Source organism: Streptomyces sp. NPDC057877 (assembly GCF_042796855.1).
Taxonomy (GTDB): Bacteria; Actinomycetota; Actinomycetes; order Streptomycetales; family Streptomycetaceae; genus Streptomyces.
Genome location: NZ_JBHVMS010000008.1, coordinates 444,948 through 500,772 on the forward strand (window position 1 = coordinate 444,948; position 55,825 = coordinate 500,772).

General features: G+C 72.3%; 51 protein-coding genes and 1 tRNA gene (1 of these 52 running past the window's edge). 33 read left to right on the forward strand and 19 right to left on the reverse strand.

The features are described 5' to 3' along the window. Positions 1-22: 22 nt before the first annotated feature. The 7 genes from ACFVQG_RS26220 (at position 23) to ACFVQG_RS26250 (ending at position 8,022) form a co-directional block, all read left to right on the forward strand. Entirely contained in the window at positions 23-688 is a 666-nt protein-coding gene (locus tag ACFVQG_RS26220) for a transglycosylase family protein (protein WP_383387910.1), read from the forward strand. Positions 689-1,096: 408 nt separating this feature from the next. Continuing rightward, positions 1,097-2,377, forward strand: a complete 1,281-nt coding sequence (gene eno / locus ACFVQG_RS26225) for a phosphopyruvate hydratase (protein WP_383387912.1) — start codon at positions 1,097-1,099, stop codon at positions 2,375-2,377. 83 nt (positions 2,378-2,460) lie between these two features. Beyond that, positions 2,461-2,937 (forward strand): septum formation initiator family protein, encoded by a 477-nt coding sequence (locus ACFVQG_RS26230; RefSeq protein ID WP_383387914.1) that lies wholly within the window; start codon positions 2,461-2,463, stop codon positions 2,935-2,937. A 189-nt stretch (positions 2,938-3,126) separates the two neighbouring features. Then, on the forward strand, positions 3,127-3,663 hold the full coding sequence (locus tag ACFVQG_RS26235) for a DUF501 domain-containing protein (RefSeq protein ID WP_383387916.1): 537 nt from the start codon (positions 3,127-3,129) through the stop codon (positions 3,661-3,663). Next, entirely contained in the window at positions 3,660-4,601 is a 942-nt protein-coding gene (locus tag ACFVQG_RS26240; RefSeq protein WP_383387918.1) for an exopolyphosphatase, read from the forward strand. Before ACFVQG_RS26235 ends, ACFVQG_RS26240 begins: the two co-directional genes overlap by 4 nt. A 420-nt stretch (positions 4,602-5,021) precedes the next feature. After that, complete coding sequence (locus ACFVQG_RS26245; protein ID WP_383387920.1) at positions 5,022-6,416, forward strand: NAD(P)/FAD-dependent oxidoreductase; 1,395 nt, start codon at positions 5,022-5,024, stop codon at positions 6,414-6,416. Positions 6,417-6,732: 316 nt separating this feature from the next. Then, positions 6,733-8,022 (forward strand): class I SAM-dependent methyltransferase, encoded by a 1,290-nt coding sequence (locus tag ACFVQG_RS26250; protein ID WP_383387922.1) that lies wholly within the window; start codon positions 6,733-6,735, stop codon positions 8,020-8,022. A 48-nt stretch (positions 8,023-8,070) separates the two neighbouring features. Here the strand turns inward: ACFVQG_RS26250 and ACFVQG_RS26255 are convergent, their stop codons facing one another. Both ACFVQG_RS26255 and ACFVQG_RS26260 read right to left on the reverse strand, forming a co-directional pair. Further along, positions 8,071-10,599, reverse strand: a complete 2,529-nt coding sequence (locus tag ACFVQG_RS26255) for an ABC transporter permease (RefSeq protein ID WP_383387924.1) — start codon at positions 10,597-10,599, stop codon at positions 8,071-8,073. A 157-nt stretch (positions 10,600-10,756) separates the two neighbouring features. Then, positions 10,757-11,527 (reverse strand): ABC transporter ATP-binding protein, encoded by a 771-nt coding sequence (locus tag ACFVQG_RS26260; protein ID WP_383387926.1) that lies wholly within the window; start codon positions 11,525-11,527, stop codon positions 10,757-10,759. Positions 11,528-11,987: 460 nt separating this feature from the next. Between ACFVQG_RS26260 and ACFVQG_RS26265 the strand changes: the two genes are divergently transcribed. Then, positions 11,988-12,071, forward strand: a tRNA-Leu gene (locus ACFVQG_RS26265). Between the two features lie 442 nt (positions 12,072-12,513). On the opposite strand, the gene ACFVQG_RS26270 is transcribed toward ACFVQG_RS26265, so the two are convergent. From ACFVQG_RS26270 to ACFVQG_RS26285, 4 genes are all read right to left on the reverse strand, one after another. Beyond that, positions 12,514-13,902: a 4Fe-4S binding protein gene (locus ACFVQG_RS26270; RefSeq protein ID WP_383387928.1), complete on the reverse strand. Its 1,389-nt coding sequence runs from the start codon at positions 13,900-13,902 to the stop codon at positions 12,514-12,516. Further along, on the reverse strand, positions 13,899-14,273 hold the full coding sequence (locus ACFVQG_RS26275) for a hypothetical protein (protein ID WP_383387930.1): 375 nt from the start codon (positions 14,271-14,273) through the stop codon (positions 13,899-13,901). The genes ACFVQG_RS26270 and ACFVQG_RS26275 overlap by 4 nt, the downstream gene beginning before the upstream one ends. 14 nt (positions 14,274-14,287) lie before the next feature. Further along, on the reverse strand, positions 14,288-15,145 hold the full coding sequence (locus ACFVQG_RS26280) for a F510_1955 family glycosylhydrolase (RefSeq protein WP_383387932.1): 858 nt from the start codon (positions 15,143-15,145) through the stop codon (positions 14,288-14,290). 235 nt (positions 15,146-15,380) lie between these two features. After that, positions 15,381-15,839, reverse strand: coding sequence for a DUF6153 family protein (locus tag ACFVQG_RS26285; RefSeq protein ID WP_383387934.1), 459 nt, complete (start codon positions 15,837-15,839; stop codon positions 15,381-15,383). Positions 15,840-15,975: 136 nt separating this feature from the next. Here ACFVQG_RS26285 and ACFVQG_RS26290 point away from each other — a divergent pair, with 136 nt between their 5' ends. Further along, the gene (locus tag ACFVQG_RS26290; protein ID WP_383387936.1) at positions 15,976-17,151 is read left to right on the forward strand and encodes a 4-hydroxybenzoate 3-monooxygenase; all 1,176 of its coding nucleotides are present in this window, start codon (positions 15,976-15,978) and stop codon (positions 17,149-17,151) included. Positions 17,152-17,317: 166 nt separating this feature from the next. Then, the gene (locus ACFVQG_RS26295) at positions 17,318-18,214 is read left to right on the forward strand and encodes a Bax inhibitor-1/YccA family protein (RefSeq protein WP_383387938.1); all 897 of its coding nucleotides are present in this window, start codon (positions 17,318-17,320) and stop codon (positions 18,212-18,214) included. 74 nt (positions 18,215-18,288) lie between these two features. Here the strand turns inward: ACFVQG_RS26295 and ACFVQG_RS26300 are convergent, their stop codons facing one another. Beyond that, entirely contained in the window at positions 18,289-18,519 is a 231-nt protein-coding gene (locus ACFVQG_RS26300; protein WP_260825813.1) for a DUF4287 domain-containing protein, read from the reverse strand. Positions 18,520-18,651: 132 nt separating this feature from the next. On the opposite strand from ACFVQG_RS26300, the gene ACFVQG_RS26305 reads away from it, so the two are divergent. Further along, complete coding sequence (locus tag ACFVQG_RS26305; RefSeq protein ID WP_383387940.1) at positions 18,652-18,933, forward strand: hypothetical protein; 282 nt, start codon at positions 18,652-18,654, stop codon at positions 18,931-18,933. Positions 18,934-19,016: 83 nt separating this feature from the next. Here the strand turns inward: ACFVQG_RS26305 and ACFVQG_RS26310 are convergent, their stop codons facing one another. The 3 genes from ACFVQG_RS26310 to ACFVQG_RS26320 form a co-directional block, all read right to left on the reverse strand. Beyond that, positions 19,017-19,835 carry a hypothetical protein gene (locus ACFVQG_RS26310; RefSeq protein ID WP_383387942.1) on the reverse strand — a complete coding sequence of 273 codons (819 nt, stop codon included), beginning with the start codon at positions 19,833-19,835 and terminating at the stop codon, positions 19,017-19,019. Positions 19,836-20,129: 294 nt separating this feature from the next. Beyond that, a complete protein-coding gene (locus ACFVQG_RS26315; RefSeq protein ID WP_383387944.1) occupies positions 20,130-21,350 on the reverse strand; it encodes an acetyl-CoA C-acetyltransferase in 1,221 nt (406 codons plus the stop codon). Between the two features lie 160 nt (positions 21,351-21,510). Beyond that, a complete protein-coding gene (locus ACFVQG_RS26320; protein WP_383387945.1) occupies positions 21,511-22,545 on the reverse strand; it encodes an SGNH/GDSL hydrolase family protein in 1,035 nt (344 codons plus the stop codon). A 150-nt stretch (positions 22,546-22,695) separates the two neighbouring features. Between ACFVQG_RS26320 and ACFVQG_RS26325 the strand changes: the two genes are divergently transcribed. Next, positions 22,696-24,084 carry a cystathionine beta-synthase gene (locus ACFVQG_RS26325; protein WP_383387946.1) on the forward strand — a complete coding sequence of 463 codons (1,389 nt, stop codon included), beginning with the start codon at positions 22,696-22,698 and terminating at the stop codon, positions 24,082-24,084. A 392-nt stretch (positions 24,085-24,476) separates the two neighbouring features. On the opposite strand, the gene ACFVQG_RS26330 is transcribed toward ACFVQG_RS26325, so the two are convergent. Then, positions 24,477-25,319 carry a helix-turn-helix transcriptional regulator gene (locus ACFVQG_RS26330; RefSeq protein ID WP_383387948.1) on the reverse strand — a complete coding sequence of 281 codons (843 nt, stop codon included), beginning with the start codon at positions 25,317-25,319 and terminating at the stop codon, positions 24,477-24,479. 175 nt (positions 25,320-25,494) lie between these two features. On the opposite strand from ACFVQG_RS26330, the gene ACFVQG_RS26335 reads away from it, so the two are divergent. Beyond that, a complete protein-coding gene (locus ACFVQG_RS26335) occupies positions 25,495-26,256 on the forward strand; it encodes an SDR family oxidoreductase (protein WP_383387949.1) in 762 nt (253 codons plus the stop codon). Between the two features lie 30 nt (positions 26,257-26,286). Here ACFVQG_RS26335 and ACFVQG_RS26340 read toward each other — a convergent pair whose 3' ends face one another. After that, entirely contained in the window at positions 26,287-26,715 is a 429-nt protein-coding gene (locus tag ACFVQG_RS26340; protein ID WP_383388123.1) for a hypothetical protein, read from the reverse strand. 214 nt (positions 26,716-26,929) lie between these two features. Between ACFVQG_RS26340 and ACFVQG_RS26345 the strand changes: the two genes are divergently transcribed. The 7 genes from ACFVQG_RS26345 to hutI all read left to right on the forward strand — a co-directional run bounded on the left by ACFVQG_RS26345 (position 26,930) and on the right by hutI (position 35,752). Continuing rightward, positions 26,930-28,435: an aromatic amino acid ammonia-lyase gene (locus ACFVQG_RS26345; RefSeq protein ID WP_383388125.1), complete on the forward strand. Its 1,506-nt coding sequence runs from the start codon at positions 26,930-26,932 to the stop codon at positions 28,433-28,435. Next, positions 28,432-29,298: a MurR/RpiR family transcriptional regulator gene (locus tag ACFVQG_RS26350; protein ID WP_383387951.1), complete on the forward strand. Its 867-nt coding sequence runs from the start codon at positions 28,432-28,434 to the stop codon at positions 29,296-29,298. The genes ACFVQG_RS26345 and ACFVQG_RS26350 overlap by 4 nt, the downstream gene beginning before the upstream one ends. Before the next feature lie 107 nt (positions 29,299-29,405). Further along, a complete protein-coding gene (locus ACFVQG_RS26355; RefSeq protein ID WP_383387953.1) occupies positions 29,406-29,990 on the forward strand; it encodes a hypothetical protein in 585 nt (194 codons plus the stop codon). 302 nt (positions 29,991-30,292) lie between these two features. Continuing rightward, positions 30,293-31,993: a urocanate hydratase gene (hutU, locus tag ACFVQG_RS26360; protein ID WP_383387955.1), complete on the forward strand. Its 1,701-nt coding sequence runs from the start codon at positions 30,293-30,295 to the stop codon at positions 31,991-31,993. Then, complete coding sequence (locus ACFVQG_RS26365; RefSeq protein ID WP_383387956.1) at positions 31,990-33,207, forward strand: allantoate amidohydrolase; 1,218 nt, start codon at positions 31,990-31,992, stop codon at positions 33,205-33,207. Before hutU ends, ACFVQG_RS26365 begins: the two co-directional genes overlap by 4 nt. Continuing rightward, a complete protein-coding gene (locus tag ACFVQG_RS26370) occupies positions 33,204-34,541 on the forward strand; it encodes a formimidoylglutamate deiminase (protein WP_383387958.1) in 1,338 nt (445 codons plus the stop codon). Before ACFVQG_RS26365 ends, ACFVQG_RS26370 begins: the two co-directional genes overlap by 4 nt. Positions 34,542-34,579: 38 nt before the next feature. After that, a complete protein-coding gene (gene hutI, locus ACFVQG_RS26375; RefSeq protein ID WP_383387960.1) occupies positions 34,580-35,752 on the forward strand; it encodes an imidazolonepropionase in 1,173 nt (390 codons plus the stop codon). A gap of 3 nt (positions 35,753-35,755) precedes the next feature. Here hutI and ACFVQG_RS26380 read toward each other — a convergent pair whose 3' ends face one another. Then, positions 35,756-37,414 carry a ricin-type beta-trefoil lectin domain protein gene (locus ACFVQG_RS26380; protein ID WP_383387962.1) on the reverse strand — a complete coding sequence of 553 codons (1,659 nt, stop codon included), beginning with the start codon at positions 37,412-37,414 and terminating at the stop codon, positions 35,756-35,758. 154 nt (positions 37,415-37,568) lie between these two features. Continuing rightward, positions 37,569-38,546 carry an RNA polymerase sigma factor SigF gene (locus ACFVQG_RS26385; protein ID WP_383387964.1) on the reverse strand — a complete coding sequence of 326 codons (978 nt, stop codon included), beginning with the start codon at positions 38,544-38,546 and terminating at the stop codon, positions 37,569-37,571. A gap of 239 nt (positions 38,547-38,785) precedes the next feature. Between ACFVQG_RS26385 and ACFVQG_RS26390 the strand changes: the two genes are divergently transcribed. The 6 genes from ACFVQG_RS26390 (at position 38,786) to ACFVQG_RS26415 (ending at position 44,058) form a co-directional block, all read left to right on the forward strand. Beyond that, positions 38,786-39,163, forward strand: a complete 378-nt coding sequence (locus ACFVQG_RS26390; RefSeq protein WP_383387966.1) for an STAS domain-containing protein — start codon at positions 38,786-38,788, stop codon at positions 39,161-39,163. 277 nt (positions 39,164-39,440) lie between these two features. Then, entirely contained in the window at positions 39,441-39,923 is a 483-nt protein-coding gene (locus ACFVQG_RS26395) for an ATP-binding protein (RefSeq protein WP_383387968.1), read from the forward strand. A 240-nt stretch (positions 39,924-40,163) separates the two neighbouring features. Continuing rightward, positions 40,164-40,820 carry an LPXTG cell wall anchor domain-containing protein gene (locus ACFVQG_RS26400; RefSeq protein ID WP_383388127.1) on the forward strand — a complete coding sequence of 219 codons (657 nt, stop codon included), beginning with the start codon at positions 40,164-40,166 and terminating at the stop codon, positions 40,818-40,820. Positions 40,821-40,859: 39 nt separating this feature from the next. Further along, complete coding sequence (locus tag ACFVQG_RS26405) at positions 40,860-41,693, forward strand: hypothetical protein (RefSeq protein WP_383387970.1); 834 nt, start codon at positions 40,860-40,862, stop codon at positions 41,691-41,693. Next, on the forward strand, positions 41,690-42,757 hold the full coding sequence (locus tag ACFVQG_RS26410; RefSeq protein ID WP_383387972.1) for a hypothetical protein: 1,068 nt from the start codon (positions 41,690-41,692) through the stop codon (positions 42,755-42,757). The genes ACFVQG_RS26405 and ACFVQG_RS26410 overlap by 4 nt, the downstream gene beginning before the upstream one ends. Next, positions 42,754-44,058 (forward strand): hypothetical protein, encoded by a 1,305-nt coding sequence (locus tag ACFVQG_RS26415; protein WP_383387974.1) that lies wholly within the window; start codon positions 42,754-42,756, stop codon positions 44,056-44,058. The genes ACFVQG_RS26410 and ACFVQG_RS26415 overlap by 4 nt, the downstream gene beginning before the upstream one ends. Positions 44,059-44,129: 71 nt before the next feature. Here the strand turns inward: ACFVQG_RS26415 and ACFVQG_RS26420 are convergent, their stop codons facing one another. After that, on the reverse strand, positions 44,130-45,626 hold the full coding sequence (locus ACFVQG_RS26420; RefSeq protein WP_383387976.1) for an oligopeptide:H+ symporter: 1,497 nt from the start codon (positions 45,624-45,626) through the stop codon (positions 44,130-44,132). Between the two features lie 367 nt (positions 45,627-45,993). Between ACFVQG_RS26420 and ACFVQG_RS26425 the strand changes: the two genes are divergently transcribed. Beyond that, positions 45,994-46,671 (forward strand): response regulator transcription factor, encoded by a 678-nt coding sequence (locus tag ACFVQG_RS26425; RefSeq protein ID WP_383387978.1) that lies wholly within the window; start codon positions 45,994-45,996, stop codon positions 46,669-46,671. 21 nt (positions 46,672-46,692) lie between these two features. Then, positions 46,693-47,964, forward strand: coding sequence for an ATP-binding protein (locus ACFVQG_RS26430; protein ID WP_383387980.1), 1,272 nt, complete (start codon positions 46,693-46,695; stop codon positions 47,962-47,964). A gap of 125 nt (positions 47,965-48,089) precedes the next feature. Here the strand turns inward: ACFVQG_RS26430 and ACFVQG_RS26435 are convergent, their stop codons facing one another. Continuing rightward, positions 48,090-48,629, reverse strand: coding sequence for a GtrA family protein (locus ACFVQG_RS26435; RefSeq protein WP_383387982.1), 540 nt, complete (start codon positions 48,627-48,629; stop codon positions 48,090-48,092). A gap of 127 nt (positions 48,630-48,756) precedes the next feature. On the opposite strand from ACFVQG_RS26435, the gene ACFVQG_RS26440 reads away from it, so the two are divergent. The 4 genes from ACFVQG_RS26440 (at position 48,757) to ACFVQG_RS26455 (ending at position 52,843) form a co-directional block, all read left to right on the forward strand. Further along, positions 48,757-49,896: a 5-(carboxyamino)imidazole ribonucleotide synthase gene (locus ACFVQG_RS26440; protein ID WP_383387984.1), complete on the forward strand. Its 1,140-nt coding sequence runs from the start codon at positions 48,757-48,759 to the stop codon at positions 49,894-49,896. Then, positions 49,893-50,432: a 5-(carboxyamino)imidazole ribonucleotide mutase gene (gene purE, locus ACFVQG_RS26445; protein WP_383387986.1), complete on the forward strand. Its 540-nt coding sequence runs from the start codon at positions 49,893-49,895 to the stop codon at positions 50,430-50,432. The genes ACFVQG_RS26440 and purE overlap by 4 nt, the downstream gene beginning before the upstream one ends. 5 nt (positions 50,433-50,437) lie before the next feature. After that, positions 50,438-51,616 carry a dipeptidase gene (locus ACFVQG_RS26450; protein WP_383387987.1) on the forward strand — a complete coding sequence of 393 codons (1,179 nt, stop codon included), beginning with the start codon at positions 50,438-50,440 and terminating at the stop codon, positions 51,614-51,616. Between the two features lie 111 nt (positions 51,617-51,727). Next, complete coding sequence (locus ACFVQG_RS26455) at positions 51,728-52,843, forward strand: dipeptidase (protein ID WP_383387989.1); 1,116 nt, start codon at positions 51,728-51,730, stop codon at positions 52,841-52,843. A gap of 18 nt (positions 52,844-52,861) precedes the next feature. Here the strand turns inward: ACFVQG_RS26455 and ACFVQG_RS26460 are convergent, their stop codons facing one another. Together ACFVQG_RS26460 and ACFVQG_RS26465 are read right to left on the reverse strand one after the other, a co-directional pair. Further along, on the reverse strand, positions 52,862-53,251 hold the full coding sequence (locus ACFVQG_RS26460) for a VOC family protein (RefSeq protein ID WP_383387991.1): 390 nt from the start codon (positions 53,249-53,251) through the stop codon (positions 52,862-52,864). A gap of 100 nt (positions 53,252-53,351) precedes the next feature. Continuing rightward, on the reverse strand, positions 53,352-53,717 hold the full coding sequence (locus tag ACFVQG_RS26465) for a VOC family protein (protein ID WP_383387993.1): 366 nt from the start codon (positions 53,715-53,717) through the stop codon (positions 53,352-53,354). 96 nt (positions 53,718-53,813) lie between these two features. On the opposite strand from ACFVQG_RS26465, the gene ACFVQG_RS26470 reads away from it, so the two are divergent. After that, positions 53,814-54,320, forward strand: coding sequence for a CGNR zinc finger domain-containing protein (locus tag ACFVQG_RS26470; protein WP_383387995.1), 507 nt, complete (start codon positions 53,814-53,816; stop codon positions 54,318-54,320). A gap of 216 nt (positions 54,321-54,536) precedes the next feature. Here ACFVQG_RS26470 and ACFVQG_RS26475 read toward each other — a convergent pair whose 3' ends face one another. After that, positions 54,537-55,825, reverse strand: partial view of a UDP-glucose dehydrogenase family protein gene (locus ACFVQG_RS26475; protein ID WP_383387997.1) — the 3' portion only. 55 nt of this gene lie beyond the right edge of the window; 1,289 of the gene's 1,344 nt are visible here — the last part of the coding sequence; its start codon lies off the right edge, out of view; it ends in the stop codon at positions 54,537-54,539.

A 55,825-nucleotide genomic window follows, 5' to 3' on the forward strand; every position in this document is an offset into this window, starting at 1 on the left:
GCGTCGGTGAGGGGATCCAACCATGCTGTTTTCCGGCAAGGGCAAGCACCGCCGTCCGTCCAAGACCGTTCGCGCCATCGCCGCCGTCGGCGTCACCGGCGCCGCCGCCGTCGCCGCCCCGCTGATGGCCGCGGGCACCGCCTCCGCCGCCACCGCCTCCGAGTGGGACACGGTCGCCCAGTGCGAGTCCGGCGGCAACTGGTCCATCAACACCGGCAACGGCTACTACGGCGGTCTCCAGTTCTCCGCCTCCACCTGGGCCGCCTTCGGCGGTACGCAGTACGCGTCCACCGCCGACCAGGCCAGCAAGGCGCAGCAGATAGAGATCGCCGAGAAGGTCCTCGCGGGCCAGGGCAAGGGCGCCTGGCCGGTCTGCGGCACGGGCCTGTCGGACACCCCGTACAGCGGTGGTTCGTCGGCCGCCGACACCAGCACCCGCGAGACCGAGCAGCAGAGCACCTCCCGCTCCGCCGAGCGTCCGGCCGCGAAGCAGACGGTCACCACTCCGACAGGCGACAAGGTCAAGAAGGGTGACGGCGAGTACAAGGTCGTCAAGGGCGACACCCTCAGCACGATCGCCGAGGACCACGACGTCAAGGGCGGCTGGGCGAAGCTGTTCGAGCTGAACAAGGACATCGTCGAGGACGCCGACCTCATCTACCCGGGTCAGCAGCTGCACCTCAAGTAAGCCTGCCCCGTCAGACCCCCCGCCCCGGCGCGTGTACCCCCGTACGCGTCGGGGCGGGGCATTTTCGGCGCGGGTCCACCTGGCACTCGGCGCGGGTGCATCTGGCACTCGGTGCGGGTCGACCTGGCACTCGGTGCGGGTCGACCTGGCGCTCGGCGCGGGTCCTCCTGGAACCCGGCGCGGGCCCACCCGTAACCCGGCGCGGGCCCGGACCGGGTTCACCCGGTTTCCGGCGCGGGTTCGCCCGATCCTCTGCGCTAGGCTTTGTTCCGTTCGGAAACAATTAACTGCCGGTTCTGTCCAACGGGTGGCCGGACGGCTGGCCGATCGCCCGAAGCCGGTTAGGCTCATGACGCAGCACCCACCGCGGTACTGCTGACCCGCGTCACATCCAAGAAGGAGATGCTCGTGCCGTCCATCGACGTCGTCGTAGCCCGGGAAATCCTGGACTCCCGAGGCAATCCCACGGTCGAGGTCGAGGTCGGCCTCGACGACGGCAGCACGGGTCGTGCCGCCGTCCCGTCCGGCGCCTCGACGGGTGCCTTCGAGGCCATCGAGCTGCGCGACGGTGACCCGAACCGCTACCAGGGCAAGGGTGTCGAGAAGGCCGTCCTCGCCGTCATCGAGCAGATCGGCCCGGAGCTGGTCGGCTACGACGCCACCGAGCAGCGCCTGATCGACCAGGCCATGTTCGACCTGGACGCCACCGACAACAAGGGCTCCCTCGGCGCCAACGCCATCCTCGGCGTCTCCCTCGCCGTCGCCCACGCCGCCTCCGAGGCCAGCGACCTCCCCCTCTTCCGCTACCTGGGCGGCCCGAACGCGCACCTGCTGCCGGTGCCGATGATGAACATCCTGAACGGCGGCTCGCACGCCGACTCCAACGTGGACATCCAGGAGTTCATGATCGCGCCGATCGGCGCGGAGTCCTTCTCCGAGGCGCTGCGCTGGGGCACCGAGGTCTACCACACCCTCAAGAAGGTGCTGAAGGGCAAGGGCCTGGCCACCGGCCTCGGCGACGAGGGCGGCTTCGCCCCGAACCTCGGCTCCAACCGCGAGGCCCTCGACCTCATCCTCGAGGCGATCAAGGAGGCCGGTTACACCCCCGGCGAGCAGATCGCCCTGGCGCTCGACGTCGCCGCGTCCGAGTTCTACAAGGACGGCGTGTACGTCTTCGAGGGCAAGGAGCGCACGGCCGCCGAGATGACGGACTACTACGCCGAGCTGGTCGACGCGTACCCGCTGGTCTCCATCGAGGACCCGCTGTTCGAGGACGACTGGGCGGGCTGGCAGACCATCACCGAGAAGCTCGGTGACAAGGTCCAGCTCGTCGGCGACGACCTGTTCGTCACCAACCCCGAGCGCCTCGCCCGCGGCATCGAGGACGGCGCCGCCAACGCGCTGCTCGTCAAGGTCAACCAGATCGGCTCGCTGACCGAGACCCTGGACGCCGTCGAGCTGGCCCAGCGCAACGGCTTCAAGTGCATGATGTCCCACCGCTCCGGCGAGACCGAGGACGTCACCATCGCGGACCTCGCCGTCGCCACCAACTGCGGCCAGATCAAGACCGGCGCCCCGGCCCGCTCCGAGCGCGTCGCCAAGTACAACCAGCTGCTGCGCATCGAGGAGATCCTCGACGACGCCGCGGTGTACGCCGGTCGCTCGGCCTTCCCCCGCTTCAAGGGCTGAGGCCTAGCCAGTCGTACGTACGTCCCCGTACCCGGTCCCGTACCGTGTGCGGGGACGTACGCGTGTGACACGGGAGGCGGGACATGGCCGTGAAGGACCGGGACCGGTTCTCCACCACGACCAGACTGCGGCTGCTCGGCGAGCAGACGGCGGCCCGTGTCTACCGCTCACAGACCCGGCGCCAGGCCCGCCGCTCCCGCCTCACCGGCCGCGCGGCGCTGCTCGCCCTGGTCGTCTGCTCGCTGATCGTCGCCCTCGCCTACCCGATAAGGCAGTACGTCGCCCAGCGGGCCGAGATCGCCGACCTGGAGCGGCAGAAGCAGCAGGCCAGGGAGCGGGTCGAGCAGTTGCGCGACCAGAAGGCGCGGTGGCAGGACGACGCGTACGCCGAGCAGCAGATCCGGCAGCGGCTGCACTACGTGATGCCCGGGGAGACCGGTTACGTCGTGATCGACCCGGACGGCGCCAAGCGGACCCGCACCGACCTGGGCGCGGCCGACCGCCCCTGGTACTCGAACGTCTGGGACGGGGTCGACAAGTCCGACGCCGCCGACCACTGAGACCGCATTCCGCATTTCGCAGACCGCAGATCGTAGACCGGATCCCGCAGACCGCAGACCGCAGACCGCAGACCGCAGACCGCAGACCGCAGACCGCAGACCGCAGACCGCAGACCGCAGACCGTACCGCGCAGATCGTAGACCGCAGGCAGACCGCAGGCAGACCGTAGAAGGACTCGTAGAACTCGTATGGAAACGCCCCCGCCGCCCACCCCCCGCACCGAGCCCACCGACGCGGACGTGGAGGCCTTCAAGCAGCAGCTCGGGCGGCCGCCGCGCGGACTGCGCGCGATCGCGCACCGCTGCCCGTGCGGACAGCCGGACGTGGTGGAGACGGCGCCGCGGCTGCCCGACGGCACGCCGTTCCCGACGCTGTACTACCTGACCTGCCCGAAGGCGGCGTCGGCCATCGGCACCCTTGAGGCCGACGGCGTGATGAAGGAGATGACCGCCCGGCTGGCGAGCGACCCGGAGCTGGCCGCCGCCTACCGTGCCGCGCACGAGGACTACATCCGGCGCCGGGACGAGATCGAGGAGCTGACGGGCTTCCCGAGCGCGGGCGGCATGCCCGACCGGGTGAAGTGCCTGCACGTCCTGGTCGCCCACTCGCTGGCCGCCGGGCCCGGGGTGAACCCGCTGGGCGACGAGGCGCTGGCGATGCTGCCGGAGTGGTGGCGCAAGGGCGCCTGCGTGACGACGGTGACGAACGAGGAGGTCGGCCAGTGACCCGTGTCGCCGCCATCGACTGCGGTACGAACTCCATCCGGCTGCTGGTCGCCGACTGCGACCCGGCGACCGGTGAACTGACCGATCTGGACCGCCGTATGACGATCGTACGGCTCGGTCAGGGCGTCGACCGGACGGGCAGGCTGGCGCCGGAGGCGCTGGAGCGGACCTTCGCGGCCTGCCGCGAGTACGCGGCGGTCATCAAGGAGCACGGCGCCGAGCGGCTCCGCTTCGTCGCCACCTCCGCCTCCCGGGACGCGGAGAACCGGGACGAGTTCGTGCGCGGGGTGCTGGACATCCTGGGTGTCGAGCCGGAGGTGATCAGCGGCGACCAGGAGGCGGAGTTCTCCTTCACCGGCGCGACCCGCGAGCTGGCGGGGCGTACGGACCTGACGCCGCCCTACCTGGTGGTGGACATCGGCGGCGGCTCGACCGAGTTCGTCGTCGGCGAGGAGCACGTGCGCGCGGCGCGCTCGGTGGACGTGGGCTGTGTGCGGATGACCGAGCGGCATCTGGTGCGCGACGGCGAGGTGTCCGACCCGCCGACGGAGGAACAGATCGCGGCGATGCGGGCCGACATCGTGGCCGCCCTCGACCTCGCCGAGGAACGGGTGCCGCTGCGCGAGGCGCACACGCTGGTCGGTCTCGCCGGGTCGGTGACGACGGTGTCGGCGATCGCGCAGGAGCTGCCCGAGTACGACTCGGCGGCCATCCACCACTCCCGTGTCCCGCGCGCCAGGGTCCGCGAGATCACCGACTGGCTGCTGCGCTCCACGCACGCCGAGCGGGCCGCCGTACCGTCGATGCACCCGGGCCGGGTGGACGTGATCGCCGCGGGGGCGCTCGTACTGCTCACGATCATGGAGCGGATCGGCGCTGAGGAGGTCGTCGTGAGCGAGCACGACATTCTTGACGGCATCGGCTGGTCCTTGGTCTGAGGCCGCGCGAACCCTCGGTTGAGCAGGATGAACGGCGTCTGAGCGTGCCGGAGGGCTCGGTTCCGGCCCTCCGGTGACACCGTGTCGGAAAAGTTCGTGAAGTTCTTCACAAGGAATTGGGCCCGCAGGAGGGACCGCAAGGGCTGAGGGGGGCATTCAGGTGCCCCGAACGGCCCTTGGCGGGGGGTGGGGTGGTGGAGTATGAGCCGCCCGCGAGGGTCTTGCCGCTCGCCGGTCCAGGGCCGGTTCCGACCCGATACGGCAGCTCACGCGGCATTGACAACGCCCCGCCCCGCACCCTGGTTCCCGGCCCGCGCCATGACCTCGATCACGTGGGCGGCGCAGTGTAGCAGAGGGCGGGTCGAAGCTTGTGAAGGGGCGCACGAGGTACCCCCCTGGGGCGGGTGGATACTCGATGCCATGAGCACCACGGAGCGTCCCAGGATCCTCGTAGTAGGCGGTGGGTACGTAGGCCTGTACGCAGCTCGGCGCATTCTCAAGAAGATGCGCTACGGCGAGGCGACCGTCACGGTCGTCGACCCCCGGTCGTACATGACCTACCAGCCCTTCCTCCCCGAAACCGCCGCCGGCAACATCTCCCCCCGGCACGTCGTCGTCCCGCTGCGACGCGTGCTGCCGAAGGCGGAGGTCCTCACCGGCCGGGTCACCACCATCGACCAGGACCGCAAGGTCGCCACGATCGCGCCGCTGGTCGGCGAGGCGTACGAGCTGCCGTTCGACTACCTGGTCATCGCGATGGGCGCCGTCTCCCGTACCTTCCCGATCCCCGGCCTCGCCGAGCAGGGCATCGGCATGAAGGGCATCGAGGAGGCCATCGGCCTGCGCAACCACGTCCTGGAGCAGCTCGACAAGGCCGACTCCACCACCGACGAGGAGATCCGCCGCAAGGCGCTCACCTTCGTGTTCGTCGGCGGCGGCTTCGCGGGCGCGGAGACCATCGGCGAGGTCGAGGACATGGCCCGCGACGCGGCCAAGTACTACAACAACGTCTCGCGCGAGGACATGCGGTTCATCCTCGTCGACGCCGCGGACAAGATCCTCCCCGAGGTCGGCCCGAAGCTGGGCGCCTACGGCAAGGAGCACCTGGAGAGCCGGGGCGTGGAGGTCTACCTCTCCACCTCGATGGACTCCTGCGTAGACGGCCACGTCCGGCTGAAGAACGGGTTGGAGGTCGACTCCAACACGATCGTGTGGACCGCGGGCGTCAAGCCCAACCCGGTCCTGTCCCGCTTCGGCCTGCCCCTCGGCCCCCGCGGTCACGTCGACTGCCAGCCGACGCTCCAGGTCACTGGCACCGACTACATCTGGGCCGCGGGCGACAACGCCCAGGTCCCGGACCTCGTCGGCCGCAAGGCGGGCAACCCGAACGCCTGGTGCCCGCCGAACGCCCAGCACGCCCTGCGCCAGGCCAAGGCCCTCGGCGACAACGTGATCTCCGGTATGCGGGGCTTCCCGCAGAAGGACTACAGCCACGCCAACAAGGGCGCGGTCGCGGGCCTCGGTCTGCACAAGGGCGTCGCGATGATCGTCTTCGGCAAGATGAAGATCAAGCTGCGCGGGCGGCTGGCGTGGTACATGCACCGTGGCTACCACGGCATGGCGATGCCGACCTTCAACCGCAAGATCCGCGTCTTCGCCGACTGGACCCTGGGCATGTTCCTCAAGCGCGAGGTCGTCGCCCTCGGCGCGCTGGAGTCCCCGCGCGAGGAGTTCTACGAGGCCGCGAAGCCCGCCCCGGCTCCGGCCGAGGCCGCTCCGATCCAGGCCGAGCAGCAGAAGGCCAAGGCCTCCTGACGCACCCCCGCTGAACACCCCGAAGGGGCCGCCCGCCATCCGTGGTGCGGGCGGCCCCTTCGGCGTGTCCGGGCGGTCGGGGATGACGCGACGGGTCCTGATGCCCGGTGCCGGGGGAGCCCCGGCCAGCGGCGTCAGCACGTCGGGACTTCCGTCCGGGCCCGTCTGCCCGGCGCCCGGAAGCGGGGTGACCCGGGGCGGCGCCGTACGCCGTATTTTGCACAGCCGTAACGGGCGTGGGGGACTGCCCCCCGGTCCCCGGAGTGTTTACGTGGGTGTTGGACATTCCGGGATCGCTGTCACGGAGGTGTGCGCCATGGTCGACGCCGCTTCGCGGCTGAAGGGGCTGCTAGAACAGGTACGGGGAGTTCCGCTCCCGGTACGCGTCCGCGCCTGGGACGGCTCGCAGGCGGGTCCGCCCGGCGCTGCGGTCCTCGTCGTGCGGAACCGACGCGCCCTGCGCCGACTGCTGTGGAAGCCGGGCGAACTGGGTCTGGCCCGTGCCTGGGTGGCCGGGGACCTCGACATCGAGGGGGATCTGTACGCCGCCCTCGACGCGCTGTCCGGAGAGATCTGGGAGCGGGACGACGACGCCCGCACGCTCGCCCAGGCGCTGCGCGAGCCGGAGGTGCGGTCCGCCGTACGCGGCCTGTTCCGGCTGGCCGGTCCCGGGCTGCCGCCCACGCCGCCCCCCGAGGAGGTCCGCCGCCGCGGCCATCTGCACACCCGCCGCTCCGACAGACGCGCGATCAGCCACCACTACGACGTCGGAAACGACTTCTACGAGATCGTCCTCGGCCCGTCCATGGTGTACTCCTGCGCCTACTGGGAGACCCCGGACGGATCCCTCGAAGCCGCCCAGCGCGACAAGCTGGAACTCGTCTCCCGCAAGCTGGCCCTCAGGCCCGGCCAGCGCCTCCTCGACGTCGGCTGCGGCTGGGGTTCGATGGCCATCCACGCCGCCCGGGAGCACGGCGTGAGCGTCGTCGGCATCACCCTCTCCCAGGAACAGGCGGCGTACGCCCGTAAGCGCGTCGCCGACGAGGGGCTGACGGACCGGGTCGAGATCCGGGTGCAGGACTACCGGGACGTGCGCGACGGGCCCTACGACGCGATCTCCTCCATCGGCATGGCCGAACACGTCGGCGCCGAACGCTACCTGGCCTACGCCGAGGACCTGAACGCCCTGCTCAGGCCCGGCGGACGCCTCCTCAACCACCAGATCGCCCGCCGTCCGCAGCGCGACGAGTCGTCGTACCACGTGAACGAGTTCATCGACGCCTACGTCTTCCCGGACGGCGAACTCGCCCCGCTCGGCACCACCGTCACCCAGCTGGAGCGCGCCGGTTTCGAGGTCCGGGACGTGGAGTCGATCCGGGAGCACTACGCCCTGACCCTGCGCCAGTGGGTGACCAACCTGACGGCGGACTGGCCGCGCGCCACGCGGCTCACCAGCCCCGGCCGGGCCCGCGTCTGGCTGCTGTACATGGCGGCCTCCGCGCTGGCCTTCGAGCACAACCGCATCGGCGTGAACCAGGTGCTGGCGGTCCGCACCCCGGACTCCGGCGACTCCGGACTGCCGCTGCGGACCCGCACCTGGAACTGACGGGCGGCGAAGGGCCCCGCCTCCGTGGCGAGGGGCGGGGCCCTGGCGCTACTCCGACTTGATCGCCGTCAGCATGTTCAGCCGCGCCGCCCGCCGCGCGGGCCACAGCGCCGCGAGCACGCCGACCGTGGCGGCCAGGAGGAGGAAGAGGGCCATCCGCGCCCACGGCAGGACGAGTTCGTACGTCGCCATGCGCGTCCCCAGCAGCTCACCGGCCGCCCAGCCGAAGAACACGCCGAGGCCGATGCCGAGCACGCCGCCGAACAGGGAGATCACCAGGGACTCCAGGCGGACCATGCGCTTGATGCCCCGCCGGTCCAGGCCGATGGCGCGCAGCATGCCGATCTCCTGGGCGCGTTCGAACACCGACATGGCGAGGGTGTTGATGACGCCGAGGACGGCGACGATCACCGCCATGGCGAGCAGGCCGTAGAGCATGTTCAGGATCAGGGTGAACATCTGCGCGATCTCCTTGGAGATGTCCTCCTTGTCCTGCACCTTGATCGCCGGGTTGTCGCCGAGCGCCTTCTCCAGCCGGTCCTTGGCGGCGCCCGAGGCGCCGTCGGCGGTCTTCACCAGGATCTGCATGTCGGCCGGGTCGGTCAGATGCGGGGTGAGGGCGGCGTTGTCGAGCAGGATGCCGCTGATCATCTCGTTGCCCTCGAAGACCCCGGCGACCGTGAGCTTCTGCCGCTCGCCGTCCTCGTAGGAGACGGTGAACGCGGAACCGGCCCGCCAGCCGTGCTGCTCGGCGGTGTCCTCGTCGACCACGATCCGGCCGCCGCCGACCTTGAAGGTGCCGTCCGCCACCGGCAGGTCGGTCAGCTTGCCGATGGTGTCGCCGGTGACGCCGGTCAGGTACTCGGTCTCGCCGCCGATCCGGGAGGCGGCGTTGCGCATCGGGCTGGTGGCGGTGACCCCCTCCGTGGCGTCGAGCTTCTCGGTGACGTCGGGGGAGAGCGCGTTGCCGTTCGCCATGAAGACGACGTAGTCCGCGCGGATCGACGACGCCGCCATCTTGTCGATGGCCTGCTGGAGGCTGCCCGCCATCACCGTCATCCCGGTGATCAGGGTGAGGCCGATCATCAGCGCGGAGGCGGTGGCGGCGGTACGGCGCGGATTGCGCACCGAGTTCTGCCGGGCCAGCTTCCCCGACACCCCGAAGACCCGCAGGACCGGGGCGGCCGCCGCGATCAGCGGGCGGGACAGCAGCGGGGTGAGGATGAAGACGCCGATGATGAGCAGGACGGCGCCGATGCCCATGGGGGCCTGGCCGTCCGCGCCGTCCATGGTGGTCGCGGCGAGGACGACGGCGACACCGGCGGCGGAGAAGAGGGCGCCGAGGGTGTTGCGCAGCACCAGCGACTTGGTGGTGGCCTGCGCGTGCACACTGCTCATCGCGGCGACCGGCGGGATCTTCGCGGCGCGGCGGCCGGGCAGCCAGGCGGCGAGCATTGTCACCAGGATGCCGACCGCGAGGGCGGTGCCGACCGTGCCGGGGGAGATCACCAGCGGGCCGTCGGGCACGGTCGCGCCCAGCGAGCCCATCAGGGAGCGCAGGCCGATGCCGATGCCGATGCCCGCGACCAGCCCGGCCACCGCGGCGACGGCGCCCACCACGAACGCCTCGATCAGCACCGACCGGGTGACCTGCCGCCGGGAGGCGCCGACGGCGCGCATCAGCGCCAGTTCCTTGGTGCGCTGGGCGACCAGCATGGTGAAGGTGTTGGCGATGATGAAGGTGCCGACGAAGAGTGCGATGCCCGCGAAGACCAGCAGGCCCTGCTTGAGCCCGCTCATCGACGCGGCGATCGTCTCGGCCTGCTCGTCGGCGAGTTCGGCGCCGGTGGTGGTCTTCACGACATCGCCGGGCAGCGCCTTGTCCAGCGCGGCCTTCAGCGCGGTCTGGCTGGTGCCCTCGGTGGCCGTGACGTCGATCTCGTCGTAGGTGCCGGGCTTGCCGAACAGCTTCTGCGCGGTCTCGGTGTCGAAGAGGGCGAGGCTGCCGCCCGCGGCGACATTGCCGTCATCGGTGGTGAAGACGCCGGTGATCCTCGGGTTGAGGACGGGCCCGTCGACGGACAGCCGTACGGTGTCGCCGACGCCGTAGCCGGTCCGCTTCGCGGTCTCGAAGTCGATGAGCACCTCGTCCGCCCCGCTGGGTGCCCGCCCGTCGACGAGCGGGTACCGCGGGTCGTCGTCGCCCCAGTAGTTCCCGCCCTGTGACTGGAACCCCTCGCCGATCAGCTCGCCGTCCTTGTCGGCGATGGCGGTGAAGCCGCGCACGACCCCGATCGCGGAGGCCGCGCCCGGCACCTCGGCGCTCTCGTCGAGCAGGTCCCGCGTCAGCTCTCGGCGCTTGCCGACCTGGTCGCCGCGGGCGTCCTGGTACTCCGGTTCCACGGCGACGTCGACCTGCTCGAAGCCCTTGGCGGAGCTGTTCTGGTAGGCGTCGGAGATGGTGTTGGTGAAGACCAGGGTCCCCGACACGAAGGCCACGCCGAGCATCACGGCGAGCACGGTCATCAGGAGCCGGGCCTTGTGCGCGAGGACATTGCGCAAGGCGGTTCGGAACATGGGTGATCTCAGTCCAGGTGGGTGGGGGAGACGAAGGCGTGACGGTGACTCAGCTGGCGCGGTGCGCGGGTGTGGGGCCGGTGGCTCGGGTGGTGCGGTGCGTGGGTGTGGGGCCGGTGGCTCGGTTGGCGCGGTGCCCGGGCATCGGGCCGTCGGGTCAGCTGGTGCGGCCCTTGGCGTCGAACTGCTTCATCCGGTCGAGCACGGCCTCCGCCGTAGGCTCGAACACCTCGTCGACGATGCGGCCGTCCGCGAGGAACACCACGCGGTCCGCGTACGCCGCCGCGACGGGGTCGTGGGTCACCATCACCACCGTCTGCCCCAGCTCGCGCACGGAGTTGCGCAGGAAGCCCAGCACCTCGGCGCCGGAGCGGGAGTCGAGGTTCCCGGTCGGTTCGTCGCCGAAGATGATGTCCGGCCGGGAGGCCAGCGCGCGGGCGACGGCGACGCGCTGCTGCTGCCCGCCGGAGAGCTGGGAGGGCCGGTGGCTCAACCGGTCCGCGAGGCCCACCATGGCGACGACGGTGTCCAGCCACTGCTTGTCCGGCTTGCGCCCGGCGATGTCCATCGGAAGGGTGATGTTCTCTATCGCGGTAAGCGTCGGCAGCAGGTTGAACGCCTGGAAGATGAACCCGATCTTGTCCCGGCGCAACTTGGTGAGCTGCTTGTCCTTCAGCGAGCCCAGCTCGGTGTCACCGATGCGCACGGACCCGGAGGAGAAGGTGTCCAGTCCGGCGACGCAGTGCATCAGCGTCGACTTCCCCGACCCCGAGGGCCCCATGATCGCGGTGAACTCGGCCTGCCGGAAGTCGACGGAGACCCGGTCGAGGGCGACCACCTGGGTCTCGCCCTGGCCGTAGATCTTCGACAGCTCCGTGGCGCGGGCGGCCACGGCGGTGGTCGGTTGGGCAAGGGATGCGGTGGTCACGGGAGGCACTCCTGTCGGGACGGCGGTTGCTGGACGATCGCTCGAAGCTTGCTGGGCGATTGCTCTGCCGCTGCTCGCTGGGACGCTTCCCATCGTCCCGGCCGTCCACCGCCGTGTAGTCACCCCCTGCTCGGGTTCCGAGGGCAGCCTGCGGTCGGACCCCGGCCCTCCGTGTCATACCTGGGGATGACCCCCGCCCCGGAGCGCGCCCGCCGCCGCGCCCCTGCGTACGCCCATGTCGAGAACGGGTGGAGCACCCCGGTCCTGACGGTGAAATTCCGTCATTCCGCACACACGACGGACCGTCACACGCAAAGCTATTGGCAAGTGCGGATGGCGCGTTCCCGGTGCTGATGCACCCTCAGGCATCAATAAAATAAGACAACATCGCTCCGCCCGCCCGCAGTTCGGGGGATGCCTCCCGATAGGCTCGGAGCGCTCGATGCGGAGCCCATGGCCTGCCCGGATGGTGGAATGCAGACACGGCGAGCTTAAACCTCGCTGCCCCTTCGCGGGCGTGCCGGTTCAAGTCCGGCTCCGGGCACCTCCACGTCTCGAGCGCCCGACCTGGTGACAAGGCCGGGTCGCGCGGTCACTCGTCCGTGTCGCTGGCGCACGGCAGCCCGACGGTGACGACGCAGATCGGCAAGCGGCGGAGTTCCTCCGCGAGGTCGTCAACACCGCGGGACAGGACTGGCCGCCCGGTTGGCTGAAGGACATGCGGATGATCGCTGCCCGGCCGGGGACGGGTCGCCGCACCGCTTCAGCCGTGTACGCGGCGGAACCGATCAACCACCGCACCGCCCCGGGGCACATCCCGGTCCTCCGCCACAGCTCCCGCCCCGGCCAGCGCATCAGCCGCCGCGGCAGCCTCCTCGTGCCCGGCGCCCCGGCCAGCGCATCAGCTCCCGCAGCCAGTAGACGTCACCGGCCTCGGCGGCCTGAACGGCGGGTGGACCGGGTTTCCGTCGGCGGCGGGTCCGGGTTCACATGCGGTGGGCCATCGGCAGCGCGAAGAGGTAGACGTTCAGCGCCCCGAAGACCAGCAGCAGCACGGCGTACGGCGCCAGGGTGGCCTTCGTCCGCGCGGCGGTCCCACCGGACCCGCGGGCGATCCGCCAGGCCGTGTACGCGGAGCCCGCCACACCGAGGGTGACCAGGGCGTACTGCATGACCTGGATGGTGCCGGTGGAGACCAGCGCGGTGGACGTGCCGTGGGAGTCGTGGCCCACCGCCGTGAGGGCCGTGTAGAACACCGACTTGCCCTCGGCCAGCAGGTGGAACAGGTTGTGCGCCAGGTGCCCGGCGACGTCCAGCGGGATCAGCGCGTACCCGAACCGGGTGAAGTTGCTCCAGAGCGTGCCGCCCGCCGTCCGCGACGCGACGAACGAGGCGGCGGCGAGCAGCGCGGCCGGGGCGGTGAGGGCCACCGCGAAGGCGGCGGTGAAGATGACGGCGTAGCTGGTGACGCCGAAGGTGTCGGAGATCCGGTCCAGGATGTCGTCCCACACCGAGAGCATCGTGACGTTCTGGATGAAGACGATGCCCATGATCGCCACGGCGAGGAAGGACTCCTCGATCTTCGGCCTGCGGACGAACCACAGCTCCTTGGTGGGCGGGCGCAGCGTCAGCGTGATGGCGTCGTTGGGGCAGTTCTTGACGCAGTTGGCGCACAGGTTGCAGTTGGCCGACGAGTCCATGGTGCGCGGGAACTCGAACAGCGGGCAGGCGGGCGCCGCAGTACCGCCGTTGTAGCACACCGCGCGGGCGGTGCAGGTGGCGCAGACAGCGGGGTCGGCGCGCAGCGCGACGGCCCCGGCGCGGGCGTAGTTGCCGGACAGGCCGCCCAGGAAGCACAGGTACCGGCAGAAGGTGCGGCGGGTGAAGAACGCGCCGGAGACGACCACGGCGGTGGTGAGCAGCAGGAGCAGCATCCCCGTGCCCCACGGCGACTCCACGACGCCGAAGACGTGGTCGGCCCAGGTGATGGCGATGAACTGGGCGTCGATGATCCAGATGCCGTACCGCTTGAGGAACCGGGGCACCGGCCGGTTGACGCCCACCAGCCGCTGCACCAGGTCGGAGAGCTTGCCGAACGGGCAGACGGTGCACCAGGCGCGGCCCACGGCGACGAACATCACCGGGATCAGCGGCCACCACAGCACCCAGACCAGGGCGGTGCCGAGGTTGTCGTGCGCGGTCTGGGGGCCCACCAGGAGCTGGTAGACGACGACGGCGAAGACCGCCATGGCCGCCCACTGCAGCGCCCCGGGGTACCAGCGGCTGCGGGCGACCGCGGCCACCGGCCGCAGCGTCAGGAGGTCGCGCCCGCGCGGCGGCGCGGGGGGAGGGGTGGGGGTGGGGGTGAGGGTCATCGCGTCGTTCCCTTCTCGTCGGTGCCGCCGTGTGCCCGCGCGTCCCGCGCGCGCGAGCGTCGGCGCACGACCGCCGCCGACACCAGGACCCCGGCGTTGACCGTGCCGAAGACGGTCAGGACGGCGGCCCGTGGGCGCTCGGTCTCGGGGGCGTCGTCATGCCCTGTGTGGTCGTCGGTGTGCGCGCTGTCCGTGCGCGCGTCCTTGAGGTCCCGCCAGCCGTCCTCGTCGTGCAGGCCGCCGGTGCTGTGGCTGTGCGGGGACGGGGACGGGGACGGCGGCGCGTCGGCCTGGGCCGTGGACGCGCCGAGGAGCGTGAGCGCCGGTACGGCCAGGGCGGCCACGGCGATCCGTACGAGAGCGGGTCTCATCAGGTGGCCCCCCTTCACGCCGACATCGGCAGACGCCGCTCGAACGTCCGGCCGCCGTCGAGGGACTCGTAGACCCCGTCCGCGGTGGCGGCCAGCAGCCGGTCGGGGCTGACGGCGGTCAGCGCCTGGGGCCGCCCGCCGGGCACGGTGCCGGTCTGCCGCCAGGTGCCGCCCGCGTCCTCGCTGCGGTGGACGCCGCCGGACGGGTCGACGCCGTACAAGGCGTCGGCCGTCGGCCAGGACAGGTAGGCCAGCAGCTGTCCGTCACCGGGGCCGAACGTCCGGCCGCCGTCGGTGCTGGTGGCGACACCGTTCTCGGTGGTGGCCAGCACGCGGTCGGGCTCCCGCGGGCTGACCGTGATGTCCAGGGCGGCGAGCCGGGCCCGGTTGTTCCACGTCCTGAGGTCGGTGCTGACGCGGAGGACGCCGGTGGTGCTGTCGTAGCCGTAGACCGTCTGGTGCGCGTACTCGAGGGAGTGGAAGTCGGTGGTGCCGCCCAGGGAGAGCGTCTTCCAGGTCCGGCCGGAGTCCGTGGAGCGGATCAGGCCGCGGTTGCCGTGGTCGTCGCTGCCCGCGGCGGGGTGGCCGCTGCCGAGGAAGGTCTTCGGGCCGATGACGGTGAATCCCATGTAGTCGGCGGTGTCGCCGACCCGCCGGGCCGCGCCGTCCCGCGCCACCGCGACGACGCCCTCGTGGGTGGCGACGTACAGGCGTCCGTCGGACGGGTCGACGCCCAGGCCGTGGACGTGGCTGATGGTGGGCGAGGTGTCGGAGCCGGGGCCGGAGCCGGTGGCACCGGTCGAGCAGGCGGTCAGTACGGCGGCGAGGACGGCCGCGGTGACGGCGGCGGCCGGACGGGAGTGCTTCTTCATGACGGGTCTCTCTGGGGTCTCAGGGCGGGGGCGCGGGGGCGCGCGGCAGCGGCGCACGGCTGGGGAGCGTGGGGCGCGCGGCGCAACTCGGCTCGGAGTCAGGCGCGATGAGCGCTGGTCATGCGCGGGCTCCGGGGAAGGGAGCGCGGGCGCGTGGAAGGCGCGGGGGCATGACCGCGCGCCGTGGGCCCCGGCCGCGCCGGGCGCGGCGGCGGGGACACGGCGGGGTCTCGTCCTAGACCCGCAGCAGTTGCAGTTGGGCCAGCGAGGGAGGCGCGGGACCGCCCTCCGGCGCGGGGGCCGTCGTCCGGTGGTCAGCGTCCGGCGCCAGCGCCTGGCCGGTGGGGCCGGGCAGCGGCACGGGGAGCACCGGGCCGTCACCGACGGCGCCGGAGGCGCAGTTCACGTCGGCGTGCTGGGGCTGCCCGGCGTCGGCGTCACCGCCGTGGCAGGCGGACACGGTTCCAGCGTCCGCCGCGTCCACCCCGGGTGCCTCAAGCGCGGTGCGGGCGTGCCCCGCCGGGTGCGCCGCCGGGGCCGGGACCGCGATCGCGTGCTGACCGCTGGGCGGGGTCACGCCGCCGGGGCCGAGACCGTGCATCCCGAGCAGCCCGACGAGCAACCCGAACACCAGCAGCGCGGACCACCGGAGCGGTGGCGCCGACGCGCGGTGAAGCCGGGCACGGGCTGACATGGCGGTCATGTTAGGCCGTTGACAGGGGGCCAGTCACGGCGGAGACTCAGGAGCGAGGTGAACAAAAGTTCACTATGCGAACAAACTGTGTGAACGCACGTCATCCATGCTGGGAACTCGTCGAAGGGGACGACCGATGCGCACCACCGTCGGCATCATCGGAGCCGGTCCGGCCGGGCTGCTGCTCGCGCGGCTGCTGCACACCGCGGGGATCGAGTCGGTCGTACTGGAGAGCCGGGACCGGGAGTACGTCGAGCGGCGACAGCGCGCGGGGGTGCTGGAGCAGGGGACGGTGGACGTGCTGCGGGCGGCCGGTGCCGGGGCGCGGATGGACCGGGAGGGGCTGCGGCACGACGGCATCGAGCTGCGGTTCGCCAGGCGGCGGTACCGCGTCGACTTCCCCGCGCTGACCGGCGGGAAGTCCGTGATGGTGTACGCCCAGACCGAGGTCTGCAAGGACCTCATCGCCCTCCAGGTGAAGGAGGGCGGTCCGTTGGTCTTCGGGGCGGAGGCGCTGGCCGTGCGGGGGGTCGACGGGGAGCGGCCCCACGTGGTGTTCCGGCACGAGGGGCGCGAGGACGTGCTGGAGTGCGACTACGTCGTGGGGTGCGACGGGTTCTGGGGAGTGGCCCGCAAGGCCGTACCCGCCGAGCTGGTACGGGTGTACGAACGGACGTACCCCTTCGGGTGGCTCGGCATCCTCGCGGACGTACCGCCCTCGCACGACGAGCTGGTCTACGCCCACCACGACCGCGGCTTCGCCCTGCTGTCCATGCGGTCCCCCGCCGTCTCCCGGCTCTACCTCCAGGTGCCCGAGGGCACGGACGCGGACGCGTGGGACGACGACGAGATCTGGCGGGAGCTGGAGCGGCGCTTCGAGACGGGCGACGGGTGGCGGCTGGAGCGCGGGCCCGTCACCCAGAAGTCGGTCACCCCCATGCGGTCCCACGTCCAGGAGCCCATGCGGTACGGGCGGCTGTTCCTCGCCGGGGACGCCGCCCACATCGTGCCGCCCACCGGGGCCAAGGGGCTGAACCTCGCCGTGGGCGATGTCGTCACGCTCGCGCGGGCGCTCACCCATCAGCGCGAGACCGGTTCGGCGGAACTGCTCGACTCCTACTCGGAGACCTGTCTGCGCCGCGTGTGGCAGGCCGAGCGGTTCTCCTACGACATGACGACCCTGCTGCACCGGGCCCCGGACGCCACCGCGTTCGAGGACCGGCTCCAGCTCGCCCGGCTGGAGCGGATCGCCACCTCGCGCGCCGCCGCGACCGACCTCGCCGAGGCGTACACCGGGTTTCCGTTCGAGTGATCCCGGCGCGGCGGGAGTGGGGCCCGCGGGTGGCGGGAATCACTCGTGCGCGTAGCGTGTTGACCGACATGGCGAGGGAAAGATCCTCCCCAGGCAGTAGGGTCAATCCTTTGCCTTTCCATTACTCTTGAGCCAAGGCTGCGCAGTGTGGCCATGGAGGAGTGAAATGAGGAGCAGCAACCCGGTCTTCTCGCGACGGGGGTTCAGCCGCGACAACGGCTACGCGGGCTTCAACACCGCGCCGCAGGCCGGGGGAGCAGCTGTCGGCACGCAGGGCAACCCGTACGCCCAGCCGCAGGCCGGTAACCCGTACGCCCAGAACCCGTACGCCCAGCAGGACCTTCAGCACGGCGCCCCGCCGCAGGCCCCGGCCACCACCGGCCGGATGACGATGGACGACGTCGTCATGCGCACCGCCACCACCCTCGGTGTGCTGGTCGTCACGGCCGCGCTCGCGTGGGCCCTGCTGCCGGTCGACGACGCCAACATCGGCCGCTCGTACGGCATCGCCATCGGCGCCGCCCTGCTCGGCATGGTGCTGGCGCTGGTGCAGTCCTTCAAGCGCAAGGCCTCGCCCGCGCTGATCCTGGCGTACGCCGCCCTGGAGGGTGTCTTCCTCGGCGTCGTCTCCAGCGTCGTGGACAACCGCATCGCCGACGGCGCGGCCATGCAGGCCGTGATCGGCACGCTCGCCGTCTTCACCGCCGTGCTGATCGCCTACAAGGCGGGCTGGATCCGCGTCAACCGCCGGTTCTACGGCTTCGTGATGGCCGCCGCGCTCGGCTTCATCATGCTGATGGCGGTCAACCTGCTGTTCGCCGTCTTCGGCGGCGGTGACGGCCTCGGCTTCCGCAGCGGCACGCTCGGCATCATCATGGGCATCGTCGGCATCCTGCTCGGCGCCGCGTTCCTCGCCCTGGACTTCAAGCAGGTCGAGGACGGCATCGCCTACGGCGCCCCGCGCGAGGAGGCCTGGCTCGCCGCCTTCGGTCTCACGATGACGCTGGTCTGGATCTACCTCGAGTTCGTGCGCCTCATCGCGATCCTCAACAGCAGCGACTAGTCGTCGGCGGTCGTGTGCGAAGGGCCCTGGGCGGCATGCCCGGGGCCCTTCGGCATGTCCCAGCACAAGCGCGCTCAGAGCAGTTTGCGCGCGGCCCTCCTCAGGTCGTACTCATGAATGATCGCTTTGGCGTGGCCGTACGCGAGGTTGTGCTCGTGGCGCAGCCAGCTGACCTTCTCCTCGAAGCGGAAGAGAGCGGGGCCTTCCTCGACGGTGCGCAGCCAGTCGGAGATCTCACGACCGGTGCAGTGGGGGATGCGGGCGAGCAGATTGCGATGGGTCTCCTCGGAGAAGACTTGGGACATCGGCGCCTCCGGACGCATGGGATGTAAGCCGGTCCTTCAGGTCACCGTGCCTGAGCGTTCGTCCGTTGGCAACAGTCCGGGTGGGGTGCGTAGGCTCGCGCCGTGGTGGATACGACGTCTTTGATCCATGCGGTGGATCACTTCGCGGACCGTTTGCGGGCCGCGCCGCAGAGTCGGCTGCAGCGGGGCGCCGCGGCCGAGGCGCTGGCGCTGGCCAGGGAGTTGGCCCGGTGGTCGCAGGTGCTCGAGTCGCCCGGGGTGGAGCCCCGGGTGATGCCGGACGGCGGGATGTTCGCCGCGGCCGACCAGATCACCGTCGCGGGGAGGGACCTGGCGGTGGTGCTGACCAGCGAGGAGGAAGTCGCCGAGGCGGTGCGGCTGGTGGCGGAGGCGCAGAAGCGGGCCGGGGTCTGAGCCGGGCTCCGCGGCACCCCTGCCGGTCCTCGGGGGCTGCTGTGGGGACTACGGGGTCACAGCGGTCACAGCGGTCACAGCGGTCACAGCGACGCTATGACCCGGTCCGCCAGGATGTAGACCTTCTCCTCGCCGCACGAGAACGTCAGGGTGTACGCGCCCGAGATGCCCGAACCGCCCAGCAGGACCGGGGTTTCGCCGGTGCGCAGGGCCGCGGCCAGGCGTTCGGCGGTCTCGCGGTGGCCGGGGGTCATGCACAGGGTGGTGCCGTCGGCGAAGACATAGACGTCGAGGGTGCCGAGGGGGCCGGGGCGGACGTCGGTCAGTTCGGTGCCGGCGGCGGCGAGTTCCTCGAGGGTGGCGACCGTGCGCTCGTGGTCGTTCACGACCGGCGACGGGTTCGGCACGAAGTCGGGGTGCGAGGGGTGGCGGCGGCGGGCCGCGGCCAGTTCGGGGGAGTCGCTGGGGGCGCCTCCCTGGACGTAGTCCTTGGGGGAGTGGTCGTCGGGCTCGGGGCCGGGCTCGGTGACCGGTTCCAGCGGCTCCAGGCCCGCGAAGTCGGCCTGGCGGGGCAGGAACAGCTCGCTGTCGGGCAGGCTGCCCAGCAGGGTCGGCGCGTCCGAGGCGTCCCTGGCCTCCTGGGCGGCCCAGAAGGCGCGGGCCTCGGCCAGTTCGCGCTCCCGTTCCTCGGCGAGTGCCTCGGCGACGGCGGCGCGTATCTCGTCGGTGTCGGCGGCCTCGCGGGCCGCGGGCACCGTGGCGCGGGCGGCGCGGTTAGCGATCAGTTCGGCGTGCAGGGCCGTGAACTGCCGCCGCAGCTGCAACAGGGTGCGCAGGACGGCGACGCCCACGGCGCCCGTGGCGGCCGTGGTGACCAGCAAGGCGATCTGCATGGCGCTCACTGACGTACTCCCGGTTCAAAGTCGACCCCCGACTTCCTACATCAGCTTGATGGGTGAACTAACCAGCTGTCAGTGCGTAACGTCACGAATCGGACAGGGGGGTGGGTCCGCTGTTACCCCATGGGCTGCGCTGACCTGCGTGGTTCCTGGGCTGAGGGAGATAGGTCACATCCTGGGGGAGATTGCATCACAAAGCGGCCCGGCGTCCAGGGGTGTCCCGGACTCCGGGCCGCTGCGTGACGCAACGTTTCTCTCCGGTTACGGAGAAGTTCCCGTGACGTTTGCCCGCCCGGGTCAGCTCAGGCGCTCGATGACCATCGCCATGCCCTGGCCGCCGCCGACGCACATGGTCTCCAGGCCGAACTGCTTGTCGTGCGTCTGCAGGGAGTTGATCAGCGTGCCGGTGATCCGGGCGCCGGTCATGCCGAAGGGGTGGCCCACGGCGATGGCGCCGCCGTTGACGTTCAGCTTCTCCAGCGGGATGCCGAGGTCGCGGTAGGAGGGGATGACCTGGGCGGCGAACGCCTCGTTGATCTCGACCAGGTCGATGTCGTCGATGGTGAGACCGGCGCGGGACAGCGCCTGCTGTGACGCCTCGACCGGGCCGTAGCCCATGATCTCCGGGGAGAGTCCGGAGACGCCGGTGGAGACGATGCGGGCGAGCGGGGTGAGGCCCAGCTCGCGGGCCTTGGTGTCGGACATGATCACCAGGGCGGCGGCGCCGTCGTTGAGGGGGCAGCAGTTGCCCGCGGTGACCAGGCCGTCGGGGCGGAAGACCGGCTTCAGGCCCGCGACGCCCTCCAGGGTGACCCCGGCGCGGGGGCCGTCGTCCTTGCTGACCACGGTGCCGTCGGGGAGGGTGACCGGGGTGATCTCGCGCTCCCAGAAGCCGTTCTTGATGGCTTCCTCGGCGAGATTCTGCGAGCGGACGCCGAACTCGTCCATGTCCTGGCGGGTGACGCCCTTGAGGCGGGCCAGGTTCTCGGCGGTCTGGCCCATCGCGATGTACGGGTCGGGCAGCAGGCCGTCCTCGCGCGGGTCGTGCCAGTCGGACCCCTCGGACTGGGCGACGGCGGCGGTACGGGCCTCGGCGTCGGCGAAGAGGGGGTTGTGCGTCTCGGGCATGCCGTCGCTGGTGCCCTTGATGCTGCGGGACACCATCTCGACACCGGCGGAGATGAAGACGTCGCCCTCGCCCGCCTTGATGGCGTGCAGCGCCATCCGGGAGGTCTGCAGGGAGGAGGAGCAGTACCGGGTGATGGTGCAGCCCGGCAGGTGGTCCATGCCCATCTGCACGGCGACGATCCGGCCGAGGTTGTGACCCTGCTCGCCGCCGGGCAGGCCGCAGCCGAGCATGAGGTCGTCGATGTCCTTCGGGTCCAGCTCGGGGACCTTGGCGAGCGCCGCCTGGATGATCGTGGCGGTCAGGTCGTCGGGGCGCAGGTCCTTGAGGGAGCCCTTGAAGGCACGGCCGATGGGGGAGCGGGCAGCAGAGACGATCACGGCTTCGGGCATCACGGCTCCAGACGACGACGGTATGGCGTGGGGCGTAGGCGAAATTACCGGTAGGTAAGCCCTCGGTCACTGACATTGTGGTGTGACGCGGGCCTCTTTTCCAAGCGCTTGCTTAGATGGCTGGCCGTGCGGGGCGCGACGCGAGGCGGGTTGGCCCGCGTCAGCTCCCCTCCACCCCCGACTCCACCGCGTCCAGGTGCTCCTCCGCCACCCGGCGCCGCCTGCGCCGCTTGAGCAGGGCCCACGGGCCGCGCGGCCCCGTCGGCATGGCCGCCGCGACCTCCGTGCCCGCCTCGGCGGCGGCCTCCGCGGCGGCGCGGGCGACGGGCAGGAAGCCCTCGCGGCGGGTGGCGTCGGGGCGTTCCTCTTCCGCGGGCCAGAGGCCGAGGGCGGCGCAGACGGTCGGGAGGACGGCCATGGCCGCTGTCGCGTAGCCCTCGGCGGAGGGGTGGTAGTTGTCGGGGCCGAACAGCTCGCGCGGGTTGGCCGCGAACTCGGGGCCCAGCAGATCGCCCAGCGACACCGTGCGCCCGCCCTGCTCGACCGCGCCGATCGTCTGCGCCGCCGCCAGTTGCCGGGAGGCCCGGCGCGCGAGCCAGCGCAGCGGCTGCTGCACCGGCTCGATGGTGCCGAGGTCGGGACAGGTGCCCACGACCACCTCGGCACCGGCGGTGCGCAGTCGCCGTACCGCCGTGGACAGACAGCGCACCGAGCGGGTCGGGGGCATCCGGTGGGTGACGTCGTTCGCGCCGATCATGATCACGCAGATGTCGGGTACCCGGGTCTGGTCCGCCAGGGCCAGCCCCACCTGCCGTTCCAGGTCGTCCGACTGCGCGCCGGGCAGGGCCACGTTGCGGAGCTGGACCGGCCGTTCCGCGACCGCCGCGAGGCCCGACGCCAGCAGGGCGCCCGGCGTCTGACCGGCCCGGTGGACGCCCTGGCCCGCGGCCGTGGAGTCGCCGAGCAGGGTCAGCAGGAGGGGCGGTTCGCCGGATGTGGTGTAGGGATGGCCGTACAGCCCGTCCGCGGTCGGCACGTACGGCGTACCGCCGTTGCCCACCTGGCGCTTGGCCAGGTGCACCTCGGCCAGCACCAGACCGACGGCCGCCGCACCGGCCAGGCCGACGCCGCCGCCCCCGTATGCGGCGCCGGCCGCGATGCGCCGGGCCACCCTCGCCCTCGACATCCTCGTCATGGGTCGCCGACACCTCCCTCATAGCCGTACATCAACTGCTTGCCCCGTACCGACGGTGCGTCAATCTCAACAGCGAGTGAACGGGCCCTTCGACCCGTAGGCTGGCGGAACCCGTCACAACCATTTCCTTTGCAGCGACCGGAGACAACGGTGCAGTTCCACGACTCGATGATCAGCCTCGTCGGCAACACCCCGCTGGTGCGGCTCAACCACGTCACCAAGGGCATCCGGGCGACCGTCCTGGCCAAGGTGGAGTACTTCAACCCGGGCGGCTCGGTGAAGGACCGTATCGCCCTGCGCATGATCGAGGCGGCCGAGCGCAGCGGCGAGCTGAAGCCCGGGGGCACCATCGTGGAGCCGACCAGCGGGAACACCGGCGTGGGCCTCGCCATCGTGGCCCAGCAGAAGGGGTACAAGTGCATCTTCGTGTGCCCCGACAAGGTGAGCACCGACAAGATCAACGTGCTGCGCGCCTACGGCGCCGAAGTGGTCGTCTGCCCGACCGCCGTCGCGCCCGAGCACCCCGACTCCTACTACAACGTCTCCGACCGGCTCGTCCGTGAGACCCCCGGCGCCTGGAAGCCCGACCAGTACTCCAACCCCCACAACCCCCTCTCCCACTACCACTCCACCGGCCCCGAGCTGTGGGAGCAGACCGAGGGGAAGATCACCCACTTCGTGGCGGGCGTCGGCACCGGCGGCACCATCTCCGGCACCGGCCGCTATCTGAAGGAGATCAGCGACGGGCGGGTCAAGGTCGTCGGCGCCGACCCCGAGGGCTCCGTCTACTCCGGCGGCTCCGGACGCCCGTACCTCGTCGAGGGCGTCGGTGAGGACTTCTGGCCCACCGCCTACGACCGCACCGTCGCGGACGAGATCGTCGCCGTCTCCGACAAGGACTCCTTCCAGATGACCCGGCGCCTCGCCAAGGAGGAGGGCCTCCTCGTCGGCGGCTCCTGCGGGATGGCCGTGGTCGCCGCGCTCGAGGTCGCCGCGCGGCTCGGAGAGGACGACGTGGTCGTGGTCCTGCTGCCGGACAGCGGGCGCGGCTACCTCAGCAAGATCTTCAACGACGAGTGGATGGCCGACTACGGCTTCCTGGAGGACGCCGGTCCCAGCGCCCGCGTCGCCGACGTCCTCGACGACAAGCAGGGCGGCGCCATGCCCTCCCTGGTGCACATGCACCCCGAGGAGACGGTCGGCCAGGCCATCGAGGTGCTGCGTGAGTACGGCGTCTCGCAGATGCCCGTCGTCAAGCCGGGCGCCGGTCACCCCGACGTGATGGCCGCCGAGGTCGTCGGGTCCGTCGTCGAACGTGAACTGCTGGACGCGCTGTTCACCAAGCGGGCCTCCCTCGACGACCCGCTGGAGAAGCACCTGTCGGCCCCGCTGCCCCAGGTCGGCTCCGGCGAACCCGTCGCGGACCTGATGTCCGTGCTCGGCGCGGCGGACGCCGCGATCGTCCTCGTCGAGGGCAAGCCGACCGGTGTGGTCAGCCGTCAGGACCTGCTGGCCTTTCTCGCCAAGACCGGTAAGTGACGGCGAACGTGCGGTGAACCGCCGGTGCGGGCGGCGGACTTACGGCGCCCGCACCCGGCCTGGAAGTCTGTTCGGACTTCTCGGAAGTGGTACGAGCGTGTCACGTCCGCGCAGCACCCGCTTAACACGCGTCCGGCACATTGGTGGATGTCGGCAGGGCGGGAGCGGCTCCCCGCCCCAGCCGGCGCCGTACGGCGCCAAGGACCTCCGGAGCGGCTCCCGGACCTCCATGGACGCCATGGACGCGATGCCTGGCCTGACCCGGCCGCGTCCCTCGCGGGGACCGCCGTCGTCCCGCCCCCCGGTAACGGGGGTGCGGCGGTCCCCGCGCACCCCTTTGCGGCTAAACCGCCGCCGCTCTCGCGGACCTGGTTGCTCGCCGTGGGGGTTGCTCAATTGATGGTTGCGGTTGTGGGTGCCTTCCAACTTGCCAGCATGGTCAGGCGGTCCGCCGTCTCCGAGTCCGGGTCCGGGGCGTACGCCACGATCGTCTGGTCCTCGGCCGACGGGATCGTCAGGGTCTCGTAGGGGAGGGTGAGCAGGCCCGCCACCGGGTGCCGTAGGCGCTTGACCCCGTTGTCGCACGGCTTGACCAGGTGGCTGGCCCACATGCGCCGGAACTCCGGGCTGCGGGCGGACACTTCGGCGACCAGCTCGGCCACCGCCGGGTCGTCGGGATGGTGACCCGCCTTCAGGCGCAGATGGGCGACCGTCTGCTCGGCGACCTCCTCCCAGTCGGGGTACAGGGCGCGCGAGTCGGGGTCGAGGAAGGCACGGCGTACGAGGTTGCGGTCGGCGCGCGGGACGCCGGAGAAGCCGAGCAGCGCGTCGGCCAGCGGGTTCCAGGCGAGGGCGTTCATCCGGTGGTCCAGGACGTACGCCGGGTTGCGGTCCATGCCGTCGAGGAGCAGTTGCACGGCCGGGCGCACCCACGGGAACGCCGGGTCCGGGTCCGCCGTACGGCGTGGCGGCCGGGCCACCACGCGCAGGTACTCGTGCTCGGCCGCGTCCAGGCGCAGCACCCGCGCGACCGCGTCCAGCACGGCGTCCGAGACGCTCGGGCCACGGCCCTGTTCGAGGCGGATGTAGTAGTCGACGCTCACTCCGGCCAGCTGCGCCACCTCCTCGCGGCGCAGCCCGGGCACGCGGCGGCGGCCGTACGAGGGCAGCCCCACCTCCTCCGGCTGGATGCGGGCGCGGCGCGAGCGCAGGAAGTCTCCCAGTTCCCCGTCCATGCGATCGAGCATAGGCGGCATGCGGGCCGCGAACCTGGTACTGGCAGACCCAGGAAAAACCCGTCCCTGGGTACGGGCGGCGCGGGCGCCGAGGGTGGTGGACGTGACAGCGAGCGGCCGGGGAGGGGCGACCCCGCCCCGGCCGACACCACCCGGAGAGACCCAGGAGCACTTCATGTCGTACGAGAACCTGTCCGGCCGTACCGCCGTCGTCACCGGCGCCGCCAGCGGCATCGGTGAGGCCGTCGCCGTGACCCTCGCCGCGCACGGGGCGCGGGTGGCGCTGCTGGCGCGGCGCGCGGACCGGCTCGCGGCCCTCGCCGGGAAGATCCGCGCCGACGGGGGCGAGGCGCTGGCCGTCGTCGCCGATGTCACCGACGACGCCTCCGTGGCGGGCGCGGTCGAGCGGATCCACGCGGAGTACGGGACCGTCGACCTGGTCGTCAACGCGGCGGGCGTGATGCTGCCGCACCCCGTCGCCGACCAGCGCGTGGACGAGTGGCGGCGGATGCTCGACACCAATGTGGCCGGGGTGCTGCGGGTCACCGGCGCCTTCAGCGGTGACCTGGTGGACGCGGCGGCGGACGGCCGTACCGCCGACGTCGTGAACATCTCGTCCATCGGCGCGCACGTCGTCTTCCCCGACTACGCCGTCTACGGGGCGACCAAGGCCGCCGTCACCTACCTCTCGCAGGTGCTGCGCACCGAGTTCGGGCCCCAGGACGTGCGGGTCACCAACATCGAGCCGGGGTTCGTCGAGAGCGAGCTGGTCGACCGGATCGACGACACCCGGCTCGCCCAGGAGGTCACCGCCATGCGGGACGCGGTCGGCGCCATGTCCGCCGGGGAACTCGCCGATGTCGTCGCCTACACGGTGAGCCGGGCGCGCCGGGTCAATCTGCGGCAGATCGTGGCGCTGCCCACGCGGCAGGTGTGAGGCGGGCCTCCCGCCTCCCGCGGAGGGCTCTCAGTCCTCCCAGGCGTCGTCGTCACGTCGGCCGCCGCGGCGGCGGCCGAACAGGCCCGGGTTGGTGCGCACCGCCTGTACGACGTTGACGCCGACGATCCCGGCCCAGGCCACCAGCAGCCCGGGCAGGTCCGCGACGCCGCCGCCGATCGCGGACAGCGGCACGGCCAGCACCAGCGAGACGATGGCGAAGCCGAACCGCTCGCCCCAGGTGTCCGTCGGCCGCGGCGACCGGGAGTCCCGGGCCACCACCATCTGCTGCTCGGCGAGCTGCCGCCGCACGCGGCGCTCCACCGTGGCGTCCATGCGCTGGTCGACCTTCTCCAGGAAGGACTCGACCAGCGCGGAGTCGTATTCCTCGCCCAGGTCCCGGCGCGCCCGCAAGGTGGCGTCCAGTTCCTTCTTCAGCTCGGCGTCCCGCGCATCCATTCCGCTCATGTCCCCACGGTAGGAAGCGGGAAGAACGGCCGCACTGGGGTTAGCCCCCGTGTTTCCCGGGGGCGTCCCGTACGGGACGCCCCGCGCCCGGTGTCCCCTGTTCCGCTTGCCCGGCTGCATGACTCCATGCAGAGTTGCGCTGAAGTGAATGGGGTGTGGGGCGGAGAGGGGTTGCGGGGCTGTGACTGCTCGGACGGTGCAGGGGGTGGACGGGCCGGGGACGCTCACCGCGCGGGCCCCCGCGGTCGTCGTCCTCGACGGCGCCGGACTCGGCGTCGAGGACGTCGTACGGCTCGCCGACGGGGCCGCGCGCCCGGTGCCGGACGCGAACGGGATGCGCCGGGCCGGGGCATCCTGGCACGCCGCCCGGCAGCTCGCCGCGACCGGCAGGGTCTACGGCCGCTCCACCGGCGTCGGCGCCAACCGCTCCGTGCCCGTGCCGACCGAGGCCGCCGCCGGACACGGGCTGCGGCTGCTGCGCAGTCACGCCGGGGCCATCGGGGAGGAACTGCCCGCCCGGCAGGTCCGCGCCATGCTCGCCATACGCGCCAACCAGATCCTCGCGGGCGGCGCCGGGCTGCGGCCCAGCGTCGTCACCGCGCTGTGCGAGGCGCTGGAGAACGGCGCCCACCCCGTCGTCAACGAGTACGGCTCCGTCGGCACCGGCGACATCGCCGCCCTCGCCCAGATGGGCCTCGCCCTCGCCGGTGAACACCCCTGGCGCGGCACCGGCGCCCCGCACCCGCAGCCGCTGGACAACAACGACGCCCTCGCCCTGATCAGCAGCAACGCCCTCACCCTCGGCCAGGCCGCGCTCGCCCTGCACGAACTGCGCGGGCTGCTCGCCGCCACCCAGGTCGTCGCCGCGCTGTCCCTGCTCGCCGTCGACGGCTCCCACGAGCCCTACGCCGCCCCCGTGCACACCGCCCGCCCGCACCGCGGCAGCACCGAGGCCGCCCGCCGCATGCGCGCCCTGATCGGTGCCGCCGACCGGCCGCACCCGCCGCTGGGCCGGATCCAGGACCCGTACGGCTTCCGCTGCCTGCCCCAGATCCACGGCCCCGCCCTCGACGCCGCCGACACCCTGGAGGAGGTCATCGCCGTCGAGGTCAACGCCGCCGCCGAGAACCCCCTCATCTCCGTCGACGACCAGGCCGCCTACCACCACGGCGGCTTCTTCCAGGCGCAGCTCGCCCTCGCCCTCGACCACTTCCGGCTCGCCCTGATGCAGGTCGCCCGGCTGTCCACGGCCCGGCTCTCCACCCTCAACGAGCCCTCCTTCACCCGGCTGCGCCCCTTCCTCGCCGACCAGGAACCGGCCGCGTCCGGCGTGATGATCCTGGAGTACTCCGCCGCCGCGGCCCTCGGCGACCTGCGCGCCTGCTCCGCGCCCGCCTCCCTCGGCCACGCTGTACTCTCCCGGGGCATCGAGGAACAGGCCAGCTTCGCCTCGCTCGCCGCCCGTCAGACGCTGCGCGCCTGCGCCGCCTACCGGCTGGTCGTCGGCTGCGAACTCGTCGTCGCCGTACGGGCACTGCGCCAGCGCGAGCTGCGGCCGGACCCGGAACTGCCGGTCGGACGGGCGCTGGCGCTGGCCGAGCAGGTCCTCGACGCGGACTGGGCCGACCGCCCGCTCACGGACGACGTGACGGCCGCGGCCCGGCTGCTGGACCGGTTCACGGACATCTACAGGGGGAGCACCACACCATGAACGGCACGGAGAGCCGTGACACCAACCCCGCCGAGAGCCCCGCCGCGCGGCTCCAGGCGATCTTCGAGGGACAGCGGCTCACGCCGACCCAGCGGCGCATCGCCCACAGCATGGTCCGCCGCGCCGCCGACGTGCCCTTCCTGTCCAGCGTGGAACTGGCCGAACTCGCCGGGGTCAGCCAGCCCTCGGTGACCCGCTTCGCCGTCGCCCTCGGCTTCGACGGCTACCCGGCCCTGCGCCGACACCTGCGCGAGGTCGCGCCCGCCGAGCGGACGGCACCGGCCACGCCGTACAACGCCTACCAGCAGGCCGTCGAGGCCGAGATCGAGAACCTGCGCCACCTCGCCGGACTCCTCGCCGACCCCCGGCCCGTGCGCCGCGCGGGCGCGCTGCTCGCCGCCTCCCGCCCGCTGCCGGTGCTCGGACTGCGCGCGGCAGCCGCCCAGGCGTACGGCTTCGCCTACTTCGCCGCCAAGGTCCACCCCGACGTCCGCCTGCTCAACGAGGGCGGCACGATGATCCACGACCGGATCGACGCCGCCGTCCGCGCGGGTGCCTCCGCGCTGCTGTGCTTCGCCCTGCCCCGGCACCCGCGCGAGGTGCTCGACACCCTCGGCTACGCCAAGGAGGCCGGGCTGACCGTCGTCACCGTCGCCGACTCCGCCTTCGCGCCCGTCGCCAAGGCCTCCGACCTGCTGCTGCCCGCCGCCGTGGGCACCGGCCTCGCCTTCGACACCGCCTGCGCGCCGATGCTGCTCGGCCGGGTCCTGCTGGAGGCGATGTGCGACGACCTGCCGGACGCGCAGGCCCGACTGGAGGAGTTCGACGCACGGGCGGCGGCGCGGAACCTGTTCGTGGAGTGACCCGGGGTCGCGTCTTTCTCAGACGTGTCTCACGTTCGCTCGCTAATCTGCCTGCCCGACGGAATTGTGCACATGTCAGATGTGCCAAGGCGACGAGGAGGCGGATCGTGGCACGCGGAGGTCAGGGACTGGCTCGGGTGGCGGTCGTCGTACGGGCCGGGGCGGCGCCGATGTGGTGGCTGGGCGTGGTCGCGGCCGGGATCGGTGTGGCGGTGCCGGGGATCACCGGGCGCCGCATCGGGGTGCTCGCGGGAGCGGCCCTGTTCATCGTCGTGGCCGCCCTGGTGGGGCTGCCGCGCCGCAAGCGGTACGCCGCGCTGTCGAAGGGCGCCACCCGCGCGGGGCGCAACGACATCCTCCAGGACCGCGCGGTCACCGCCCGCAACTGGCGCCGTGGTCACCGCTGGTGGCTCCTGCTCGCCTTCCTCGCCGCCCTCGGCAGCGCGTTCGCCGTCCCGGCCGCCGGTGGCATGGTGCTGGCGGGCGCCGGGGTGGGGCTGTGGCTGAAGGCCACGTGGCTCGGCCGCCGGGAGCGGGCCGAGGACGCGCTGCTGTGGGTGCGCGTGGACTGGCTCGACCGCTGGGGCGGCAACCCGGCGGGCAAGGCGGTCAAGACCTACCGCGGCACGGGCATCGGGGCGGGCGACGCGAGCCCGGGCGGCCGGAGGCGCAAGTCGGCGGCGCTGGTCTGACCGACGGCGCGGGGCTGTTCCTGCCGGTAGGCGCTGTCGGGCGGCTGCGGGTGCGTCGTGGCCTGTCGCGCAGTTTCCCGGCACCCCTGAGGGCGTCGCAGCGCCGTTCGTGACGAGGCGAGGTGCGGGCTCCTCCGGAACCCGCCACGACCTCGGCCGGGCGCCACCGCCGTGCCGTGCTGGGCACCGTCTCCCGCAGCGGCCCCGCGTACTCGACGTGCGTGTGTGCGCCCCCCGTGTTGACTAGCTCTATTCATCCGGCCAGGATGTGAATAGAGTCGGCAACAACCGGGAGGCAGACCATGTCAGGACCCCGCCACCCTCATACGAGGCCCTACGGGTCGCCCTCTGGTTCTGTGCGGGCCCCGCGCGGTACGGAACCGAGCGCCCTGGGATGGCAGCAGGAGGCCGCCCTGCGGATGCTCCAGAACAACCTGGACCCGGAGGTCGCCGAGCACCCGGACAAGCTCGTCGTCTACGGCGGCACCGGCAAGGCGGCCCGCGACTGGCGCTCCTTCGACGCGATGGTGCGGACCCTGAAGACCCTCAGGCAGGACGAGACCATGCTCGTCCAGTCCGGTCGCCCCGTCGGCGTCATGCAGACCCACGAATGGGCCCCGCGCGTGCTGATCGCCAACTCCAACCTCGTCGGCGACTGGGCCAACTGGGAGGAGTTCCGCCGCCTGGAGGCCCTCGGCCTGACCATGTACGGGCAGATGACCGCCGGTTCCTGGATCTACATCGGCACCCAGGGCATCCTCCAGGGCACCTACGAGACGTTCGCCGCCGTCGCCGCCAAGAAGTTCGGCGGCACCCTCGCCGGGACCATCACCCTCACCGCCGGACTCGGCGGCATGGGAGGCGCCCAGCCCCTCGCCGTGACGATGAACGACGGCGTCGCCCTCTGCGTCGACTGCGACCCGCGCGCCATCGAGCGGCGCATCGAGCACCGCTACCTCGACGTCCGCGCCGACTCCCTCGACCACGCCCTCCAGCTCGCCGTCGAGGCCCGTGACGCCCGGCGCCCGCTGTCCATCGGCGTCCTCGGCAACGCCGCCGAACTGGTCCCCCGGCTCCTCGCCATGAGCGCGCCCATCGACATCGTCACCGACCAGACCTCGGCCCACGACCCGCTGGCCTACCTCCCGGTCGGCATCCCCTTCGAGGACATGGCCGACGCCGCCACCAAGGACCCGGCCGGGTTCACCGTGCGGGCCCGGGAGTCGATGGCCCGGCACGTCGAGGCCATGGTCGGCTTCCAGGACGCCGGTGCGGAGGTCTTCGACTACGGCAACTCCATCCGCGGCGAGGCCCAGCTCGCCGGATACGACCGGGCCTTCGCCTTCCCCGGCTTCGTCCCCGCCTACATCCGGCCCCTCTTCTGCGAGGGCAAGGGCCCCTTCCGCTGGGCGGCGCTGTCCGGCGACCCCGCCGACATCGCCAAGACCGACAAGGCGATCCTGGAGCTGTTCCCCGAGAACGAGTCCCTGGCCCGGTGGATCAGGATGGCCGGGGAGCGGGTGCACTTCCAGGGGCTGCCCGCGCGCATCTGCTGGCTCGGCTACGGGGAGCGCGACCGGGCCGGTGAGCGGTTCAACGACATGGTCGCCTCCGGTGAGCTGTCCGCGCCGATCGTCATCGGCCGCGACCACCTCGACTGCGGCTCCGTCGCCTCTCCCTACCGGGAGACCGAGGCCATGCTCGACGGCTCCGACGCGATCGCCGACTGGCCGCTGCTGAACGCGATGGTCAACGTGGCGTCCGGGGCGTCGTGGGTGTCCATCCACCACGGTGGCGGCGTCGGGATGGGACGGTCCATCCACGCCGGACAGGTGACGGTGGCCGACGGGACCGCGCTGGCGGGCGAGAAGATCCGGCGCGTGCTGACCAACGACCCCGGCATGGGCGTCATCCGGCACGTCGACGCCGGGTACGACATCGCGGAGTCGGTGGCGGGGGAGCGGGGCGTGCGGGTGCCGATGCGTGAGGGTGACGGCGCGTGAACTTCCAGCGCATGTGGGCGGAGCTGCTGCCGGTCGGCCGCAGCTCCGCCTCCGGCGGCTACCGCCGCTACGCCTGGACGGGCGCCGACGCCGAGTGCCGGGCCTGGTTCCGGGAGCAGGCGGAAGGGCGCGGTCTCGCCTACGAGGCCGACCGGAACGGCAACCAGTGGGCCTGGCTCGGCGACCCGGCCGCCGGGGACGCCGTCGTCACCGGGTCGCATCTCGACTCCGTGCCCGACGGCGGCGCCTTCGACGGACCGCTCGGCGTCGTGTCCGCCTTCGCCGCGCTGGACGAACTGCGCCGCAGGGGAGCGCGGTTCGCCAAGCCGTTCGGCATCGTCAACTTCGGGGACGAGGAGGGCGCCCGCTTCGGCCTCGCCTGCGTCGGCTCCCGGCTGGCCGCCGGGCACCTCACCGTCGAGCAGGCGCACCGGCTCACCGACGGCGACGGGGTCACCCTGCCGCAGGCCATGGAAGCGGCCGGGTACGACCCCGACGCCATCGGACCGGACCCCGAGCGGCTCGCCCGCATCGGCGCCTTCGTCGAACTCCACGTCGAGCAGGGCCGCGCGCTGGACCTGTCCGGCGACCGGGTCGGCCTGGCGAGCGCCATCTGGCCGCACGGACGCTGGCGGTTCGACTTCCGGGGCGAGGCCAACCACGCCGGGACGACCCGGCTCGCGGACCGCCGAGACCCCATGCTGCCGTACGCCGAGACCGTGCTCGCCGCCCGGCGCGAGGCACGGCTCGTCGGCGCCGTCGCGACCTTCGGCAAGATCGCCGTCGAGCCGAACGGCGTCAACGCCGTCCCCTCCCTGGTCCGCGGCTGGCTCGACTCCCGCGCCGCCGACCAGGACACCCTCGACACCGTCGTGACCGGCGTCGAACAGGCGGCCCGCGACCACGCGGCGGCGCACGGCGTCGACCTGGACGTGGTCCGCGAGTCCTTCACCCCCGTCGTCGAGTTCGACCACGCCCTGCGCGACGAGCTGGCCCGCGTCCTCGGCCACGACACCGGCCTCAAGGTCCCCGTCCTCGGCACGGGCGCCGGACACGACGCCGGGATCCTCTCCGGGACCGTCCCGACCGCCATGCTGTTCGTGCGCAACCCCACCGGCGTCTCCCACTCGCCCGCCGAGTCCGCGACCGAGGACGACTGCGTCGCCGGGGTGCTCGCCCTCGCCGACGCGCTGGAAGGACTGGTCCGCAGGTGACCCACGCGACCTACTGGCTGGAGTACGCCTGGCTCGGCGACCACGTGGAGCCGGGCGTGGTCGTGGAGGTCGCCGAAGGGCGTGTCGCCGCCGTCCGCGAGGAGACCCCCGCCCCGCCGCCCGGCGCCGAGATCCTGCGCGGGCTGACGCTTCCCGGGCTCGCCAACGCCCACTCGCACGCCTTCCACCGCGCCCTGCGCGGCACCGCGCAGGTCGGCTCCGGGACCTTCTGGACGTGGCGCGAGGTCATGTACCACACCGCCGACCGGCTCACCCCCGAGAGCTACCACGCGCTGGCCCGGGCGGTGTACGCCGAGATGGCCCTCGCCGGGATCACCGCCGTAGGCGAGTTCCACTACCTCCACCACGCCCCCGGCGGCACCCGTTACGCCGACCCCAACGCCATGGGCGAAGCCCTGGTCGCGGCCGCCGCCGAAGCCGGGATCCGCATCACCCTCCTCGACACCTGCTACCTGTCCTCCGGCTTCGGGCAGCCACCCAGCACCCATCAGCTCCGCTTCTCCGACGGCACGGCCGACGCCTGGGCGGAACGCTGTGCAGTTCTCAAGGAACGGGATCACGTACGGATCGGGGCGGCGATCCACTCCGTGCGGGCCGTGCCCGCCGACCAGCTCGCCACCGTGGCGCGCTGGGCCGAGGAGCGGCGGGCCCCGCTGCATGTGCACCTGTCCGAGCAGACCGCCGAGAACGACGCCTGCCGGGCCGCCCACGGACGCACACCCGCCCGGCTCCTCGCCGACCACGGCGTGCTCGGCCCCCGCACCACCGGCGTCCACAACACGCACCTCACGGACGAGGACATCGCCCTGATCGGCGGCAGCGGCACCGGCACCTGCATGTGCCCGACGACCGAACGGGACCTCGCGGACGGCATCGGACCGGCCGCAGCCCTCCAGCGGGCGGGCTCCCCGCTCTCCCTAGGCTCCGACAGCCACGCCGTCATCGACCCGTTCGAAGAGGCCCGCGCGATGGAGCTGAACGAGCGCCTGCGCACCCGCACCCGGGGTCACTGGACAGCGGCGGCCCTGCTGCGCGCGGCCTCCGCCGACGGCCACGCCGCCCTCGGCTGGCCCGACGCCGGGACCATCGAACCGGGCGCCCGGGCCGACCTGACGACCATCGCCCTCGACTCGGTCAGAACAGCGGGGCCACTGCCACGGCTCGGCGCCGAGACGGCCGTATTCGCCGCGACGGCAGCGGACGTACGGCACACGATCGTGGGAGGGCGGCACGTCGTGCGCGACGGGGCCCACACCCTCGTACCCGATGTGCCGCGAGCACTCGCGCGGGCGATCGAAGCCCTGCGCGCCTGACGACCGCCACCCGACCGGCCAGCCACGAGGATGCCGCCATGAGCAGCACTGCCATCACCAACATCGCCACGCTGGTCACCAACGACCCCTCCCTCGGTGACGGATCCCCCCTCGGTCTGATCCAGGACGCGGCCGTCGTCATCGAAGGCGACCACGTCACGTGGACCGGTGAATCAAGCAAAGCACCCGCCACTGACAATCGGGTCGACGTCGGCGGCCGGGCCGTCCTCCCCGGCTTCGTCGACTCCCACTCCCACCTGCTCTTCGCGGGCGACCGCACCGCCGAGTTCAACGCCCGGATGTCCGGCCGCCCCTACAGCGCGGGCGGCATCCGCACCACCGTCGCCGCCACCCGCGCCGCCAGTGACGACGACCTCGAACGCAACCTCACCCGCCACCTCGCCGAGGCCCTGCGCCAGGGCACCACCACCTTCGAGACCAAGTCCGGCTACGGCCTGACCGTCCAGGACGAGGCCCGCGCCCTGCGCGTCGCCGCCGCGCACACCGACGAGGTCACCTACCTCGGCGCGCACATCGTCTCCCCCGACCTCGCCGACGACCCGGCCGCCTATGTCGCCCTGGTCACCGGCGAGATGCTCGACGCCTGTGCCCCGTACGCCCGTTGGATCGACGTCTTCTGCGAGAAGGGCGCCTTCGACGGCGACCAGGCCCGTGCCGTCCTCACCGCCGGGAAGGCCAAGGGCCTGCACCCGCGCATCCACGCCAACCAGCTCTCCTACGGCCCCGGCGTGCAGCTCGCCGTCGAACTCGACGCCGCCAGCGCCGACCACTGCACCCATCTGACGGACGCGGACGTCGACGCCCTCGCCAGCGGCCGTACCGTCGCCACGCTCCTGCCCGGCGCCGAGTTCTCCACCCGGGCCGAGTGGCCGGACGCCCGCCGCCTCCTCGACGCGGGCGTCACCGTCGCGCTGTCCACCGACTGCAACCCGGGATCGTCGTACACCTCGTCGGTGCCGTTCTGCGTCGCGCTCGCCGTGCGGGACATGGGCATGACCCCGGACGAGGCGGTCTGGTCGGCCACCGCGGGCGGCGCGGCGGCGCTGCGGCGCGCGGACATCGGCCGTCTCGGCGTCGGCGCCCGCGCCGACCTGGTCGTTCTCGACGCCCCGAGCCATGTGCACCTCGCCTACCGGCCGGGGGTGCCGCTGGTGTCGCAGGTGTGGCGCAAGGGGCGGCGCGAGGTCTGACGCTCACGCCGGTCCGGCCCGCCAGCGCTGCTCCGCGTCGCCGTCCAGCGGCTTCAGCCACAGCCCGTAGCCGCTGTCCGCCGGTGTCACGGCGGTCCCGATGGCGATGGCGGGGCGGATCCGGCCCTGGTCGTCGACCGCGAACCTCAGGTTCTGTCCGTTGCGGCCCTCGACCGAGCCGCACGGCCACACCCCCACGCCCCGCTCCACCGAACCCCGGCTGTCCAGGCAGAACTCCGGATCGGCGGCCGACTGCACGACCCCGCGCGCCACGTCGACCCGCCACCGCTGGGTGCGGGAGGAGTCGCAGGGGGCGCTGCTGACGTCCGCGCCCTTCTCGATGCGGCCGGGGATGTCCAGACAGCGGCCTGAGGAGACGTTCACGACCTGGGCGTAGGCGGCGCCCGGGGGGTGGAACGCCGGGGGTGGTGGGGTGGTGGGGGAGGGGCGGGGCGTCGTCGGCTTCGGGGCCGGGCTCGGACTTCGCGTGGGGGAGGGGGACGGGGACGGCGTCGGGGTGGCGGGGACCGGCGCCGTCGTCGTCACCACGGAGGGGACCGGCGACGGCGTCACCGGCTGCGCGGTGCGCTCGGCGTCGGGGCCGTCCGGCGACATCAGCAGCACCAGCAGCGGCGCGAGCGCGACGCCGAGGGCGGCCGAGGCCAGCGCGAAACGGCGCGACGGGGGCCACGTACGGTCGAGGCCCACGTCCCGTATCGAAGCGCCCCGTATCGACGTATCCCGGACCGAAGTGTCCGGCATCGACGCACCCCGTACCGAAACGTACCGTTCCGACGCATCTCGTGCAGATATGCCCAGTATCGGCCCGCCCCGTCCCGACGCCCTCGCGCCGGTGTCCGCCCCGGTCACAGCGGGCCTCTCCCGCCGCGCGTACCCCGCCCCCGCCCACGGCAGCAGCCCCTCCGCCAGCGCGGTGTGCGGGCTGTCGCGCAGGGCGGACAGTTCCTCGTACGCCGTGGCGCAGTGCGCGCAGTGCGCCATGTGGGCGGTCAGGTCGGCGCTGTGGCGTGGACCGTCCGGCCGTACCGACTCCTCGATCAGCCGTTGGAAGTCCGGGCAGCTCGGGTCGTCGGAGGCGGCCAGCCGGGAGCGCAGACAGGCCCGGCCCAGTGCCTGGAGCGCCGGGGCGGTGTCGTACGCCACGTCCTTCGGGAGGAGGCCGAGCAGGGTGGCCGCGCGGTCGGTGGGCTCCCGGTCCAGTACGCCGTACCAGACCAGCCCCCTGGCCCGGGAGGGCAGGGAACGGAACGCGGCGAGCATCGGCGGCACCGGGGCGCCCGGGCCCGCCGTGCTCAGGACGAGCAGCAGCCCGGCGTCGAGTCCCGCGGAACGGTCGTCCGCCGCCCACTGGGCCGCGATCTCACCGGCCGTCAGGAGCAGGTGGTGACGCCAGGGTTCTCCCGGATCGGTGCCCCGCGCGGTGCGGCGGGCCGCCAGGGTGAAGGCCTGGGCGGCGAGTTGCCGGGCCCCGGACTCGCCCGCGGTGCACAGGCGGGCGTAGGCGAGGGTGGCCTCCTGGTGGCGGGCGCGGAGTTCCTGGAGCGCCGTGAAGGCGGTGGGCGGGGCGCCGCGCAGCAGCTCGGTGAGCCGTGCGTCGGACACCCCCGCGTACTCCGCGCGGTCGCCGTCCCCCCGAGCCATCGCCCCGCCTCCTGACGTACCGGCCAGTTTGGGGGGCCCATAGTGGTGGACGGGGGCTCGGGAGGAAAGATGTATCCGCCGGTAACAACGCGCTCCGGGTGACCTGTTCGCCATGACGGGGACGGCCGCGCGGGCCGCCCCCGGACGACGGAGGTCACTCCTCGACGGTCAGCCCCTTGCGCAGGCGCACCAGGGTCCGGGAGAGCAGGCGGGACACATGCATCTGGGAGATGCCCAGTTCGTCGCCGATCTCGGACTGGGTCATGTTGGCGACGAAGCGCAGGGACAGGATCTTGCGGTCCCTGGAGGGCAGTTCGGCGATCAGCGGCTTCAACGACTCGACGTACTCGATGCCTTCGAGCCCGTGGTCCTCGTAGCCGATGCGGTCCGCGAGGGCGCCCTCGGAGTCGTCCTCCTCGGGCTGGGCGTCCAGCGAGCTGGCGGTGTACGCGTTGGAGGCGGCCATGCCCTCCACGACCTCGTCGTTGGAGATGCCGAGCCGCTCGGCCAGTTCGCCGACCGTCGGGGCGCGGTCGAGCTTCTGGGCCAGTTCGTCACCGGCCTTGGCCAGGTCGAGCCGGAGTTCCTGGAGGCGCCGCGGTACCCGCACGGACCACGAGGTGTCACGGAAGAAACGCTTTATCTCGCCGATGATGGTAGGCATGGCGAAGGTCGGGAACTCGACGCCACGGCTGAGTTCGAAGCGGTCGATCGCCTTGATCAGGCCGATCGTGCCGACCTGGATGATGTCCTCCATCGGCTCGCTGCGGGAGCGGAAGCGGGAGGCGGCGAACTTGACCAGGGCGAGGTTGAGTTCGACGAGCGTGTTGCGGACGTACGAGTACTCGTGGGTGCCTTCCTCGAGGGACTCCAGCCGCTCGAAGAGGGTCTTGGAAAGGGCCCGTGCGTCGACGGGAGCCACTTCGTCGTACGGGGGGATCTCCGGAAGTCCGGCGAGTACGTCGTCGTCGTGACCGTGACCGGTGGGGTCGGTGTGCGCGGCGAGTCCGTGGTCCTGGCCGACCTCGTGGGTGTCGACGGACGAGGCGGGGTCCGGGTGGTCCGAAGGGGATGCCGACGTCGCCCTCTGGGTATGCGATGCGTCGAGCCGGGGTGACATGATGTCCTCCATCGTTCTCGGCATATGGCTGCCGAAGCCAATACGTGCACTGCGGTGTGCGGCGCCTCCAAAGCCGGCCGTGTCGGATTACGTGTCCTTACTAGCCCTACCCGCTTTCCCGAGCCCGCCGCAAGTGCGTTCTGTGGGGAAATGTCCGATTGTGGGCGGATGTTCGGTGGTCGGAGTGTGTGAGGAAGGCGTAGTGTTCGAGGGCGTCAGTCAAGCAGCCACGACCTCGGGAGAGAGACGGCATGGACCACGGGACGGTCGGCAGCGCACAGTCGGGCCGGCTTCTGGTGGAGGTGCGGGAAGCGGGCTCTAGTGCCGTCGTGACCCCGGCGGGTGAGCTGGATCACCACACCGCCGACCTGTTGCGCGAGCCGCTCGACGAATGCCTCGCCAAAGGGCTCAGCCGCCTCGTCATCGACTGCTCACGGCTGGAGTTCTGCGACTCCACGGGGCTCAATGTGCTCCTCGGTGCCCGGCTGAAGGCCGAGGCGGCCGGTGGTGGGGTGCATCTGGCGGCGATGCTGCCGGTGGTGGCGCGTGTGTTTGAGATCACGGGGGCCGACGCGGTGTTCTCGGTCCATGACACGGTCGAGGACGCCCTCGCCGACGACGCCGGCTGACCCCGTGTGCCGGGCTCACCCTGTGCCCCCGCCCGCGCGGCGCCCGGATGGGCCCGCACCCCTTGCCCCTGACCCGTTTCGCCCACGGTGGCCTGCGCTTTTCGGCCCCGGTGGCGTTCGCGGCGGAAGGGGGGTGTTCCCCCGGTCCGCTCGGGCAGAAGACACCCTGACACTGGGCAGTGACCGGACCCGAACCTTGAGCACTGACACTGGGCAGTGGTCGACCTTGTAGTGACTTGTGAAACGTGAACCGGTGAATCGGTGAGGTGAAGCGCTGATGAGCACCACCCGGCCCTACCCGCCGGGCGACCGCGGCCCTGAGCCCAGCGGCGCTTCCGGGGCGTCCGCGGGGCGTCAGGTCCGCAGGCTGAGCCTCGGCGGCGAGAGCGGCGTCGTACCGCTGGCGCGCGACTTCGCCCGGCAGGCGCTGCACGCGTGGGGCTGGCTGCCCGCCGCCTCCGCGGATCAGCGGGCCGTCGCCGAGGACGTGCTGCTCGTCGTCTCCGAGCTGGTCACCAACGCCTGTCTGCACGCCGAGGGGCCGGAGCGGCTCCAGATCGCCTGCGACAACAAGATGATCCGCATCGAGGTCTCCGACCGCGGCACGGGCCAGCCAGCCCCCCGCACCCCCCACCGCGCGGGCCGCCCCGGCGGCCACGGCATGTTCATCGTGCAGCGGCTCTGCCTGGACTGGGGCGTGGTGCGCTCCCCCGGGGTCGCCGGCAAGACGGTGTGGGCGGAGCTGGCGGCACCGGCGTAGCGACGGCCGGTGTCCGGGCGGTTGCCTCGGGGTGCCGGTCCACCCGTGCGTGCGGCCCGCCAGCCCCCGACCCCCCGCATCCCCACGCTTCCACCACACCCTGTCTCTTCCTTCCTCCGGTGCCCGGGCGTACCTTGACGGCCGATCTGATGTGCCGTCAGGAAAACAGGGGACGGAGGGGCAATCGTGTCCTACCGGACGAAACGGAACCGCAGTGCCGCGCTCGTGTCCGTCGCGGCGATGGCCGGGGCGGCGGTGTTGACGGCCGCGCCCGGGGCCCGGGCCGACGTGGTGGACGTCGACTACCAGTGCAAGACGCCGATCGGCGACAAGGGGGCCGTCTCGCCCATCGACATCGAGGGCACCAGGAGCGGTTCCGGGTACAAGATCACGATGTCCTGGCAGAAGGGCGTCTCCTCCAGCCCCGTCGAACTCGGCAAGGGCGCGATGAACCCGAGCGCCACGATCAGGCTGGGCGGCGCCGACAGCGGGACCATGACCGTCACCGGCCCCGCCAACCAGGAGGCGGTTCCCGCAAACACCCCGATAAAGATCAGTGACTTGAGCGGGACGTACACCCCCAAGAAGACCGGCAAGGTCACCTTCACGGCGGGCGTGCTCACCATCAAGGCGCTCGGTACGACCACGACCTGCACCCCCACCAGGGACCCCGGCCCGTCCCTCACCCTCGACGTCACCGCGTCCGGCGGGGGCGGCGGCTCCACGGGCGGGTCCGGAAGCGGCACCGGCGGTACCGACGGCGCCCAGCTCCCGCAGACCGGACCCGAGGACGACGCCCTCGCCCTCGGCACCCTCGGCGGCACCGTCCTGCTCACGGGCGCGGCCGGAGCCCTGTGGCTGACGCGCCGCAACCAGGCGGCCCGCGCCCGCCGCTGACGTCCGTACCAGACGTCCGTACGAGCACGGGAGCCGCCGATGCCGACCACCGCCCGCACCGTCCTCACACTGCTGCCCGTCCTGGTCGTCCTCGGCGCCGCTCCCGCCACCGCCGCCGACGGTGACGGTGACGGGTGGACCCTGGCACCCTCCGGTGACCAACGCCCCACCGCCTACGCCGAGGGGCCCCCGGGCGCCGTCCTGCGGGACTCCGTGACCCTGACCAACCCGGCCACGCACCCGGTGACCGTACGGCTGCGCGGCACCGGCGCCGCCCCCGTCGCCCTCGCCGACACCGGCGTGCGCGTGCCCGCCCGCACCCGCGCCGAGATCCCCTTCACGGTCACCGTCCCGCAGGACGCGCCCCCCGGCGTACGCCGGGCCACCCTCACCGCCCGCGACGGCACCGGCCGCACCCGCTCCCTCAGCGTCCATCTGCGCGTCACCGGACCGGCCCTTGCCGCGCTCACCGTCGAGCGGGTGAGGGTGCACGCCGACCGCATCGGCTACGAACTGGTCAACCGCGGCACCACCGTCCTCGTCCCCCGGCTCGCCGTCCGCGCGGACGGCGTCCTCGGCCCGCTCCTGGACCGCGCCCCGCGCGCCCTCCCCGTCGAACTCCCCCCGGGCCACCGCCTGAAGCTCAGCGAGCCCTGGCCCGACCGGCCCGCCCTGGACGCCGTGGACGTGACCCTGACGGTGACCGCCGCGGGTGGCGCCCGGGACACGGCACGCGTGTCGGCGCGGTTCGTGCCCTGGCGCGAGGGCGCCGGGGCGGCCGGAGTGCTGGCGGCGGTCGGCGCCGGTCTCGCCGTACGGCGTCGCAGGCGTCGTACGACCGGCGGTGAGTGGACGGGAGAGGTGGCGTCATGAGGCGGGCCGTCGTACTGATCGCCCTGCTGTTGCTGCTGCCGGGCGTGCCCACCGCCCTGGCCGCCGATGACCGGCCCACCGTCAGGCTCTCCAAGTCGCAGGCCGGGACCGGGGGTTCCCTTACCGTCACCGGTGACGGCTGGCGCGGTCGCGCGCTGCTGATGATCCTGATCTGCGGGCAGTCCGTGCCGTCCAGGGGCGTGCCCGGCGGCACCAACTCCTGTGCCAACGCCGACGGGCGGGCCGTCACCACCGACGCCGAGGGCCGGTTCCGCGGGCGGCTGCCGGTCGCCGAGCCGCCCGTGCCGTGTCCGTGCGTGGTGCACGTGGCGACCGTGACCGGGCCGAAGGCCATGGCCGACGCCGTCTTCCAGGTCGCCGGGCACGCGGTCGAGCCGCTGCCCGCGGAGGCCGCCGGGGGGCGGCTGTCGGTGCTCGACGACACCCGCCTGGACGGCTCCAGCGGGCTGCTGACCTGGTTCGGCGCGCCGCCCACCCGCGAACTGGTCCTCACCGTCGGCAACATCGGCACCGAGCCCGTGCGCAACCCCGTCTTCCAGGTCGGCTCCGCGCACGGCGTGTTCGCGCCGCAGTGGGACGAACGCCAGTGGCGCGGCACCCTCGCCCCCGGCCGCAAGACCCGGATCCGGCTGCCGGTCGAGCTGACCGGCGGGGCACACGGCGACTACACCGTCTCCCTGAAGTACGGCGGGAAGGTGCTCGCCGAGCAGCCGTGGCGGGTCGGCCGCCCCTGGGGCGTGACCCTGTTCTGGGTGCTGGTGTGCCTGGTCGTCCCGGCCGCGCTGTTCCGCGCCGGGATGGCGGTCGTGGACCGGGTACGGCCGCCCCGGACGCGCATCGCGGGCCCGCGCCTCCCGCGCCTCCCGCGCCTCCCCCGGTTCCCCGGGCTGGCCCGACGGCTGCCCGTGAAGCGCCCCGCCGAGCCGCCGCCCGCGCACCAACCGGCCCCGACGCTGCCCTGGTTCACCCCTGACCGGGCTCCGGGCCCCGCGGACGGCCCTCCGACATCCCGCACCACCCCCACCAGGAAGGGACCCACGTGAGTGAGCGAAGGAGAGTCGCACCGGCCGCCAGACGGGGCGGGGCCTGCGCGGCGGGGGTCGCCCTGCTGCTCGGCGGGCTCGGTCTGGCGGCGGGGCCCGCGCAGGCCGCGGAGGTGTCGTACGCGACGGAGTGCATACCGCCCGCCATCTCCGGGCTGCCGCCGGTGCAGGGCACCACGCGGGTGGAGATCACCGCGCCCGCGCAGGCCGAGGTCGGCGACGAGGTGGAGATCGTCTGGAAGTTCGCGCAGGCGGCGTCGAAGAACCCCGACGTCCTCGATCTGGAGCAGGACACCGTCAAACCGACCGGGACACTGAAGGCGGGCGGCGCGCAGACCGGGGACATCGCGATGGAGGGGCCGCGGCGGAATCCGCCGATCCCCAAGAACAGCGACATGAAGCTGTCCGACATGACGGGCAGGCTGAAGCTGACGGCGGCCGGTGAGGTGACGCTGACGCCGGACGCGTACGACATCAACGTCGACAAACCGATCTCCACGGACACCAAGTGCGCGCCGACGGAGGCGGTGGGGCCCGCGGCGACCATCAAGGTGACGGACGGGGGAGGGAGCGGCACGCCGACCCCGACCGGGACCCCCACGGAGACGCCCACGGGCACCCCCACCGATACCGCGACACCCTCCCCCTCGGACACGGGCGGCGGCGGCCAGACCGACTTCACCGGCCGTGAGGTCCAGGTCCCCTACGCCTGCAAGACACCGATCGGCGACCGCGAGGCCACCTCGCCCGTGCGCATCGACGCCCGCAAGGACGGCGGCAGCTTCGCACTGACCGTACGGTTCGGGAAGTCGGTCATGGACAGCCCCGCCGAGATCCCGGCGGACTCGGTCAAGCCGTCCATGGAGGTGGTGCTGGGCGGCGCCGACCGGGGCACCGTACGGGTGGAGGGGCCCACGAACGCGGAGCCCGTCAAGGCGGGCGACCCGATCGAGATCCCCGACCTCACCGGCACCTACCGGCCGGGCGCCAGCGGGAGGTCCACCCTGTCACCGGGCGTGCTGACGGTGGAGGCCCTGGGCACGACCACCACCTGCACCCCGTCCGAGACGGCCGTCTCGCTCACCCTCGACACCACCGAGCAGGCGAGCGGCGCCTCGGGCGGCTCGGGCGGCTCGGGCAGTTCGGGGGGCTCGGCCGCAGGAGCCTCGACCGGCGGCGGCCTCGCCGAGACCGGCGCCGACGACCACGCCGCCCTCAAGGCCCTGGCCCTGGTGTCGGGCACGGCCCTGCTCCTGGGCGCGGCGATCTTCACCTTCCTGCCGCGCAGGCGCCCGCGCTGACCGCGTGGCGAAGGGCCGCCGCATCCCCCTCGGATGCGGCGGCCCTTGCGTTCAGCGGGTCCGGGCGTGGGTCAGCGGACGCTGCCCATCAGCTCCTTGACCTTGCCCCGGTACATCCAGACCGCGACACCGGCGACCACGGCGAGCGTGGCCTCCATGGCGACGATGCCGGTCTTGTTGAGGTCGACGCCCGCGATGGAGAGCAGACCGGTCGTGGCGTCACCGGCGGTGACGGCCAGGAACCAGACGCCCATCATCTGGGAGGCGTACTTGGCGGGCGCCATCTTGGTGGTGACGGACAGGCCGACGGGGGAGAGCAGCAGCTCACCGACGGTCTGCGTGAAGTAGATCGCGACCAGCCACATCGCCGCCGCCTTGTGACCGCCCTCGGCGATCGACAGCGGGGCCAGGAAGAGGAAGAAGGAGGCACCCACCAGCACCAGACCGGAGGCGAACTTCACGATCGTGCTCGGCTCCTTGCCGCGCCGGTTCAGCGCCAGCCAGAACCAGGCGAAGACCGGGGCCAGCGCCATGATCAGGACCGGGTTGACCGACTGGTACCAGGAGACCGGGAACTCCCAGCCGAGGACGCTGTTGTCGGCGGAGGAGTCCGCGAAGATCGACAGGGTGGAGCCACCCTGGTCGTAGATCATCCAGAAGACGGCCGCGGCGACGAAGAACCAGATGTACGCGGACATCTTCGACTGCTCGGCGCGGTCCAGCTCCTTGTCGCGCTTGATGTTGACCAGCACCATCACCGGGATGATCACACCGAGCAGGGTCAGCGGGACCAGGATCCAGTTCAGGGTGTAGGCGCCGGAGAAGCCGACGATGGCGTAGAAGACGACCGCGATACCGGCCCAGACGGCCGCCTTGCGCAGGGTGCTCGACTTCTCGGCGGTGGTCAGCGGCTTCGGTACGACGCTGGAGTGGGCGGCCAGGTGGCGGCTGCCCAGCAGGAACTGCACGAGGCCGAGCGCCATGCCGAGCGCGGCGAGCGCGAAGCCCAGGTGCCAGTTGACGTTCTCACCGATGGTGCCGATCACCAGCGGCGCGGCGAACGCGCCGAGGTTGATGCCCATGTAGAAGACGGTGAAGCCGCCGTCGCGGCGCGGGTCGTCCGGGCCGTCGTAGAGGTGGCCGACCATCGTGGAGATGTTGGCCTTCAGCAGGCCCGAGCCGATGGCGACCAGACCGAGACCGGCGTAGAAGGTGCCCGAGGCGGGCAGCGCCAGCGTGAGGTGGCCGAGCATGATGACCGCGCCCGCGACGGCGACGGTCTTGCGCGGGCCCCAGACCCGGTCGCCGAACCAGCCGCCCGGCATCGCCAGCAGGTAGACCAGCGACACGTACACGGAGTAGATCGCGGTCGCGGTGGCCGCGTCGAGGTGCAGCCCGCCGGGTGCGACGAGGTACAGCGGGAGCAGGGCCCTCATGCCGTAGTAGGAGAACCGCTCCCACATCTCGGTCATGAAGAGAGTGGCCAGTCCGCGGGGGTGGCCGAAGAAGGACTTCTCGGAACCGGGGGTGCCCGGACTGACCGAGTCCTTCGCGAGGCTGGACGCCATGGTCGTTCCTTGCTGTCGGGACGCGCGTGGAGCGCGGCGCGCCCGGTGGGGGGTCGTTCCTTCCAGCGCACACAAAGAAGACCCTCGGCGCGCACATCCGTCGTGCGTCGCCAAAGGTCCCCGCGGTGCTACAGGCGTCCCATCACCATACGCCACGACACTGCCGGATATGGAAGGACTTGAGAGATGGATCACAGGAATTGAGGGAACCGCGGGACGGCTTTCCAAGGCCTACCCACGCTCTCACCTTACGGACCCAGGTTTGCGTCAGTAGCACGCAAAGGGAAGGGCACGGTAAGCGGAGGGTGAGAATCCGAGGTCCGCGATCATCACCCGGCAGTCATCGGCAGCGGACTACCATCACCCCATGACCCGTGTACTGCTCGCCGAGGACGACGCGTCCATCTCGGAGCCACTGGCCCGCGCACTGCGCCGGGAGGGTTACGAGGTCGAGGTACGTGAGGACGGACCCACCGCGCTCGACGCGGGCCTGCAGGGCGGCATCGACCTGGTCGTGCTCGACCTCGGCCTGCCCGGCATGGACGGCCTGGAGGTGGCGCGCCGGCTGCGCGCCGAGGGCCACACGGTGCCCATCCTGATCCTGACCGCCCGCGCCGACGAGGTGGACACCGTCGTGGGCCTCGACGCGGGCGCCGACGACTACGTCACCAAGCCGTTCCGCCTCGCCGAACTCCTCGCCCGGGTCCGGGCCCTGCTGCGGCGTGGTGCCGCCGAACCCCAGCAGCCGCCCGCCACGCACGGCGTGCGCATCGACGTGGAGTCGCACCGCGCCTGGATGGGCGAGGAGGAACTCCAGCTCACCGCCAAGGAGTTCGACCTGCTGCGGGTCCTGGTGCGGGACGCGGGCCGGGTCGTCACCCGCGACCAGCTGATGCGCGAGGTCTGGGACACCACCTGGTGGTCGTCGACCAAGACCCTCGACATGCACATCTCCTGGCTGCGCAAGAAGCTCGGCGACGACGCCGCCAACCCGCGGTACATCGCCACCGTGCGCGGAGTGGGCTTCCGCTTCGAGAAGAGCTAGCACCGGGCTGGTACGAGGGACATGCGCCGCCGACTGATCCAGTCCACGCTCGCCGTGGTGCTCGTGGTGATCGCCGTGTTCGGCGTCTCCCTCGTCATCGTGGAGACCCGGACCATCACCGCCAGCGCCCAGGAGCGGGTGGAGTCCGAGGCGGTCCGGCTGGCGAGCATCGTCGACAGCCGGATCCTCGCCGCCGAGAAGATCACCCCCGAACTGCTCGGCGACCAGTTCGGCGGCGACCAGTACGCCGTCATCCGCATCCCCGACCGCGCCCCGATCGAGGTCGGCGACAAGCCCGGCGGCGATGTCATCGAGGCCACCCGCACCGGCGAGGAGGGTGAGACGGTCACCGTCCAGGAGCCCCGCTCGGCGGTCACCCGGGAGGTCGCCCGCACCCTGCTGATCATCGGTGCCGTCGCCCTGCTGGCCGTGATCGCCGCCGTACTGCTCGCGGTACGCCAGGCCAACCGGCTCGCCTCCCCGCTCACCGACCTCGCCGAGACCGCCGAACGCCTCGGCTCCGGCGACCCGCGCCCCCGCCACCGCCGCTACGGCGTCCCCGAGCTGGACCGCGTCGCCGACGTCCTGGACGCCTCCGCCGAGCGCATCGGCCGGATGCTCACCGCCGAGCGACGGCTCGCCGCCGACGCCTCCCACCAACTGCGCACCCCGCTGACCGCGCTGTCCATGCGCCTGGAGGAGATCACCCTCACCGACGACCCGGACACCGTGAAGGAGGAGGCGACCATCGCGCTGGCGCAGGTGGAACGCCTCACGGACGTCGTGCAGCGGCTGCTGACCAACTCCCGCGACCCGCGCACCGGTTCCGCCGTCACCTTCGACATCGACGAGGTCATCCAGCAGCAGCTCGCCGAGTGGCGCCCCGCCTACCGCAGCGCGGGCCGCGCCATCGTCAGCTCCGGCAAACGGCACCTGCACGCCGTGGGCACGCCGGGGGCGGTCGCCCAGGTGCTGGCAGCGCTGATCGAGAACTCCCTGATGCACGGCGGCGGCACGGTCGCGCTGCGCACCCGGGTCACCGGCAACCAGGCCGTCATCGAGGTGACCGACGAGGGGCCCGGCGTCCCCGCCGACCTGGGCGCGCGGATCTTCGAGCGGGCGATCAGCGGCCGCAACTCCACCGGCATCGGGCTGGCGGTCGCCCGCGACCTCGCCGAGGCGGACGGCGGGCGACTGGAGATGCTCCAGGCCACTCCGCCGGTGTTCGGGCTGTTCCTGTCGCGGACGCCGGTGCGGAAGGACTCGGGGGAGGAGCGGGGCACCGTCCGCTGACGCGGCGGTTCGGGTGCGCCGGGGGTTCGGTCCGGTGGCGGGCTGCGGGATCGTCGTGGCTGGCCGCGCAGTTCCCCGCGTCCCTCAGCGGCGCTGCCAGCGACCCGACGCTGAGGTCCGGCCGATCACACCCGGGCTCGTGGACGCGGGCGTACCGGTTCCGTGGCGACGTACTGCTCCGGGACGGCTACCGCGGGCGTCGGCTCCGGCAGGGCGCGGAAGACCCACGTCCGGTACGACCAGAAGCGGAACAGCGTCGCGATGCCGATGCCGAGGAACTTGAAGACGTTGTTCTGGAGGGGGCTGTCCCAGCCGAACCCGTACGTCGCCGCGAACAGCACACCGTTCTCGATCACCAGCCCGACGCCGCTGAACAGCAGGAACAGCGTCATCTCGCGGGTGCGGCCGTTCTTGTCGCGGTCGCGGTAGGTGAAGTAGCGGAAGCCCAGGTAGTTGGAGACGATCGCGACGACCGTCGCGATCACGCTCGCGCGCACCACCTGGAGGTCGGTCACCGTACGCACCAGGTTGAACACGAGCAGGTTGACGAGCAGCCCCGCCCCGCCCACGGCACCGAACTTCGCGGCCTCGCGCGTCAGCCGTTCGACGCGCATGCGCAGTGCGCTGGGGGGCTTGGTCTGGAGCCCTGAGGAGGCACGTCCCATGGTCGTGCGGCTCCCATCCGTTGGTGTCGTCAACTCGGCCATGCTAACCATCCCCCTGAGTGATCGCTTGCGGACGGCCCAGAGGTCCGCAATCCGGCCACCGCGGCGCGCCGGATACCCTGGGGTCGTGACGTTCCCGGTAGTCGGCATGGTCGGCGGGGGCCAGCTCGCTCGTATGACACACGAGGCAGGCATCCCGCTCGGCATCAGGTTCAAGCTCCTCAGTGACACTCCCCAGGATTCCGCGGCGCAGGTCGTGAACGAAGTCGTCCTAGGCGACTATCGCGACCTCGACACGCTGCGCGCCTTCGCACGCGGCTGTGACGTGATCACCTTCGATCACGAACATGTGCCGACCGAGCATCTGCGGGCCCTCGAAGCGGACGGCATCCCCGTCCGCCCCGGCCCCGACGCGCTGGTCCACGCCCAGGACAAGGGCGTGATGCGGGCGAGGCTCGACGCGATCGGCGTGCCGTGCCCACGGCACCGCATCGTCTCCGATCCCCAGGACGTGGCCGCGTTCGCCGCCGAGGGGGACGGCTTCCCGGTCGTCCTGAAGACCGTCCGCGGCGGCTACGACGGCAAGGGCGTGTGGGTCGTGGACTCCGTCGAGGAGGCCGAGGCCCCGTTCCGCGCCGGGGTGCCCGTGCTGGCGGAGGAGAAGGTCGACTTCGTACGGGAACTCGCGGCGAACGTCGTCCGCTCCCCGCACGGCCAGGCCGTCGCCTATCCGGTCGTGGAGTCCCGGCAGGTGGACGGGGTGTGCGACACGGTCATCGCGCCCGCCCCCGACCTGGACGAGTCCCTCGCCCTGCACGCCGAGGAGATGGCGCTGCGCATCGCCAAGGAGCTGGACGTTGTCGGCCATCTCGCCGTCGAGCTGTTCCAGACCCGCGACGGCCGCGTCCTCGTCAACGAACTGGCGATGCGCCCGCACAACTCCGGCCACTGGACCATGGACGGCGCGATCACCAGCCAGTTCGCCAACCACGTGCGGGCCGTCCTGGACCTGCCGCTCGGCGACCCCCGCCCGCGCGCCCGGTGGACCGTCATGGTCAACGTCCTCGGCGGCGACTACCCCGACATGTACTCGGCGTACCTGCACTGCATGGCCCGCGACCCCCAGCTGAAGATCCACATGTACGGCAAGGACGTGAAGCCCGGCCGCAAGGTGGGCCACGTCAACACCTACGGCGACGACCTCGACGACGTGCTCGAGCGCGCCCGTCACGCTGCCGGATACCTGAGAGGGACGATCACCGAATGAGCACCGGCGCAGGCCCCGTCGTAGGCATCGTCATGGGGTCGGACTCCGACTGGCCCGTCATGGAGGCCGCCGCCCAGGCGCTCGACGAGTTCGAGATCGCCTACGAGGTCGACGTCGTCTCCGCGCACCGCATGCCGCGCGAGATGGTCGCCTACGGCGAGCAGGCCGCCGACCGCGGACTCAAGGTGATCATCGCGGGCGCGGGCGGCGCCGCCCATCTGCCCGGCATGCTCGCCTCCGTCACCCCGCTGCCGGTGATCGGCGTGCCCGTCCCGCTGAAGTACCTCGACGGCATGGACTCGCTGCTGTCCATCGTGCAGATGCCCGCGGGCGTCCCCGTCGCCACCGTCTCCGTCGCCGGGGCGCGCAACGCGGGCCTGCTCGCCGCCCGTATCCTCGCCGCCCACGACGAGGACCTCCTCGCCCGGATGCGCGACTTCCAGCAGGACCTGAACGACCAGGCCACCGAGAAGGGCAAGCGGCTGCGCGCCAAGGTCGACGGCGCGGCGGGCTTCGGCTTCGGCGCCGGGAAGTGACGGGCGTGAGCGCGCTGGACGAGGCCCGGGCACTGCTGCGGGAGTTCCCCGTCGTCGACGGCCACAACGACCTGCCCTGGGCGCTGCGCGAACAGGTCCGCTACGACCTCGGCGCCCGTGACATCGCCACCGACCAGGCCGCCCACCTGCACACCGACCTCCCCCGGCTGCGGGCGGGCGGCGTCGGCGCGCAGTACTGGTCGGTGTACGTGCGCACGGACCTGCCGGACCCGGTGGCGGCGACGCTGGAGCAGGTCGACTGCGTACGGCAGCTCCTGGACCGCTACCCGCGGGACCTGCGCCCGGCGCTCACGGCGGCCGACATGGAGGCCGCCCGCGGGGAGGGCAGGATCGCCTCGCTGATGGGCGCGGAGGGCGGCCACTCCATCGCCAGCTCCCTCGCGACCCTGCGCGCGCTGTACGCCCTCGGCGTGCGCTACATGACCCTCACCCACAACGACAACGTCGCCTGGGCGGACTCCGCGACCGACGAACCGGCGGTCGGCGGCCTCTCGGCGTTCGGCCGCACGGTGGTGCGGGAGATGAACCGCGAGGGCATGCTCGTGGACCTCTCGCACGTCGCCGCGACGACGATGCGGGACGCGCTGGACACCTCCGTCGCGCCGGTGATCTTCTCGCACTCCTCCTCGCGGGCCGTGTGCGACCACCCCCGCAACATCCCGGACGACGTCCTGGAGCGCCTGCCCGCCAACGGCGGCGTCGCCATGGCCACCTTCGTGCCGAAGTTCGTGCTCCAGGCCGCCGTCGACTGGACCGTGGCGGCCGACGACAACATGCGCGCCCACGGCTTCCACCACCTCGACACCACCGCCGAGGCGATGAAGGTGCACCGCGCCTTCGAGGAGCGCGTCCCGCGCCCGGTCGCCACCGTCGCCACGGTCGCCGACCACCTCGACCACATGCGCGAGGTCGCGGGCATCGACCACCTCGGCCTCGGCGGCGACTACGACGGCACGGCGTTCCTCCCCGACGGCCTCTCCGATGTCTCCGGCTACCCGAACCTGATCGCCGAGCTGCTGGACCGCGGCTGGTCCAAGGCCGACCTGGCCAAGCTGACCTGGCAGAACGCGGTCCGGGTGCTGGACGCCGCGGAGTCGGTGGCCCGCGATCTGCGGGCCACCCGCGGCCCGTCCAACGCCACGATCGAGGAACTGGACGGCTGAGCGCGCGGGCCGGGCCCGCGTACCCCCGAACGCCCCGTCCACCTCGAAGCCCTCCGTACCGCGTGCGACGGTGACCGTACAGCGATCACCGCGCACGCACGGAGGGCCGCCATGGCAGAACTCCAGGACGAACTGCACCCCACCACCGAGGTCACCGCACTCGACGAACTGCCCCTGGACGAGCCCTCCGCCATCGAACCCCCGGCCTCCGCCCCGGACCCGGACCTGCTGGAGCGCGCCCACGCGCTGCTCACCGCGCACCCCGTCGCCGACGGCTACAGCGGACTGCCCTGGGCGCTGCGGCTGCTGCCCTGGTACGACCTCGAAGAGGGCGAGAGCGCCGTGGACACCGACGTACCACGGCTGCGCGAGGGTCATGTCCGCGCGCTGTTCTGCTCCCTGCACCTGCCCGAGGGCCTGACCGTGAACCGGGCGGTGGCCGCCACCCTGGAGCAGCTGGACCTGGTCCGCACCGTGATCGCGGCCCACCCCGAGGGGCTACGGCTGGCCCGCACCGCCGGACAGGTCATCGACGCCCACGCCTGCGGCCGTACCGCCGTGCTGCTCGGCCCCGCCACCGCCGCCGCCCTCGACGACTCCCTGGGCCTGCTGCGCGTCCTGCACAGCCTCGGCCTGCGCGTCCTGACCCTCACCGGCACCTCCTGGGCCAGCGAGGCGGGCCTGACGCGGTTCGGGGAGGAGGTGGTGCGGGAGATGAACCGGCTCGGCGTGCTCGCCGACCTCTCGGCCGCCTCCGAGCGGACCAGCGCCCGGGTCCTGGCCACCTCCAAGACGCCCGTCCTGTTCACCCGCTCCGCCGCCCGCGCCCTGCGCCCCCACCCGGCCAACCTGCCCGACGACCTGCTGGCCGAGCTGGGCGCCGCGCACGGCCTGTGCATGGTCCCGCTGACCGCCGAGCAGACCGGCCCGACGGTCCGGGACGTCGCCGACCACCTCGACCACGTCCGTGCGGTCGCGGGCCCGCGGTGCGTGGGCCTGTCCGGCACCTACGACGTCGGTACGGCCCACCCGCAGGAGCTGCGCGACACCTCCTGCTACCCGCACCTGATCGCCGAACTGCTCCGACGCGGCTGGAGCGAGACCGACCTGGCCCTGCTGACCTGGGGCAACGTCCAGCGCGTCCTGCGCACCGCGGACTTCACGGCACGGGCGGCGCAGGAGCGCAGGGAGCCGTCGACGGCACAGATCGCCGAACTGGACGGCTGACCGGACCGACCGGGACGGCTAGCGGTCGATGCGGCACAGGCAGAACGGATGCCCGGCCGGATCGGCGTACACCCGGAAGTCCTTCGACTCGTAGTCCTCCATGTCGAGCACCCGCGCCCCGAGCGCCAGCACCCGCTTCTCCGCGAGATCGATCTCCTCCCAGGTCGCCCCGCCGTCGAGGTCGATGTGGAACTGCTGGGAGTTGCGGTCGGCGCGCGGCCACTCCGGCGGTACGTACCCCTGCGCCCGCTGGAAGGCGAGCCGGGGACCGTCCGGGACCTGGAGGACGACCCAGTCGGGATCCTCGCTCTGCGGATCGCCGCCGACGATCTCGGCGTAGAAGCGGGCGAGGGCGCGCGGGTCGGGGCAGTCAAGGACGACGGAACGGAAACGTGCGACGCGTGGCATGGGTCTCCTTCGGCGGATGTCCGGGCGGGTCAGCAGGCGTAGGGGCAGAACGGGTGTCCGGGCGGGTCAGCAGGCGCAGAGGTAGGGGGGTCCGGGCGGGTCAGCAGGCGCAGAGGCAGAACGGGTGCCCCGCCGGATCGGCGTACACACGCCAGGAACGCGAGCGGTCCTCCGCGTCCAGCACCTTCGCGCCCAGCTCCAGCACGCCCCGCTCGGCCGCGTCCAGGTCCTCGACGGTCAGGTCCAGGTGGAGCTGCTGGGAGTTGCGGTGGGCGCGCGGCCACTCCGGCGGGGTGAACCCGGCCACGCCCTGGAACGCCAGCGTCTGCCCGCCGGGCACCTTCAGCACGACCCACTCCGCGTCCTCGGCCTCCACCTCGCCGCCGAGGATCCCGGCGTAGAACCCGGCCAGGGCGCGCGGGTCGGGACAGTCCAGGGCGACGACGTCCAGCTTGGCGAGAGCCATGGCTTTCTCCTCGAACTCGTGGGCAGGGTTACCGGTAAGGACGGGTAACCGGTAACGGTTACTGCATGCTCCCGCATTGGCGGTAACGTCGCAACCATGAATGAGCGCGCGCCCGCACCGGGCGGCCTCGCCCTGATCGAGGCGCTGGTGAACACGGTGGACCTGGCCTCGGGCGCCGACACGCTGGACACGGCGGAGGGCCGCGCCCGCTTCGGCGTCGAGGAACGGGACCTGCCGGACGTACGCCGTCTGCGGGAGTCCCTGCGCGCGGTCTGCCTGGCCCACGCGGGCCATCCGCCGCACGCCCCGGTGACCCCGCTGGGCGACCTGCTCGCGACGGCCCCGCTCTATGTGACGGTCGACGCCGGGGACGGCTCGGCGCGCCTGACCCCCCGCCCCGGCGGCTCCCTGCTCTCGCGCGTCGCCGCGGCCGTCGCCGAGGCGCTCACCGCGGGCACCTGGCAGCGCCTGAAGGCCTGCGAGCTGCCCGAATGCCACTGGGCGTACTACGACCGCAGTCCCGCCGGGCGCGGCCGCTGGTGCTCCATGTCGGTGTGCGGGGCCCGCGCCAAGATGCGCCGCTATCGGGCGAAGGGGACGTGAGCCTCGGGCCCGTGGTGCAGAATGCGTCCAGGCGCCGGTTCGGCCGACTGAGCCTCGGCCGAACCGGCGTCGCCCGTCGGCCCGGTGCTCGGTGGCCGCACCCGCCGGGGTGCGGCTGAAGCCCGCCGCGTCCCCGGCCGTCGGCCCTACACCGTCGGCCCTACACCGTCGGCCCTACACCGTCGGCCCTACACCGTCGGCCCTACACCGTCGGCCCTACGCCGCCGGACGCCCCATCGCCCGGTACGTCCACCCCGCCCGCCGCCACAGCCCGGGGTCGAGGGCGTTGCGGCCGTCCAGGATCGTGCGGGCGGCGGCGACCTCGCCGAGGGCGGCCGGGTCCAGCTCGCGGAACTCCTGCCATTCGGTGAGGTGCAGTACGACATCGGCGCCGCGTACGGCGTCCAGCGCGGTGTCGGCGTAGCCGAGGGTGGGGAAGATGCGGCGGGCGTTGTCCATGCCCTTGGGGTCGTAGACGGTGACCTGGCCGCCCTGGAGGTGGATCTGCCCGGCGACGTTCAGCGCGGGTGAGTCGCGGACGTCGTCGGAGTCGGGCTTGAAGGTGGCGCCGAGCACCGCGACCCGCTTGCCGAGGAAGGGCCCGCCGCCCAGCGCCTGCCGGGCCAGCTCGACCATCTGGCCGCGCTGGCGCATGTTGATGGAGTCGATCTCGCGCAGGAAGGTCAGCGCCTGGTCGGCGCCCAGCTCACCGGCGCGCGCCATGAAGGCCCGGATGTCCTTGGGCAGGCACCCGCCGCCGAACCCGATCCCGGCGCGCAGGAACTTCTTCCCGATCCGGTCGTCGTAGCCGATCGCCTCGGCCAGCTTGGCGACGTCCCCGCCGGAGGCCTCGCACACCTCGGCCATGGCGTTGATGAAGGAGATCTTGGTGGCGAGGAAGGAGTTGGCGGAGGTCTTCACCAGCTCGGAGGTCGGGAAGTCGGTGACGACGAAGGGGGAACCCTCCTCGACGGGCGTGGCGTACACCTCCCGCAGCAGCTTCTCGGCGCGCTCGCTGCGGACCCCGACCACGATCCGGTCGGGGTGCAGGGTGTCGTCGACGGCGAACCCCTCCCGCAGGAACTCCGGGTTCCAGGCCAGCTCCACGTCGGCCCCGGCGGGGGCGTGCTCGGCGAGGTAGGCGGCCAGCCGGTCGGCCGAACCGACGGGCACGGTGGACTTGCCGACGACGAGGGCCGGGCCGGTCAGATGCGGGGCGAGGGAGGCGAAGGCGGCGTCGACATAGGACATGTCGCACGCGTACTCACCGTGCCGCTGCGGAGTGTTCACACACACGAAGTGGATGTCACCGAAGGCCGCGACCTCGGCGTAGTCAGTCGTGAACCGCAGCCGCCCGCTGGCCCCCTCGATCCCGGCGACGTGCTTGCGCAGCAGGTCCTCGAGCCCCGGCTCGTACATCGGGACCTCGCCGTGCTGGAGCATCTTGATCTTCTCGGGCACGACGTCCAGGCCCAGCACCTCAAAACCCAGCTCGGCCATGGCCG

Bases quoted from the DNA above. Each gene is read 5' to 3' on its own strand.
- ACFVQG_RS26220 (WP_383387910.1), top strand. From the start codon at position 23: ATGCTGTTTTCCGGCAAGGGCAAGCACCGCCGTCCGTCCAAGACCGTT.
- ACFVQG_RS26230 (WP_383387914.1), top strand. From the start codon at position 2,461: ATGGCCGTGAAGGACCGGGACCGGTTCTCCACCACGACCAGACTGCGG.
- ACFVQG_RS26235 (WP_383387916.1), top strand. From the start codon at position 3,127: ATGGAAACGCCCCCGCCGCCCACCCCCCGCACCGAGCCCACCGACGCG.
- ACFVQG_RS26245 (WP_383387920.1), top strand. From the start codon at position 5,022: ATGAGCACCACGGAGCGTCCCAGGATCCTCGTAGTAGGCGGTGGGTAC.
- ACFVQG_RS26250 (WP_383387922.1), top strand. From the start codon at position 6,733: ATGGTCGACGCCGCTTCGCGGCTGAAGGGGCTGCTAGAACAGGTACGG.
- ACFVQG_RS26255 (WP_383387924.1), bottom strand. From the start codon at position 10,599: ATGTTCCGAACCGCCTTGCGCAATGTCCTCGCGCACAAGGCCCGGCTC.
- ACFVQG_RS26270 (WP_383387928.1), bottom strand. From the start codon at position 13,902: ATGACCCTCACCCCCACCCCCACCCCTCCCCCCGCGCCGCCGCGCGGG.
- ACFVQG_RS26275 (WP_383387930.1), bottom strand. From the start codon at position 14,273: ATGAGACCCGCTCTCGTACGGATCGCCGTGGCCGCCCTGGCCGTACCG.
- ACFVQG_RS26280 (WP_383387932.1), bottom strand. From the start codon at position 15,145: ATGAAGAAGCACTCCCGTCCGGCCGCCGCCGTCACCGCGGCCGTCCTC.
- ACFVQG_RS26285 (WP_383387934.1), bottom strand. From the start codon at position 15,839: ATGTCAGCCCGTGCCCGGCTTCACCGCGCGTCGGCGCCACCGCTCCGG.
- ACFVQG_RS26290 (WP_383387936.1), top strand. From the start codon at position 15,976: ATGCGCACCACCGTCGGCATCATCGGAGCCGGTCCGGCCGGGCTGCTG.
- ACFVQG_RS26295 (WP_383387938.1), top strand. From the start codon at position 17,318: ATGAGGAGCAGCAACCCGGTCTTCTCGCGACGGGGGTTCAGCCGCGAC.
- ACFVQG_RS26300 (WP_260825813.1), bottom strand. From the start codon at position 18,519: ATGTCCCAAGTCTTCTCCGAGGAGACCCATCGCAATCTGCTCGCCCGC.
- ACFVQG_RS26315 (WP_383387944.1), bottom strand. From the start codon at position 21,350: ATGCCCGAAGCCGTGATCGTCTCTGCTGCCCGCTCCCCCATCGGCCGT.
- ACFVQG_RS26320 (WP_383387945.1), bottom strand. From the start codon at position 22,545: ATGACGAGGATGTCGAGGGCGAGGGTGGCCCGGCGCATCGCGGCCGGC.
- ACFVQG_RS26330 (WP_383387948.1), bottom strand. From the start codon at position 25,319: ATGGACGGGGAACTGGGAGACTTCCTGCGCTCGCGCCGCGCCCGCATC.
- ACFVQG_RS26335 (WP_383387949.1), top strand. From the start codon at position 25,495: ATGTCGTACGAGAACCTGTCCGGCCGTACCGCCGTCGTCACCGGCGCC.
- ACFVQG_RS26340 (WP_383388123.1), bottom strand. From the start codon at position 26,715: ATGGATGCGCGGGACGCCGAGCTGAAGAAGGAACTGGACGCCACCTTG.
- ACFVQG_RS26350 (WP_383387951.1), top strand. From the start codon at position 28,432: ATGAACGGCACGGAGAGCCGTGACACCAACCCCGCCGAGAGCCCCGCC.
- hutU (WP_383387955.1), top strand. From the start codon at position 30,293: ATGTCAGGACCCCGCCACCCTCATACGAGGCCCTACGGGTCGCCCTCT.
- hutI (WP_383387960.1), top strand. From the start codon at position 34,580: ATGAGCAGCACTGCCATCACCAACATCGCCACGCTGGTCACCAACGAC.
- ACFVQG_RS26380 (WP_383387962.1), bottom strand. From the start codon at position 37,414: ATGGCTCGGGGGGACGGCGACCGCGCGGAGTACGCGGGGGTGTCCGAC.
- ACFVQG_RS26385 (WP_383387964.1), bottom strand. From the start codon at position 38,546: ATGGAGGACATCATGTCACCCCGGCTCGACGCATCGCATACCCAGAGG.
- ACFVQG_RS26390 (WP_383387966.1), top strand. From the start codon at position 38,786: ATGGACCACGGGACGGTCGGCAGCGCACAGTCGGGCCGGCTTCTGGTG.
- ACFVQG_RS26395 (WP_383387968.1), top strand. From the start codon at position 39,441: ATGAGCACCACCCGGCCCTACCCGCCGGGCGACCGCGGCCCTGAGCCC.
- ACFVQG_RS26400 (WP_383388127.1), top strand. From the start codon at position 40,164: ATGGCCGGGGCGGCGGTGTTGACGGCCGCGCCCGGGGCCCGGGCCGAC.
- ACFVQG_RS26405 (WP_383387970.1), top strand. From the start codon at position 40,860: ATGCCGACCACCGCCCGCACCGTCCTCACACTGCTGCCCGTCCTGGTC.
- ACFVQG_RS26410 (WP_383387972.1), top strand. From the start codon at position 41,690: ATGAGGCGGGCCGTCGTACTGATCGCCCTGCTGTTGCTGCTGCCGGGC.
- ACFVQG_RS26420 (WP_383387976.1), bottom strand. From the start codon at position 45,626: ATGGCGTCCAGCCTCGCGAAGGACTCGGTCAGTCCGGGCACCCCCGGT.
- ACFVQG_RS26425 (WP_383387978.1), top strand. From the start codon at position 45,994: ATGACCCGTGTACTGCTCGCCGAGGACGACGCGTCCATCTCGGAGCCA.
- ACFVQG_RS26430 (WP_383387980.1), top strand. From the start codon at position 46,693: ATGCGCCGCCGACTGATCCAGTCCACGCTCGCCGTGGTGCTCGTGGTG.
- ACFVQG_RS26435 (WP_383387982.1), bottom strand. From the start codon at position 48,629: ATGGGACGTGCCTCCTCAGGGCTCCAGACCAAGCCCCCCAGCGCACTG.
- purE (WP_383387986.1), top strand. From the start codon at position 49,893: ATGAGCACCGGCGCAGGCCCCGTCGTAGGCATCGTCATGGGGTCGGAC.
- ACFVQG_RS26455 (WP_383387989.1), top strand. From the start codon at position 51,728: ATGGCAGAACTCCAGGACGAACTGCACCCCACCACCGAGGTCACCGCA.
- ACFVQG_RS26460 (WP_383387991.1), bottom strand. From the start codon at position 53,251: ATGCCACGCGTCGCACGTTTCCGTTCCGTCGTCCTTGACTGCCCCGAC.
- ACFVQG_RS26465 (WP_383387993.1), bottom strand. From the start codon at position 53,717: ATGGCTCTCGCCAAGCTGGACGTCGTCGCCCTGGACTGTCCCGACCCG.
- ACFVQG_RS26470 (WP_383387995.1), top strand. From the start codon at position 53,814: ATGAATGAGCGCGCGCCCGCACCGGGCGGCCTCGCCCTGATCGAGGCG.